Origin of the sequence: Streptomyces sp. NRRL S-37 (genome assembly GCF_000721605.1) — a bacterium.
Lineage (GTDB): Bacteria > Actinomycetota > Actinomycetes > Streptomycetales > Streptomycetaceae > Streptomyces.
Genome location: NZ_JOIZ01000003.1, coordinates 288,358 through 345,243, shown reverse-complemented (window position 1 = coordinate 345,243; position 56,886 = coordinate 288,358). Strand labels below are relative to the sequence as shown.

General features: G+C 71.7%; 47 protein-coding genes (1 of these 47 only partly in view). 15 read left to right on the top strand and 32 right to left on the bottom strand.

From position 1 onward, the window contains the following. The coding region (locus IH50_RS0105590) for a condensation domain-containing protein (protein WP_030857894.1) at window positions 1–974 on the bottom strand (974 nt) is incomplete at its 3' end. Between the two features lie 337 nt (window positions 975–1,311). Between IH50_RS0105590 and IH50_RS0105585 the strand changes: the two genes are divergently transcribed. Then, window positions 1,312–2,154, top strand: coding sequence for a hypothetical protein (locus IH50_RS0105585; protein WP_030857888.1), 843 nt, complete (start codon window positions 1,312–1,314; stop codon window positions 2,152–2,154). 119 nt (window positions 2,155–2,273) lie between these two features. On the opposite strand, the gene IH50_RS0105580 is transcribed toward IH50_RS0105585, so the two are convergent. From IH50_RS0105580 to IH50_RS0105570, 3 genes are read right to left on the bottom strand one after another with little or no spacing between them, the layout of a single operon-like run. Continuing rightward, the gene (locus IH50_RS0105580; protein ID WP_037872028.1) at window positions 2,274–2,966 is read right to left on the bottom strand and encodes a thioesterase II family protein; all 693 of its coding nucleotides are present in this window, start codon (window positions 2,964–2,966) and stop codon (window positions 2,274–2,276) included. A gap of 40 nt (window positions 2,967–3,006) precedes the next feature. Then, a complete protein-coding gene (locus IH50_RS0105575; RefSeq protein WP_030857886.1) occupies window positions 3,007–3,786 on the bottom strand; it encodes an ABC transporter permease in 780 nt (259 codons plus the stop codon). Beyond that, entirely contained in the window at window positions 3,786–4,784 is a 999-nt protein-coding gene (locus tag IH50_RS0105570; RefSeq protein ID WP_051767187.1) for an ATP-binding cassette domain-containing protein, read from the bottom strand. Before IH50_RS0105570 ends, IH50_RS0105575 begins: the two co-directional genes overlap by 1 nt. A 194-nt stretch (window positions 4,785–4,978) precedes the next feature. Between IH50_RS0105570 and IH50_RS0105565 the strand changes: the two genes are divergently transcribed. Beyond that, window positions 4,979–5,404 carry an SCP2 sterol-binding domain-containing protein gene (locus IH50_RS0105565; RefSeq protein ID WP_030857884.1) on the top strand — a complete coding sequence of 142 codons (426 nt, stop codon included), beginning with the start codon at window positions 4,979–4,981 and terminating at the stop codon, window positions 5,402–5,404. A gap of 94 nt (window positions 5,405–5,498) precedes the next feature. On the opposite strand, the gene IH50_RS0105560 is transcribed toward IH50_RS0105565, so the two are convergent. Then, window positions 5,499–7,148: an AMP-binding protein gene (locus tag IH50_RS0105560; RefSeq protein ID WP_030857882.1), complete on the bottom strand. Its 1,650-nt coding sequence runs from the start codon at window positions 7,146–7,148 to the stop codon at window positions 5,499–5,501. Window positions 7,149–7,619: 471 nt separating this feature from the next. On the opposite strand from IH50_RS0105560, the gene IH50_RS0105555 reads away from it, so the two are divergent. Continuing rightward, window positions 7,620–8,318 carry a DNA-binding response regulator gene (locus tag IH50_RS0105555; protein WP_051767186.1) on the top strand — a complete coding sequence of 233 codons (699 nt, stop codon included), beginning with the start codon at window positions 7,620–7,622 and terminating at the stop codon, window positions 8,316–8,318. Here the strand turns inward: IH50_RS0105555 and IH50_RS0105550 are convergent. Together IH50_RS0105550 and wrbA are read right to left on the bottom strand one after the other, a co-directional pair. After that, window positions 8,309–10,561: a heavy metal translocating P-type ATPase gene (locus IH50_RS0105550; RefSeq protein WP_030857878.1), complete on the bottom strand. Its 2,253-nt coding sequence runs from the start codon at window positions 10,559–10,561 to the stop codon at window positions 8,309–8,311. The two genes, IH50_RS0105555 and IH50_RS0105550, sit on opposite strands and share 10 nt — an antisense overlap. Window positions 10,562–10,971: 410 nt before the next feature. After that, window positions 10,972–11,583, bottom strand: coding sequence for an NAD(P)H:quinone oxidoreductase (gene wrbA / locus IH50_RS0105545; RefSeq protein WP_030857876.1), 612 nt, complete (start codon window positions 11,581–11,583; stop codon window positions 10,972–10,974). A 154-nt stretch (window positions 11,584–11,737) separates the two neighbouring features. Here wrbA and sigJ point away from each other — a divergent pair, with 154 nt between their 5' ends. After that, window positions 11,738–12,676, top strand: a complete 939-nt coding sequence (gene sigJ / locus IH50_RS0105540) for an RNA polymerase sigma factor SigJ (protein ID WP_030857874.1) — start codon at window positions 11,738–11,740, stop codon at window positions 12,674–12,676. Window positions 12,677–12,727: 51 nt separating this feature from the next. On the opposite strand, the gene IH50_RS0105535 is transcribed toward sigJ, so the two are convergent. From IH50_RS0105535 to IH50_RS0105515, 5 genes are read right to left on the bottom strand one after another with little or no spacing between them, the layout of a single operon-like run. Beyond that, the gene (locus tag IH50_RS0105535) at window positions 12,728–13,399 is read right to left on the bottom strand and encodes a TRM11 family SAM-dependent methyltransferase (protein WP_078913866.1); all 672 of its coding nucleotides are present in this window, start codon (window positions 13,397–13,399) and stop codon (window positions 12,728–12,730) included. A 5-nt stretch (window positions 13,400–13,404) separates the two neighbouring features. Further along, window positions 13,405–14,670: an MFS transporter gene (locus IH50_RS0105530; protein WP_051767184.1), complete on the bottom strand. Its 1,266-nt coding sequence runs from the start codon at window positions 14,668–14,670 to the stop codon at window positions 13,405–13,407. After that, window positions 14,667–16,022, bottom strand: a complete 1,356-nt coding sequence (locus tag IH50_RS0105525; protein WP_051767183.1) for an ATP-grasp domain-containing protein — start codon at window positions 16,020–16,022, stop codon at window positions 14,667–14,669. Before IH50_RS0105525 ends, IH50_RS0105530 begins: the two co-directional genes overlap by 4 nt. Next, window positions 16,019–17,320, bottom strand: coding sequence for an ATP-grasp domain-containing protein (locus IH50_RS0105520; protein ID WP_030857866.1), 1,302 nt, complete (start codon window positions 17,318–17,320; stop codon window positions 16,019–16,021). The genes IH50_RS0105525 and IH50_RS0105520 overlap by 4 nt, the downstream gene beginning before the upstream one ends. Further along, window positions 17,317–18,348 (bottom strand): cysteine synthase family protein, encoded by a 1,032-nt coding sequence (locus IH50_RS0105515; RefSeq protein WP_078913865.1) that lies wholly within the window; start codon window positions 18,346–18,348, stop codon window positions 17,317–17,319. Before IH50_RS0105515 ends, IH50_RS0105520 begins: the two co-directional genes overlap by 4 nt. A gap of 196 nt (window positions 18,349–18,544) precedes the next feature. Between IH50_RS0105515 and IH50_RS0105510 the strand changes: the two genes are divergently transcribed. The 5 genes from IH50_RS0105510 (at window position 18,545) to IH50_RS0105490 (ending at window position 27,820) form a co-directional block, all read left to right on the top strand. Next, a complete protein-coding gene (locus tag IH50_RS0105510) occupies window positions 18,545–22,441 on the top strand; it encodes an amino acid adenylation domain-containing protein (RefSeq protein WP_030857862.1) in 3,897 nt (1,298 codons plus the stop codon). After that, window positions 22,441–22,692, top strand: coding sequence for a tautomerase family protein (locus IH50_RS0105505; RefSeq protein ID WP_030857860.1), 252 nt, complete (start codon window positions 22,441–22,443; stop codon window positions 22,690–22,692). The genes IH50_RS0105510 and IH50_RS0105505 overlap by 1 nt, the downstream gene beginning before the upstream one ends. A 697-nt stretch (window positions 22,693–23,389) precedes the next feature. Then, window positions 23,390–24,253 (top strand): hypothetical protein, encoded by an 864-nt coding sequence (locus IH50_RS0105500; RefSeq protein ID WP_051767181.1) that lies wholly within the window; start codon window positions 23,390–23,392, stop codon window positions 24,251–24,253. Window positions 24,254–24,728: 475 nt separating this feature from the next. Then, entirely contained in the window at window positions 24,729–26,684 is a 1,956-nt protein-coding gene (locus IH50_RS39385) for an AfsR/SARP family transcriptional regulator (RefSeq protein ID WP_234328094.1), read from the top strand. A 314-nt stretch (window positions 26,685–26,998) separates the two neighbouring features. Beyond that, a complete protein-coding gene (locus tag IH50_RS0105490; RefSeq protein WP_030857853.1) occupies window positions 26,999–27,820 on the top strand; it encodes an AfsR/SARP family transcriptional regulator in 822 nt (273 codons plus the stop codon). Window positions 27,821–27,874: 54 nt separating this feature from the next. On the opposite strand, the gene IH50_RS0105485 is transcribed toward IH50_RS0105490, so the two are convergent. Together IH50_RS0105485 and IH50_RS0105480 are read right to left on the bottom strand one after the other, a co-directional pair. Next, window positions 27,875–28,948 carry an acetylserotonin O-methyltransferase gene (locus IH50_RS0105485; protein WP_234328093.1) on the bottom strand — a complete coding sequence of 358 codons (1,074 nt, stop codon included), beginning with the start codon at window positions 28,946–28,948 and terminating at the stop codon, window positions 27,875–27,877. 157 nt (window positions 28,949–29,105) lie between these two features. Beyond that, window positions 29,106–30,173 (bottom strand): polyprenyl synthetase family protein, encoded by a 1,068-nt coding sequence (locus IH50_RS0105480; protein WP_234328092.1) that lies wholly within the window; start codon window positions 30,171–30,173, stop codon window positions 29,106–29,108. 295 nt (window positions 30,174–30,468) lie between these two features. Between IH50_RS0105480 and IH50_RS0105475 the strand changes: the two genes are divergently transcribed. Together IH50_RS0105475 and IH50_RS41550 are read left to right on the top strand one after the other, a co-directional pair. Beyond that, on the top strand, window positions 30,469–31,107 hold the full coding sequence (locus IH50_RS0105475) for a hypothetical protein (RefSeq protein WP_051767180.1): 639 nt from the start codon (window positions 30,469–30,471) through the stop codon (window positions 31,105–31,107). After that, window positions 31,104–31,286, top strand: coding sequence for a hypothetical protein (locus tag IH50_RS41550; RefSeq protein ID WP_030857845.1), 183 nt, complete (start codon window positions 31,104–31,106; stop codon window positions 31,284–31,286). Before IH50_RS0105475 ends, IH50_RS41550 begins: the two co-directional genes overlap by 4 nt. 458 nt (window positions 31,287–31,744) lie before the next feature. On the opposite strand, the gene IH50_RS0105465 is transcribed toward IH50_RS41550, so the two are convergent. From IH50_RS0105465 to hemE, 15 genes are all read right to left on the bottom strand, one after another. After that, on the bottom strand, window positions 31,745–32,719 hold the full coding sequence (locus tag IH50_RS0105465; RefSeq protein ID WP_030857843.1) for a 3-oxoacyl-ACP synthase III family protein: 975 nt from the start codon (window positions 32,717–32,719) through the stop codon (window positions 31,745–31,747). Window positions 32,720–32,784: 65 nt separating this feature from the next. Next, window positions 32,785–33,960, bottom strand: a complete 1,176-nt coding sequence (locus tag IH50_RS0105460) for a hydroxymethylglutaryl-CoA synthase (RefSeq protein WP_030857841.1) — start codon at window positions 33,958–33,960, stop codon at window positions 32,785–32,787. Window positions 33,961–33,964: 4 nt separating this feature from the next. Then, complete coding sequence (locus tag IH50_RS0105455) at window positions 33,965–35,023, bottom strand: hydroxymethylglutaryl-CoA reductase (protein ID WP_030857839.1); 1,059 nt, start codon at window positions 35,021–35,023, stop codon at window positions 33,965–33,967. Next, the gene (gene fni / locus IH50_RS0105450) at window positions 35,020–36,111 is read right to left on the bottom strand and encodes a type 2 isopentenyl-diphosphate Delta-isomerase (protein ID WP_030857837.1); all 1,092 of its coding nucleotides are present in this window, start codon (window positions 36,109–36,111) and stop codon (window positions 35,020–35,022) included. The genes IH50_RS0105455 and fni overlap by 4 nt, the downstream gene beginning before the upstream one ends. After that, entirely contained in the window at window positions 36,108–37,223 is a 1,116-nt protein-coding gene (locus IH50_RS0105445) for a phosphomevalonate kinase (protein ID WP_030857835.1), read from the bottom strand. Before IH50_RS0105445 ends, fni begins: the two co-directional genes overlap by 4 nt. Next, a complete protein-coding gene (gene mvaD / locus IH50_RS0105440; RefSeq protein WP_051767179.1) occupies window positions 37,220–38,275 on the bottom strand; it encodes a diphosphomevalonate decarboxylase in 1,056 nt (351 codons plus the stop codon). Before mvaD ends, IH50_RS0105445 begins: the two co-directional genes overlap by 4 nt. After that, the gene (gene mvk, locus IH50_RS0105435) at window positions 38,265–39,422 is read right to left on the bottom strand and encodes a mevalonate kinase (protein WP_078913862.1); all 1,158 of its coding nucleotides are present in this window, start codon (window positions 39,420–39,422) and stop codon (window positions 38,265–38,267) included. Before mvk ends, mvaD begins: the two co-directional genes overlap by 11 nt. Continuing rightward, window positions 39,326–40,561: a cytochrome P450 gene (locus IH50_RS0105430; RefSeq protein WP_030857829.1), complete on the bottom strand. Its 1,236-nt coding sequence runs from the start codon at window positions 40,559–40,561 to the stop codon at window positions 39,326–39,328. The genes mvk and IH50_RS0105430 overlap by 97 nt, the downstream gene beginning before the upstream one ends. Before the next feature lie 209 nt (window positions 40,562–40,770). Beyond that, complete coding sequence (locus tag IH50_RS0105425) at window positions 40,771–41,688, bottom strand: aromatic prenyltransferase (protein ID WP_037872080.1); 918 nt, start codon at window positions 41,686–41,688, stop codon at window positions 40,771–40,773. 107 nt (window positions 41,689–41,795) lie between these two features. Then, window positions 41,796–43,382: a class I adenylate-forming enzyme family protein gene (locus IH50_RS0105420; protein WP_030857825.1), complete on the bottom strand. Its 1,587-nt coding sequence runs from the start codon at window positions 43,380–43,382 to the stop codon at window positions 41,796–41,798. A 75-nt stretch (window positions 43,383–43,457) separates the two neighbouring features. Beyond that, window positions 43,458–44,453 carry a class I SAM-dependent methyltransferase gene (locus IH50_RS0105415; protein ID WP_030857823.1) on the bottom strand — a complete coding sequence of 332 codons (996 nt, stop codon included), beginning with the start codon at window positions 44,451–44,453 and terminating at the stop codon, window positions 43,458–43,460. Continuing rightward, window positions 44,450–45,616: a DegT/DnrJ/EryC1/StrS family aminotransferase gene (locus tag IH50_RS0105410; RefSeq protein ID WP_030857821.1), complete on the bottom strand. Its 1,167-nt coding sequence runs from the start codon at window positions 45,614–45,616 to the stop codon at window positions 44,450–44,452. The genes IH50_RS0105415 and IH50_RS0105410 overlap by 4 nt, the downstream gene beginning before the upstream one ends. A 5-nt stretch (window positions 45,617–45,621) precedes the next feature. Beyond that, on the bottom strand, window positions 45,622–46,191 hold the full coding sequence (locus IH50_RS0105405; RefSeq protein ID WP_030857819.1) for a cupin domain-containing protein: 570 nt from the start codon (window positions 46,189–46,191) through the stop codon (window positions 45,622–45,624). A 31-nt stretch (window positions 46,192–46,222) separates the two neighbouring features. Continuing rightward, a complete protein-coding gene (locus IH50_RS0105400; protein ID WP_199822048.1) occupies window positions 46,223–47,293 on the bottom strand; it encodes a type III polyketide synthase in 1,071 nt (356 codons plus the stop codon). A gap of 1,427 nt (window positions 47,294–48,720) precedes the next feature. After that, window positions 48,721–49,815: a uroporphyrinogen decarboxylase gene (gene hemE / locus IH50_RS0105395; RefSeq protein WP_030857816.1), complete on the bottom strand. Its 1,095-nt coding sequence runs from the start codon at window positions 49,813–49,815 to the stop codon at window positions 48,721–48,723. A gap of 129 nt (window positions 49,816–49,944) precedes the next feature. Between hemE and IH50_RS0105390 the strand changes: the two genes are divergently transcribed. From IH50_RS0105390 to IH50_RS0105380, 3 genes are all read left to right on the top strand, one after another. Beyond that, window positions 49,945–50,646, top strand: coding sequence for a DUF3000 domain-containing protein (locus tag IH50_RS0105390; RefSeq protein WP_030857814.1), 702 nt, complete (start codon window positions 49,945–49,947; stop codon window positions 50,644–50,646). A gap of 268 nt (window positions 50,647–50,914) precedes the next feature. Next, a complete protein-coding gene (locus tag IH50_RS0105385) occupies window positions 50,915–51,577 on the top strand; it encodes a helix-turn-helix transcriptional regulator (protein ID WP_004923664.1) in 663 nt (220 codons plus the stop codon). Between the two features lie 143 nt (window positions 51,578–51,720). Further along, window positions 51,721–53,010 carry a ribonuclease D gene (locus tag IH50_RS0105380; protein WP_030857811.1) on the top strand — a complete coding sequence of 430 codons (1,290 nt, stop codon included), beginning with the start codon at window positions 51,721–51,723 and terminating at the stop codon, window positions 53,008–53,010. A gap of 89 nt (window positions 53,011–53,099) precedes the next feature. Here the strand turns inward: IH50_RS0105380 and IH50_RS0105375 are convergent, their stop codons facing one another. Genes IH50_RS0105375 through IH50_RS0105365 form a run of 3 tightly spaced genes read right to left on the bottom strand, consistent with a single transcriptional unit; the run spans window position 53,100 to window position 56,196 of the window. Beyond that, window positions 53,100–53,930 (bottom strand): carbohydrate ABC transporter permease, encoded by an 831-nt coding sequence (locus IH50_RS0105375; RefSeq protein WP_030857809.1) that lies wholly within the window; start codon window positions 53,928–53,930, stop codon window positions 53,100–53,102. Then, window positions 53,927–54,880 carry a carbohydrate ABC transporter permease gene (locus IH50_RS0105370; RefSeq protein WP_030857807.1) on the bottom strand — a complete coding sequence of 318 codons (954 nt, stop codon included), beginning with the start codon at window positions 54,878–54,880 and terminating at the stop codon, window positions 53,927–53,929. The genes IH50_RS0105375 and IH50_RS0105370 overlap by 4 nt, the downstream gene beginning before the upstream one ends. Continuing rightward, window positions 54,880–56,196, bottom strand: a complete 1,317-nt coding sequence (locus IH50_RS0105365) for an ABC transporter substrate-binding protein (protein WP_030857805.1) — start codon at window positions 56,194–56,196, stop codon at window positions 54,880–54,882. The genes IH50_RS0105370 and IH50_RS0105365 overlap by 1 nt, the downstream gene beginning before the upstream one ends. Before the next feature lie 151 nt (window positions 56,197–56,347). Here IH50_RS0105365 and IH50_RS0105360 point away from each other — a divergent pair, with 151 nt between their 5' ends. After that, window positions 56,348–56,886, top strand: the 5' end (the start) of a protein-coding gene (locus IH50_RS0105360; RefSeq protein WP_030857797.1) for a glycoside hydrolase family 2 protein. It continues 1,855 nt past the right edge of the window; the window shows 539 of its 2,394 coding nt (coding positions 1–539); the start codon lies at window positions 56,348–56,350; the stop codon falls past the right edge of the window.

Sequence of the window (56,886 nt, the reverse complement as noted above, 5' to 3'; positions counted from 1 at the left end):
AGTTCGGGGGCCGCCGGCAGGGTGTCGAGCCTGTCCAGCCAGTAGGCCCGCGCCTTCTCGTCCTCGCCGGCGGCTTCGACGGCCAGGCAGTAGTCACGGAACGACACGTCGACCGGCGGCAGCTCACACCCGGGATCGGCGTACAACTCCGCCCACTCCGACAGAAAGACCCGCACCGACGCCGCGTCCGCCACCAACATGTCCACACTCACATGCACCCGCGTCACCCCACCCGGCAGACGCTGCGCGAACACCTCGAACAACGGCCACTCACCCGCCGGCCGCACCTCGTGCGACAACCGCTCCCGCACCGCGGCCACCGCACCCTCCGCCTCCCCCACCGACAACCCGCTCAGATCCTCGAAACCGACCCCCACCTCACCCACATCCGCCAGCACCTGCTGACGCCCGTCCTCCCGCACCACCGCACGCAACATCCCGTGCCGCGCCACCAGACGCCCCAACACCACCGACGCACGCACCGGATCGAAGTCCCGCGACTCCAACTCCAGATACACATGCGTCGACACATCACCCAGCTCGAACAACCCCGACCGCCCCAGCCAGTACGCATGCTGCACATCGGTCAGACCGAACGGCTCACCCCACCCCGCCACATCGGGCCGCAGAGTCAGTTCCCTCTCGGCCTCGGCGAGCGGTGCCTCGGCGGAGGAGACGAGGGCGGCGTCGACGGCCGCGGCGAGGACGCGCAGGCTGGGCATGGCGACGAGGTCGGTGAGCGCGATGGGCACGTCCAGCTCGGCGTCGATCGTGATCTGGAGTTCGGTGGCCTGGAGGGATTCCAGGAAGACGGACTCGTCGAGGCCGGCGGGTGCCTCGTGGCCGGTGATGCGGCGGTAGCGGTCCCGCAGGTAGACGCTGATCTCCCGCATCCGGTCGGCCGGGGGGAGAGCGAGCAGGGCACCGCGGTCGAGAGTGGGTGTGTCGACGTTGCCGTTGCTGATCGGGGGCATCGGATCCTCCTGGAGGCGGTGCGGGGACGAACACCCGGGACCACGCGCCGGGTCCGGGCGGCACCCCGCGCGGCGTGCGGACATGCGGGCCTGCGGGTGCGAGTCCCGGCCAGGGTCACGTGCGGCGGAAGCCGGCCAACAGCCCTGAATGACTGGCGGGAAGGCCGGACGCCCGGGGACGCCCACCGTGCCCTTTCGAGGGGGCTAAGGGCACGGCTCTTCGGACGCGTCGTGCTGGGATTGGCCGGTCGGAGTCCCCGGGGGGACGGTGCAGGGGATTTTCCGACCCGTCGAAGGAGCGACTGTGGAAGGCCCGTCCCGCTCAACCAAATGGCAGGTGAGGCGCACCCTGCTGCGCCTGGTGCCGATACTGGCCGTGCTCGTCGCGGCCGGAGCGTTCATCGTCGCGAACCGCACCCAGGCCATCACCCCCGACGGAACGCGCGTCACGCTCGCCATGGCGCTCAAGGAATACCGCGATCATCCCTCGGCGCTCCGGAACGACCTGGGGCAGATCAAGAGTCCGGTCGCGCCGAGCGAGGAGATCAAGGGGTTCACCAAACCGAAGGCCGGCGTGTACACGTACCGGACCGACGGGGCGGACTCGATCATCTACGACGGGGACAAGTACGAGCGTCCCTTCCCGAAGGTGACCCACGCCCGCGTGCTGCACGCCTCCGGCTGCGTGTGGGAGTTGTACTTCACCCCGATCGAGGAGCACACCGACGCCCACCGGCAGTGCAGCGGCCAGGGCGAGTACCTGTGTCTGGCCCACATGCAGAAGGTGAGTTTCGCCGGTATCGAAGGTGACGAGGCCCACAAGTGCAACCCTGCCATGGTCCAGGTGGGCGGGGACGCGGTGAGGCCCGGCGGCAGGGAGGAGACCATCTGCGTCGCGCACGGTAACCGGGCCGCGATCAAGATCAAATACATCGGGGACGAGACGGTCAGGGTGGGCGGGGAGGAGAGGCAGGCCCACCACGTGAAGATCGACAGCTATGTGAAGGGCGACGGTCTCGACGGTGACGCCGTGGCCGACGTCTGGTTCGACAAGGAGGACGGCCTGTACCTGAAGGTCGTCAGGTCGGCGGACGTGAACGTGGACCGCGGCGGCGGCAACAAGGGCACCTACCGCGTCGAGGCGTCGTACACGCTGGAGTCCCGGACCCCCAAGGTCTGAGTGCCCCGTGCCCTCCGGGCCGTGCCCCGGCGCACGGCCGCCCCCGCCCGGACGGACAGGACAGCAGCGGGGCCACCCCGGCCGAAGGGGTGGCCCCGCTGCGGCGTCCGCCGGACGGATCACCGCGCCGGTGAGGCCGTCTCCTCGCGGATGCGGTCCAGCACCGGTTCGGGGTCGTCGGCGACGAAGAAGTGCCCTCCGGGCACCGTGTGCAGGTCGAAGCCGCCGGTGGTGTGCAGCCGCCAGGCAGCGCACCCGTCGGCGGGCGCCCGGTCGTCGTCGGCGCCGGCCATGGCCACGATCCGGCAGTCCAGGGGCCGTCCGGGGGTGTAGCGGTAGGTCTCGGCCGCGCGGAACTCCGCCCGCAGGCCCGGTTCGGCCGCCTCGCGCAGCTCGGCGTGGTCCAGCAGTTCCGGCGGGGTCCCGCCGAGCGCGCACACCTCCGTCCAGAACTCGCCCGTGGGCAGGCCGGCCAGTTTCCGCCCCGGTGACGGCAGGTGGGGGGCGACGTGGCCGGTGACGAACAGCACCTCCGGGCCCCGGCCGCCGCGGGCGCGCAGTGCGCGGGCGGTCTCGAAGGCGACCAGCGCGCCGAGGCTGTGGCCGAGGAACAGATACGGACGGCGCTCGGCGGCCAGGTGGTCGGCGCACGCCTCGGCCAGGGCGGTCACCGAGTCCGGCTCGGCCGGCGGCCGCCCCGGGAACCGGGCGCCGCGGCCCAGCACACGTATCTCGACGGAGGCGAGCCGGTCCCCCCAGGAGCGGTAGGGGGAGTCGGCGCCACCGGCGTGCGGGAAGCAGTACAGCAACATGGTGGGGTGCTCCTCTGTGCGGGCGGGCGGCGGGCCCGGCTCAGTCGTCCACCAGCCGGGCGAAGGCCGGGACGACGAAAATCTGGGTCACGACGGTGAGCCCGACGAGCACCGCCAGGGCCTTCAGCAGCGCCTCCGTGACCGTGCCGCTCTCCGGCCCCGTCATCAGGGCGCGGATGCCCTCGATGACGTAGGTGAACGGATTCCACGTGGTGAGCGAGGCCAGCCAGTCCTGCAGGAGGTACGGCGGAGCGGCGGCGGGACTGGCGAACAGCAGCAGCACCGACAGGGGCGCCATGGCGAGCGGGGCCTGCGGGTTGCGGGTGCGCAGGGCCACGACGTAGAAGATGCCGCCGTACGCCACCGACCAGAGCGAGGAGAGCACCAGCAGCAGGGCGACGCCGGCCGGACCGGAGTCGACGCGGGCGCCGAGCAGCACGCTGACCCCGAGCACCACGAGGCCGGCCGGCACCACCCGGATGGCGTCGAACAGGAGCCTGGACAGCAGCAGCGCCGAAGGGCGCACGGGTTGCAGCCGCAGCCGGTCGAGGAATCCGCTCTGCGCGTCGAGGACCAGGGCGGTGGCCGAGTAGCCGGATCCCATCATCCCGGTGAACAGCAGCAGGCCGGGCGCCATGTAGGCGGCGTAGGGGGTGACGGGAAAGCCCGGGATGAACGCCATGCGTTCGTAGCTGGACGCCACGAGGGTGATGAGGAACAGCGGGAAGAGGACGGGGAAGACGAAGGCGATCACGGGGCTGCGCAGGCCCTCGCGGAGGTTGCGGTTGAGCAGGGTCATGGTTCCCGAGAACGCGGTCATCAGATTCCTCCCCGGCCCGAGCCGACGGTCCTGGCGAGGGCCGCCGCGGCGACACTGCCGTTGTCCCCGGTCCTGCGCTCCAGCCCCTCACCCGTGAGGCGGATGAAGACCTCCTCGATGGTCGGATCGGTCACGGTGACCCCGGCCAGTGGGACGCCCCGGTCGTGCAGTCCCCTGAGCAGGGACGGCAGGACGTCGTCCCCCGCCGGCAGGTCGACCTGGAGGACGCCGTCGGCCGACCGGCAGGCGGCCTCGCCGACGGCGGAGACGGCCAGTTCGCGGGCCTCGGGTGTGGCCGGCAGGGTGAGGACCTTGCCGCCGATGCCCTTCTTGAGCTGCTGGGGGGTGTCGATCACGGCGACCGTGCCCTTGTCGAGGATGGCGATGCGGTCGCACAACTCGTCGGCTTCGTCGAGGTACTGGGTGGTGAGGAACACGGTGCCGCCACCCTGCCGGTAGGTGCGGACGAAGCCCCACAGGGCACGCCGGCTCTGCGGGTCCAGACCCGTGGTCGGCTCGTCGAGGAAGAGCAGCTCCGGACCGTGCAGCAGGGCGAGCGTCGCGTCGAGGCGACGCCTCATGCCCACCGTGTAGGTGGCGACGAGCCGGTCGGCCACCTCGGTGAGTCCGAACCCGGTGAGCAGTTCCTCGGTCCGCTCGGTGCGGCGGGCGGGGCTCATCCGGCGCAGGGACGCGACGAGGTGCAGATGCTCGCGGCCCGTCATGAGGGGGTCGAGCGCGGCCTGCTGGAGCGACAGACCGATACGGTCGCGCACCCGGGACCGGTGCTTGACGACGTCGAGGCCCAGGACCCGAGCCTGGCCCGATGTCGCGCGGGTGAGGGTGGTCAGGATACGGACCGTGGTGGTCTTGCCCGCTCCGTTGCGGCCGAGGAAACCGAACACTTCCCCCTCGGCCACCTCGAAGTCGACCCGGTCCACTGCCACCGTGCCGTCGTCGAACGCCTTGTGGAGGCCCTGGGCCTCGATGATGGACATGACGTTCAGCGTCTTGCCTCGGGTGCCCGCTGAACAGCGCTGTTTCGGAGCGTCGTTCGTGCCCCGCGCGGCACCCGTTCTAGGTGGCCGTTCGGGCCCGTCGGGCGTGCTGTGACTCGGGCGTCCCGTTGGCCCTGGGTCCCGCCGCCCCACTTCGGTACAACGGTGACACCGGACCAGACCGAGGGGATGTCGTGAGCGTCTTTCCCAGCGCAGAGTGGCTGAATTCGTATGTCGGGCTCATCAATTCCTCAGAGGAGTTCAAGGAGGCGGCACGCACGTTCCAGGCCGAGATCGCCTTTGTCTTCGAAGCGGAGGAGGAGCAAGGACTGCAGGACGACATCTGGTGCCACACCGAATTCGCCGACGGGGAATGCACATCCGCCGTCTACGACGTGGGACCGGAGGGATCGGGCGACACCACATTCGTGATCAGGGCGCCCTATACCGTGTGGAAAAGCGTCATCGAGGGCGAGATCGATCCCATCGAGGGGATGCTGGACGGCGACCTCATGGTGACGGGCCATTTGCCCACCCTGCTGAAATACGTACGGGCGACGGACGAGCTGGTGTCACTCGCCGCCCAGGTGTCCAGCAGCTTCGTCGACGAGATGCGCTGAGCCGCGGGGACCGTGGCTGAAGCCGCCCGGCCGGGTGTCCGCACCGGCGGGGCGGCTTCCGCGTGTGCGTCCTCCGCGGGGCGGCTCCGGCAGGTCAGCGCGCGGTGGCGACGACGTCGAGTTCACCCGCCAGGTACCGGTCGCGGCAGGTGCCGCGGCGCTTCTTGCCCGACGAGGTCTTGGGCAGGGTGGCGGGGCGGACCAGGACGACTTCGGCCGGGGCGTGCTGCGCGGCCCTGCGCAGCCGCTCGAACAGGTCGCGGGCGAGCCGGTCCTGACGCGTGGCGCCGCCGGTGCCCTCGGCGACCACCACCATGCGCTCGCGGTCGGGAAGGGAGAACGCGATGACGTTTCCGCCGCGCACGCCGGGGACCGCCTCGGCCGCGATCTCGTAGTCCTCCGGGTAGAGGTTGCGCCCGCCCACGATGACCAGGTCCTTGGACCGGCCGCAGATGTACAGCTCGCCCTCGTGCAGGAAGCCGAGGTCACCGGTGTCCACGTGTCCGCCGGTGAGACGCCCCATGCCGTCGAGGGGGGCGTCGGGGCCGGTCCAGTAGCCGTCGGTCACGCCGGGCCCGGTCACGCGCACCTCGCCGACCTGCCCGTCGGGCAGGGGCTCGCCGTCGGGGCCGTGCACCGTGACCCCGGTGCCGGGCAGCGGGCTGCCGCAGGAGACCAGCGGGCGGGCCGGGAGCTCGTGGTCGCCCGACTGGCGCGGCGCCCGGTCCGGGTCGAGCACGTGGACCGGGACCGCGGCGGAGGCCGCCGTCACGACGAGCGTGGTCTCGGCCATGCCGTAGGTGGGGCAGAGTGCCTCGGCGGGCATGCCGCTCTTGCCGAGGACCCGGACGGTTTCCTCCACCGTGTCGGCCGTCACCGGTTCCGCGCCGTTGATGGCCACCCGCAGCCGGGACAGGTCGAGCGCCGCGGGCCGCAGCTGCTGCGCCCTGACGGCCAGCCGGTAGGCCGAGTCGGGGGCGGCGATGATCTCGGCGCGGTGGGCGGTCACGGTCTCCAGCCAGCTCGACGGCCGGCTGAGGAAGTTCTCGGTGGGCATCACGACGGTGTGCACGCCCTGCACCAGCAGGCCGACCACCGAAACAATGCCCATGTCGTGGTAGAAGGGCAGCCAGCTGACGTAGGTGTGCCCGGGGCGCATGCCGAGCGCCGTCATGCAGGCGGACACGTTCCCGACCAGTTGCCCCTGGCGCACGGGAACGGCCTTGGACGACCCGGTGGTCCCCGAGGTGAACTGGAGCAGGCCGAGGGCGGAGCCGTCGGGCACCGGCGGCTCGGGCACCTGCGGACCCGACAGCGTCGTCGCGAGCCCCAGCACCCGGCATCCGGCCGGCACCCGTGCGTTCAGCCGGTCCGCGCGGTCGGTGAGCACGACGTAGGCCCCCGAGGTGACGATCCGGTGGGCGAGCAGTTCCCCGGCGGCCGTGTCGTCGGGCCGCTCGTGCGGCAGCACCACGGGCACGGCACCGAGCCGCCACAGTCCGAAGAGGTTCAGGAGCAGCTCCACGGACATGGGCGCGAGCACGCAGACGCGGTCCCCGGACCGGACGCCCGCACGGCGCAGCCGGGCCGCCACGCCGGTCGACGCGTCGTCGAGTTCGGTCAGTGTCAGGCGCGTCGGCCGCATGGTCCGGTCGAGCACGGTGAGCGAGCCGCCGTGCCGCGCCGAGCGGCGCAACGCGGCCGGTATCGACGGCTGTTCGGTTCCCAGGGAGTCGGCGGTCATGGGACGTGGCCCTCTCGGATAGCGGGAAGCACCGGCGCCGTCCCACGCTAGACGGATCGACACCGGCTCGCGTCCGTCCTTGGGAGAGGCCGTCCGAGGGTGCCCGAAAGGGCAGTGGAATCACTGCCCCCGCGCTCTGTATCGATCACGGAAAAGCGGAATGGCGTGATTCATTCGGGTGGATCCAGAGGCGGCGGTGGGCGGTGTTGCCCGTCACCAAGTCGTCATCTACTGTCTTCACGATCTACTAGCCCGGCGTAGTAGAACACGGGGTGAAGCGTCGCCGAAATCCTACCGGCAGCGTTCCGAACGATGTTGAGATCCGTCGGTTCCAACAGCGGCCGAACGAGGCAACCGGCCCCCTCGTCGGCTGTGATCAAGAATTCGCAGCACCTCTCTGTCCCCGCGATCGTTCAACGCGCAACTCCTTCCGAAGGAAAATTCCCGGACGAGAAACTCAGGAGAAAACTCATGACCGAGACAGCCCACACCGGCGCCCTCGAGTACTCATCCACGACCCACGACGGGCTGGACATCGCCCTCTTCGTCCCGAACGAGGTGGCGAGGTTCGGACTGCGCACGATGCTGGCATCGATCCGGGTGCGACATCTGATAGAAGCCGCCTCGTTCGAAGAACTCTCGGAACACCTGCGGCGTGCGCCCGTCGACGTCCTGATCATGTCCTGTCCGGGTCAGGAGGTCACCCAGCAGGAGGAACCGCTCCGCGAGATCTCCGCGATGAACGTCAAGGTGCTGTTCCTGCTGGAGAGCGCGTCGGAACGCATGATCATCCAGGCGGCCTCGCTGCCCGTCGACGGCTTCCTCGTGCAGTCGGAACTGACCAGGAACGCTCTGGCCGACGCCCTGCGCCGGATCAGCAACGGCGAGCTGTCCATGCCCTCGACGCTCGCGCGTGAGCTGCTGTCCCAGGTGCGCGAGCGCAACGGCGCCAAGGCGCCGCGTCCGGTGTCCCTGACCCCCCGGGAGCAGCAGGTGCTCTCACTGGTCGGGGACGGTCTGAGCAACAAGCAGATCGCCCGCAGGCTCAGCATCTCCGAACACGGCGCCAAGCGGCACGTGGCGAACGTCCTGGCGAAGCTGAACAGCCCCAACCGAACCCTGGCCGTGGTGACCGCGCTCAAGGAGGGGCTACTTCCGCCTCAAGCCTGAGCGGTGGCCCGCCGCGGACGCCACGACCTCAGCCGCAGGCTGTTGCCGACGACCAGCAGCGAGCTCCCCGACATGGCGACAGCGGCGATCATCGGGTTGAGCATGCCGGCCGCGGCGATCGGGATGAGAAGGATGTTGTACGTGAACGCCCAGGTCAGGTTGGAGCCGATGATCCCCATGGTCCGCTTGGCCAGCTCCAGGGCGTCCACGACCGCCAGCGCGTCCGTCCGCATCAACGTCACCGACGCCGCCCCGACGGCCACGTCCGTACCGGTGCCCATGGCCATACCGAGTTCGCATCCCGCGAGCGCGGCCGCGTCGTTGACACCGTCACCCACGACCGCGGCGACGCGGCCCGCCGCCTTCAGCCGTGCCACGAACTCGGCCTTGTCCTCGGGCGACGCGGAGTGCCGCACCTTCTCAATGCCCAGCTCGCCGGCGATCGCGTGGGCGGGCCCGGGGCCGTCCCCGGTCAGCATCACGACCTCGACGCCGAGCGTCCGCAGCCGCGCCACCAGTTCGACGCTGCCTCGCCGCAGCACGTCCCCGAGGGTCAGCACGGCCACGCACGCGCCGTCGATCTCCACCAGGACCGCGGTGCGGCCCGCGGCGTCGGCGCGGTCCCTGGCCTCCCCCAGCACGTCCGGCAGCCGGGTACCGGGAGGTATCCGGCGCACGCACAGGGCGTGACCCTCCACGGTCGCGCGCACCCCGGTCCCGGCCATGGAGGTGAACTCCGAGACGGCTCCGGGAGCGCGCCCCGCCGGAGGCGCGGCGGCGGCGATGGCACGGCCGACGGGATGCTCGGACAACTGCTCCACGGCCGCCGCCAGTCGCAGAACGGCGGCGGCCGGCCAACCGCCGGTGGTCACCGTGTCCAGCAGGCGCATCGTGCCCGAGGTGAGCGTTCCGGTCTTGTCGAGCACCACGGTGTCGACGGCCCGCAGTCTCTCCAGCACCTCGGGACCCTTGAACAGCACACCGACCTGCGCGCCGCGCCCCGTGGCCGCGAGCAGCGCGGTGGGAGTGGCGAGCCCGAGGGCGCAGGGGCAGGCCACCACCAGCACGGCGACGGCGGTGGTGACGGCGCCCTGCGCACTGGCGCCGGCACCCAGCCAGAAGCCCAGGACGGATGCCGCGAGGGCGAGCACCGCGGGCACGAACACCCCTGCGACACGGTCCGCGAGCCGCTGTATCCGGGCCTTGTGCGCCTGGGCCTCCCACACGAGCTGGGTCATCCGGGCGAGTCGGGTGTCGGCGCCCACCTCGGTCGCCCGTACGACGAGGCTTCCGCCGGCGTTCAGCGTCCCGCCGGTGACCCGGTCTCCCGGTCCGACCTCGCGGGGCACGCTCTCGCCGGTCAGCAGGGACAGGTCGATGGCGGCGCTGCCGCTGACGACCACGCCGTCGGTGGCCACCCGCTCCCCCGGTCTGACGAGGAACCGCTGTCCCGGCACCAACCGGGCGACGGGAAGGAGCCGTTCGGACGGCGGCTCGCCGGACGGCCCGTCGTCGAGGACGGAGACGTCCTTCACCACGAGTCCGGCAAGCGCGTACAGCGCGGAGCCCGTCCGGCGCCGTACCCGGTCCTCCATCAGCCTGCCGCACAGGACGAACAGGGGGATGCCGACGGTCGCCTCCAGATAGACGTGGTCATGTCCGCCGTCCGTGCTCAGGGAGAACGGCATGACCAGTCCCGGGGTGCCGGCGGTGCCCAGGAACAAGGCGTAGCACGACCACAGGTACGAGGCGACGACGCCCAGACTGACCAGCGTGTCCATGGTCGCGGTCGAGTGCCGCAGGGTGCGCAGCGCCCGGCGGTGGAAGGCCTCGGCACCCCACAGCGCCACCGGGGTGGCCAGCAGGAAGCAGACCCACTGCCAGTTGCGGAACTGCAGCGCGGGGATCATGGACACGAGCAGAACGGGCAGGGCCAGGACCGCGATCAGCGCCACCTTGACGCAGTCCTCGTCATGGCACCCGGACGCGGGGGGCTCGGGTGCGCCCTCGTCCGTGATCCGGTCGGCCGTGTATCCGGCGCGCCGCACCGCCTCGAGGAGGTCCTCCACGGGTACGGCGGCCGGGTGGACGACCCGGGCCCGGCCGGTGGCGAGGTTGACGCCGCAGGTGACGCCCTCGATGCGGTTGAGCCGTTTCTCGACGCGGGCCACACAAGCGGCACACGTCATCCCGCCGACGGCGATGTCCGTGGCGAGCGTCGGGCTCTCCCCCCGGGTCGTCATCCCGTCCGGCGAGGTGTTCGCGGGCGCCGCGGAACCCGTGCCGGATCCGGGGCTCATCGGGTGTGCTCCGCGCCGTGCGAGGCCTCGTCCCGGGGGTAGTGCCATCCCGGACGCAACTCCGGTGAAACCGGCCCCACCGTGCGCCCAACCATGTAGAACACGGCGCACAGCGCGCCCAGGGCCAGGACGAATCCGATCGCTCTGCCGTGGGTGAAGGAAGACCGCGGTCGCTGTTCTGCATCCATGGCCAGCTAGTCGCGTGCGCGGGGCGCGGGGTTCCCGCACATCCCCGATCGCCCCGGGCACGCTCACCCGCGGTCCCCGTCTCCCGGACAAGGTGACGGCGTCCGCCGCCGACGGCAACCGCCGGCGGCGGACTCCTCACCGGTCGGCCGCCGGCGCGCGCCGGGTCAGGCGGCGCGTCCCGCCTTGAGCGCGGCCGCGATCTCGACGGCACGGCGGGCCTGGTGGCGGGCCGCCTGCAGCGGCACCTCCCCGGGAGCGCCCTCGCCGACCACGTGGGAGGTGCCGTAGGGGTTGCCCAGCTGGTTCATGACCGGGTCGGTGTAGCCGGGGGGCACGATGACGCCGCCCCAGTGGTAGAACGTGTTCGCCAGCGCCAGGAGGGTCGATTCCTGGCCGCCGTGCGCGGTACCGGAGGTGGTGAAGGCCGAGTACACCTTGCCCTCGAGCTTGCCCTGGCCCCACAGCGGACCGGTGGTCTCGATGAACGCCCGCAGCTGGCTGGCCGGGTTGCCGAATCGGGTCGGGGTGCCGAACAGCACCGCGTCGGCCCAGTCCAGGTCGTCGTGGCTCGCCACGGGCACATCGGCGGTGTCCTGAAGGTGCTGGGCCCACTCGGCCCTGGAGTCGACCGCCTCCTGCGGAGCCGTCTCCGCGACCTTGCGCAGCCGCACCTGCGCGCCGGCCTTCTCCGCCCCCTCGACGGCCGCCTGCGCCAAGGCGTGCACATTGCCCGTGGAGCTGTAGTAGATGATCGAGACGTTCACGGATTCCGGCATCGGTTGCCTTCCTTCTTCATCGGGATACTGTTCCGTCCACCGGTTACGACGAGGCAGCCCCACGCAATGTGAGGTGCCGCGCCACCTCACAGTTCGCCGCGGTGTCTCGTCGGACCGAAGAGGGACACAGCGACCGAGGGAGTGGGCGACGACCATGACCGACCCGTCCGAGTCCGGGCACGGCCCGCCCGACGCGAGCCTGAGCGCGATCATCAGCGAGCGGCACCAGCTGATCAATCTCACGTACCGGCTCCTCGGCTCGCTGACCGAGGCCGAGGACGTCGTGCAGGAGACCTACACCCGCTGGTACGCCATGACTCCCGAGCAGCGGGAGGCCGTCGAGTCCCCCGGCGGCTGGCTGACGACCGTCGCCAGCCGCATCTGCCTCGACCTGCTCCGCTCGGCACGGGCCAGGCGGGAGCGCTACGTGGGTGAGTGGGTCCCGGAGCCCCTGCCCGCGGCCACGGAGTGGATCAGCGGGCGGTGGAGCGGCGGCACCACGAGCGATCCGGCCGACCGGGTCACCCTCGACGAGTCGATCAACATGGCCTTCCTCGTCGTGCTGGAGTCGATGACGCCGGCCGAGCGCGTCGCCTTCGTGCTGCACGACGTCTTCCGCTACTCCTTCGCCGAGGTGGCCGACATCGTCGGCCGGACACCGGCGGCCTGCCGGCAGCTGGCCTCATCGGCCCGCCGCCGCATCCGCGGGTCGCGGTCCGCCGCGGCACCGGCGGCCAGGAGCGCCGACCTCGTCAGGGCCTTCAAGGAGGCGTGGGAGGCCAAGGACATCGAGGCCCTCATCGGCCTGCTGGCCCCCGACGCCACGGCGACCGGCGACGGTGGCGGACTCGTGCGGGCCGTGATCCGCCCGGTCGAGGGCGCCGAGCAGATCGCGCGCTTCTTCGCCGGCCGGATGGAGGCGGTGCCCGACCTGACGCTGGTGGAGAGCACGGTCAACGGTCAGCCCGGCCTGGTCGCCCAGGTGGACGGCGTCCCCGTGTCGGTGCTGGCGTTCGACGTCGCGGAGGACCGGATCAAGCAGATCTGGTCGGTGCTCAACCCCGAGAAGCTCCGGGCCTGGCGGGAGGCCTGACCCGGGCCCCCGGTGACGGGGCCGGCCGACGCCCGCCGGGTGCGGCCGGCCTCACTTGCGGGCCATCAGCAGGTACTCGTGCGACCGATTCGTGCGCATCGGGTCGCCCTCGTCCTTGACCGGCCAGTCGTAGAGGTGGACGCGCTCGTCCCCCAGGGTCAGATGGCGGCCGAGCACGCGCGCGGCGTCCCAGGCCAGCGGGACGAACCGGTCCGCGATACGACGGTTCTGGACGGCGACGACCGCGTAGGCGCCCGGCCGCATCACCCGGGCGACGGCCGCGAAGGCCTCGTCGAGCGCCGCCAGGTAGGCGTCGTAGTCGCGCAGTGCGTACAGCTGGCCCGGGTCGGGCGCTTCGAGGTCCAGGTCGGTGCCGAAGTACGGCAGGTCGCACAGGACCAGGTCCACGGTGTCCGGGTCGAGCGGAGGTGTGCGGGCGTCGCCGCAGAGCATGCGCTGCTCCGGATAGCGCGCGACGCGCTCCCGTGCCTCCTGCGCGCGGGACGGGTTGATCTCGATGCCGATCCCGCGCCGTCCCTCGGCCGCGCAGGCCACCAGGGTGGTGCCCCAGCCGGCGAAGGGGTCGAACACCAGGTCGCCGGGCTTGCTCAACTCCGCGATCAGCGGCCGCAACTGACTGACGAGACCGCTCTGTCCCGCGGCCCCTTCCTGGACGAACTCCGGGTCCTCGCCGCCGAGTACGCGCCAACTGGACATCCCCATGGGGGTCACGCAACCTTTCTGGTCGGTCCGGTTCGGGAAGCGGCCGCTCCGGCTTCGGGCGGCACCGGGTGCACCGAGGCCGGCGGCAGTGCGCGCTCGAGGCGCAGCACGCCCAGGGCGGAGCCCGCCGTGGCCGCCGCGAGCAGCAGCCACATTCCGGTGGCCGACACCGACAGCAGGGCCGTGAACACGGTCGGCGCGAGCGCGATGGGCACCGCCCACGACAGCTGGTAGACCGCGAGGTGGCGGCCCCGGGTCTCCTCCGGCGCGGCCTGGGCCACCAGCGCGGAGGCCGTGGCCCCGTGCAGCAGCTCGCCCGCGGTGAACGCCGCGGTCGCGGCGAACACGCCGGCGATCAGTACGGCCCCGGTCGACAGGCTGCCGAGCACCGCGAAGCCGACGAAGGACAGCGCGAAGATACCCGCTCCGAGCGCCACCGCACGCGTCCTGCGGTACATGACCAGAACCCGGGTGACCGGGATCTGCAGCACCGCGATGCCGACCGTGTTGACCGCGTACAGGACGCCCACCAGCGATACGGGTGCGTCCAGTTCACGGGTGAGGTACACCGGGAGGGCCACGGACAGCACCATGTACCCGAAGGCCGTCGGAACGTTCAGCAGGGTGAGGCCCAGGAACGGGCGGTTGCGCGCCACCATCCGGTAGCCGCCCCTGCGGGAGACCCTGCCGTCCCGGGGCCGGGCCGGCGTGCCGGTGCGGATCGTGCTGAGCAGTCCGGCGGACAGCAGGTAGCCGGCGGCGGCCCCGAGCACGACGAAGGAGAACCCGGACTCGTCGAGGGCGAGGGCCGCGCCCGCGAGGAGGCCGCCCACGCCCAGCCCGGCGTTGCGCAGACTGCGCTGCAGGGCGAGCAGCTTGTCCCGCTCGGTGCCCCGCACGATCTCCGCCACGAAGGACTGGATGGCCGGCGGGTAGGAGGTGTCGCCGAGGGCCACCGGCAGCATCACCGCGAACATGGCCGCGCCGTTGTCGACCAGGGGGTAGGCGCAGAACGCCGAGGCCCGCAGCACGTATCCGCCCACCAGCACGGTGCGGGCGCTGAAGCGGTCGATGAGGACGCCGGTGACCGGGTTGCTCACCAGGCCGACGACCGCGGCCGTCGTCACGATGGCGCCGACCCGGGTGAGCGGCAGACCGGTGACGTGATGGAAGTAGAGGAGCGACAGCGGCAGGTACATGCCGCTGCCGGTCGCGTCGACGACCATGCCCAGCATGTACTTGAAGCGGACGGAGGACAGCTTCCGCGTCATGACGCCTCCGCCGGCTCGGCGTCGCGTCCGGGCCGGGTCCGGGCGGCGTCCCCGGGCAGCGCCACGATCTCCGTCCCGGCGACGATCCGGGCGCCGAGGTCGCGCAGCCGGCGCTCGCATTCGGCGCGGGTCGGGGCCGAACCCACGGCCGCCGTGAGGAAGTCCGCGGAGCCCGCGGCCGGGGCGATCACCTGGCCCTCCTCGGCGAAGAGCCAGAAGCCCCTCACCCACTCCTCGTCGGGGGCGGCGGGGAGCGAGCGCACCAGGCCGGGCCGCTTCATGGTGAGCACCTGTCCCGACATGCAGCGCGGCCGCAGCGGCGCCCCGTCGTCCGTGGCGCCCTCGATCACGGGCAGCGCGAGGCCGGCCTCCGCCCGGGTCACCTGCACGGCGAGCTGGATTCCGAAGAGAGTCTCGAAGACCTCCCGGATCTTCGCGCCGCCCGACCGGCCCGCGATCTCGCACAGCACCAGACGGTCGTCGGGCGTGTGGAAGACCTCCGCGTGGAAGGCGTGGGTGCGCAGTCGCGAGCCCTCGGGCCTCAGGGCCGCCAGGGTCCGCTCGACCAGCGCGAGCAGCCGGGGGGTGAGCGGGTCGTCCATGTCCAGGGTCAGGTCGACGCGCGGTCCGGGGTCGGCCCCGAACGAGGCCAGGTCGTACTGGTACTGGGAAGGCCAGGCGGCCACGGTGCGGCCGTCCACCACCAGCCCGTCGACGTGGCACATCCGCCCGGGCACGTAGGCCTCGATGAGCAAGTCCTCCCGCGGGCCGTCCCGGTAGGCCCGGGCGAGCCGCGCTTCCAGCTCGTCCCGGTCGGCGATGACGCTCAGGCCGATGGAGTTGTAGCCCGCCCGGTTCTTCAGCACCACGGGGAAGCCGTGCCGCCCGGTGAAGTCGCGGGCCTGCCGGGCGGTGCCCGGCACGGTGTACGGGGCGACCTCGACGTCGGCCTGCCGCGCCAGCCGCTTCATCAGGGCCTTGTCACGGAAGGGCGCGATGTCGGCGCTCCACGCCCCGTCGAGGCCGAGGCGCTCGCGCAGCCGGGCGGCGAGGGCCACGTCCGCCTCGTGGTGGGCGATGACATGGGTGATCCGGTGCTCCTCGGCGAGGGCGAGCGCGCGGGCCGGCACCGCCTCGTCGTCGAGGGTGTCGAAGAGCTCGAGGTGGGTGAAGTCGTGGTCGGCGGGTCCCGGGATCTCCTCGCCGGCCAGTTCGATCTTGTCGCGGGCGGCGAGGACGACGAGGGAGCCGGAGTACGGCGTGCGGCGGTCGAGGCCGGGGGTGTCGCCGTCCAGCCACCGGCGGTAGGGGAAGGCGGCGAAGGGGTTGCGGTGCAGGACGAGGACGCTCACGACCGGATCACCGTCCGTTCGCTCACCGGGGCGGCTTCGGCCAGGCCCGGCCGGCCGCCGGGGCTCCTCGTCCGGACCTTCAGCACGTCGCCGATGAGTTCGGCGCCGCGCCGGATCGCCGCGGTGGTGTCCTCACCGGTCACGGCGACCAGGCCGAGGCGGTCCCAGTTGTCCCGCAGGGGCCGCACCGTTTCCCCGGGCCTGGCGCTGATGCGCACCGCCAGGACGTCGGCGAGGGCCTGCGCCTCGGGCACGCCGTCGACCGACTCCACGATGTCGCCCGGCCGGCCCACCACCGACCGCACGGCGGCCCCGCCGTGCGCCTCGGGCCGGTCGGGGAGTTCCCCGGCCAGGCCGAAGGGCGCGGCGAGGGCGAGCGTGACGGTGTCGATGCCGTAGACGCTGTGCACCAGGTCGGTGATGGTGTCACCGGCGATCCGGTTGTGGCTCTCGATGACGCGGGGACCGCGGGCGCCGATCCGGATCTCGGTGTGGCAGACGCCGTCCTCGACACCGATCCGGTCCAGGAACCCGATGACGGCCGCACGGATCCGCTCGTCGACCGCGGCACCGATCCGGGCGGGGACCGCGTGTCCCAGTTCGGCGAAGTGCGCGGGGTCGGTGAACTTCTCGGTGACGGCGATGACGACATGACGTCCGGCGGAGCTGAAGGACTCCACGCTGTACTCCGGGCCGTCGAGGTACTCCTCCATCAGGAAGTCCTGGAGCAGCAGCAGCGTCGAGACCCGGTCCGTCCTGGTGCCGGACAGCCGCCGCACCTCGGCCCAGACCCGATCGGCGTCGGCGGGCCCGTCGAGGCGGTGCACACCGATGCCGGCGGTGGCGTCGGTCGGCTTCACAATGAAGGGGTAGCCGTGCCTCTCCCCGAAGGCGTCCAGGTCCTCGCGCACGCGCAGCGGTGCGGCACGGACCGCGTCGGGGTCGAGCCCGGCCAGGTGCTCGCGCATGACCGCCTTGTCGCGGAAGCGCCGGGTCACCTCGTAGCCGGTGCCGCCCAGGGCGAACAGGTCGTTGACGCGGGCCGCGTTCTCCAGGCCCGGTTCGGTGATCGAGGTGGCGGCGGTGAAGCCCGGGGCGTCGTGGAGCCGCTTGACCAGCGGCTCGACCAGGTCCCATCGGGTGTAGTCGACGACCTCCACGTGGTCGGCGAGGCGCTCCTGCTCGGCGGTGACCTTGGTGGGGTGCTGCAGCAGCAGGACGTGCAGGCCCAGTCGCCTGGCCTTGGCCACCGTTTCGTCGGTGGCGCCGATGAGCAGCAGCGAACGCTCGGGATTCATGTGTCGGTGGCGCTCCGTTCCTGTGTGCGGGCCGGTCGCCCGTGCGCGGTTTCTACGGGGTGGGCCTCGGACCACCAGCTGAGGTAGCGCTCTCCGGTGTCCGGGAAGACGGTGACGACCGTGGCACCGGTCAGGTCGTGCCGGCGTGCGAGTTCCACGCAGCCGTACGCGGCGGCGCCCGACGAGACGCCGACCAGCAGTCCGGTGGAGGCGGCGATGGAGCGGGTGGTGGCCGCGGCGTCCTCGTCCTCGACGATGATCACCTCGTCGATGACCGTGACATCGGTGACCGGGCTGGTGAACCCGCCGTTCAGGCCGGGGATGCGGTGCGGTCCGGGTTCGCCGCCGGACAGCAGGGGCGAGCCCGCGGGTTCCACGGCCACGACCCTCACCCGGGGGTTGCGCTCCCGCAGGAAGCGGGCGATCCCGGTCAGGGTGCCGCCGGTGCCGACGCCGCACACCAGGTGGTCGACCCGGCCGCCGGTGTCCCGCCAGATCTCCGGGCCGGTCGTCTCGTAGTGGGCCCGTACGTTGTCGGCGTTCACATGCTGGGCGGCGTACCAGGATCCGGGGATCGCGGCGTGCAGTTCCTCGGCGCGCTCCACACAGCCGGCGAAGCCGAGGGCGTGGTCGGTGAGTTCGACCTCGGCGCCCAGGACGTGCAGGGTCCGCAGACGTTCCCGCGAGGCGTTGTCGGGGAGCACGATCCGGCAGCCGTAGCCGCGGGCGGCGGCCAGCGCGGCGAGGGCGATACCCGTATTGCCCGAGGTGGACTCGATGATCGTCGCACCGGGGCGCAAGGTCCCCGCCTCCTCGGCAGCGCGCAGCATGAACAGGGCGGCGCGGTCCTTGATGCTGGACAGCGGATTCGCCGCCTCCAGCTTGGCCAGCACATGGGCGCCGGCGGGCAGCCCGGCAAGTCCCAGCCGCAGCATCGGGGTGTTGCCCACGAGTTCCTCGAGTGAGCCGACGACGCTGCCGGTGAACAGTTCGGTCACAGAGCCCTCCGGATCGGTTCTGTCCGGCATGTGCTGCGGGTGCGGTGCGCCCCGTGGGCACGTGCCGGTCCCGAATCTGCCGTGCCCCGTGCGCGATGACCACGCGTTCCATGGTTCGGGTTGCCGCACTGCATGGATTGCGGGGGTCGGCCGCGGCGCCGCCCGTGGCCCGAATCCGTACGTTCGAGCCGGAGGTCGAAGACCTATCCGATACGGGGATGCATTGATGAAGAGACAGGACACCGGCGGGACATGCCTGCCCGATCTGCTGAACGCCCAGGTCCGTGCCCGCCCCGGCGACATCGCCGTCATCGACGGGGGCGAGTCGCTCACCTTCCGCGAACTGGCCGACCAGGCCGACGACGTCGCCCGGTACCTGCACCACCTCGGCGTCGGCGCGGACGACTGCGTGGGACTGTTCGTCGAGCCGTCACTGGACCTGATGACCGGCGTCTGGGGCATCCTGCGCTCGGGCGGAGCCTATCTGCCGCTCCCGCCCGACTATCCGGAGGAACGCATCCGCCGCCTCGTGCGGGACGCCCGCACGGGCGTCGTCCTCACGCAGGGACTCCTGCGGAACCGGCTGGCGGATGTCCTCACCGCGGAGACCGTCGTCATCACTTTCGAGGACGTCGTGGAGTTCATGAAGGGCCGGTCCGGCGCGGACGCCGCCGAACTGCCCGACGGCCCGCGCCCCGCGGACCTGGCGTACGTCGTCTACACCTCGGGCAGCACCGGGGAGCCCAAGGGCGTGGCGATCGAGCACCGGTCCGTCGTCCACCAGATGCGCTGGCTCGCCGACGCCTTTGCGCTCGACGCGGCCAAGACGGTCCTGCAGAAGACCCCGGTCGGTTTCGACGCCGCCCAGTGGGAGATCCTGGCCCCCGCCTGTGGAAGCCGGGTCGTGATCGGGTCCGGTGGCATCCACCGGGACCCCCCGCGCCTCATCGAGGCCGTCACCCGTCACGCCGTCACGACCCTGCAGTGCGTGCCGACCCTCCTCCAGGCCCTCGTGGACACCGACGAGTTCGGCCGCTGCACCTCGCTCACCCACCTCTTCAGCGGCGGTGAGGCACTGTCCCGGACGCTCGCGAGGAAACTGACCCGGACGCTGCCGGGGACCGCCCTGGTCAATCTCTACGGCCCCACCGAGTGCACCATCAACACCTCGGCCCACACCGTCGACCCCGCCACCCTCGACGAGGGACCCGAGAGCCTTCCGATCGGCACGCCCGTGCCCGGTCTGAGCTATCACATCCTGGACGCCGAGGGCCGCTCCGTGGCCCACGGCACGACGGGTGAACTGCACATCAGCGGTGTCCAGTTGGCACGCGGCTACCTGCACCGGCCCGACCTCACCGCCGACCGTTTCCGGCCGCACCCGCGGCCGGGGGCGTCCGGGCACGACCGGCTGTACCGCACCGGTGACCTGGCCCACTGGAACCCCGACGGGAGCGTCCAGTTCACGGGCCGGGCCGACAACCAGGTGAAGCTGCGGGGCTTCCGGATCGAGCTGGACGAGATACGCCTGGCCATCGAGGCCCACGACTGGGTGAGGAACGCCGCCGTGCTCGTGCGCACCGATCCGCCCACCGGAGCCCGGAGCCTGGTGGCGTGCGTCGAACTCAGCCCCCGGGAGGCCGCGTTGATGGACCAGGGGGAGTTCGGCCGGCATCACGTGTCGAAGTCGTCCAAGCTCCAGGTCAGGGCCCAGCTGTCGGACCCGGGAGTACGGGACGCGGCCGGTCTGTCCGGGCGGCCCACCGTGCGTCTGCCCGGCGCCACCGCGGGCCCCGAGCAGCGGCGCCGGGCCTTCGCCCGCAAGACCTACCGCTTCTACGAGGGCGGCCCGCTCAAGGCAGCGGACGTGCTGGCGGCGATCGAACGGCGGACCGAGGGGGCCGGACCGCGTCGCCCCGAGGAGCTGACCCTGGACGAACTCGGCGTGGTACTCCGCGACTTCGGACAGCACCACAGCGACGAGCGACTGCTGCCGAAGTACGCGTACGCCTCCCCCGGATCCCTCTACGCGACACAGCTGTACCTGGAACTCGCCGGGATCGGCGGCCTGGCGGCGGGGCACTACTACTACCACCCGGTCCATCACGAGCTGGTGCTGGTCCACGGTCTCGGGGCAGCGGCCCGCCCGGGGGCCCGGGTGCACTTCATCGGCCGCAGGTCGGCGATCGAGCCGGTGTACAAGAAGAACATCCACGAGGTCCTGGAAATCGAGGCCGGGCACATGGCCGGCCTGTTCGACGAGGTGCTGCCCGCCCACGGCCTCGCCCTCGCCGAGGCGGCGCACGACGGCTCCCTGGTGCGGCTCCTGGGCTGCGACGAGGAGGACCACTACCTGGGCTCCTTCGAGCTGGTGCCCTGGTCCGCGGCACGGGCGCAGGCACCCGCACAGCGCTTCCTCGACATCTACGTGCAGTTCCATCCCGGCAGCGAGGCCGGTCCGCCCAGCGGTCAGTACCTGTACCGGGAGGGCCGGCTGCACCCGGTCAGCCGCGAGCTGATCACCAAACGGCACGTGGTCGCCATCAACCAGGCGGTGTACGACCGGTCCGGTTTCGGCATCACGCTCGTCAGCCGCGCCGCCGAGCGGGGCAGGGAGCGGATGGGCTACCTGGACCTGGGCCGCGAGGTGCAGCACCTGATGATGAACACCCGCCGCCTGGGCCTCATGCCCGCGGGTTACAGCTCGCGCACCGGAGACGACCTGCCCGCCGCCAGGCGCATGACGGCGATCCTGCGCGAGGCCCTACGGCCCACCGGACCGTCGTACTTCTGCGTCGGCGGCACGGTCAGCGAGAAGCAGCTCCGCCACGAGGGCATGGACGAGGACCAGGTGCACATGAAGGGGCCGGAGGAGCTGATCAGGGACGATCTGGCCTCGTCCCTGCCCGAGTTCATGCTCCCGAGCCGGATCCTGGTGGTGCCCGAACTGCCGCACACTCCCAGCGGCAAGCTCGACACCAGGGCCCTCGAAGGGTACGTCGAGGAGACGGCGGCACACTCCCCTCCAGTGGTGGAGCCGCGCAACCGGATCGAGGCGCGGCTGTGCGATCTGTGGCGGACGGCCATGAAACGGGACTTCGTCTCCGTCCACGACGACTTCTTCCAGCTCGGCGGGAACTCACTGATCGCGGTCGCCCTGGTCAAGCGGATCAACGAGGCGTTCGGCTGCAACATGCCGCTCCAGCTGCTGTTCGAGGCGACCACGGTGGCGAAGCTGGCCGAGGCGGTGAGCACCAGGGCCGCCGCCCACGCCTCCCGGATCACCCCGCTGCGGTCCGGGGGCGGCGGCCCGTCCGTGTTCTGCTGGCCCGGGCTCGGTGGGGTCACGATGAACCTGCGGCTGCTCGCGGCCCGCGCGCCCGGGGACCGCCCGGTCCACGGTGTCCAGTCGTACGGTGTCAACGAGGGCGAGACGCCGTTCGCGTCCGTCGAGGAGATGGCCGCCGCCGACGTGGCGGCGCTGCGGCGCGTCCAGCCGGAGGGACCATACACGCTGTGGGGTTACTCCTTCGGCGCGCGGGTCGCCTACGAGACGGCGTGGCAGCTGGAGCAGGCGGGCGAGCGGGTGGAGCGGCTGTTCCTGCTGGCTCCGGGATCGCCCCGGGTGGCCGGCGCCCCGCGGACGGCGCCGGCCCCGGCGGTGGCCGACTTCGCCGATCCCGTCTTCACCGCCATCCTCTTCTCCGTCTTCGCCGGGGCGCTCCCCGGCGGCCCGGACCTCGACGAGTGCCTGCGCCGGTCCACCGACGCGGAGAGCTTCGCGCGGTTCGTCGACCGCCGGTTCCCGCAGCTGGATCCCGGGCTGATCCGCCGCGTGGTGGCCGTGGTCTGCCGTACCTACGGGTTCACCCACGACCCCGTCGACCTGGCCGCACGCCGGGTCTCGGCGCCCGTGACGGTGTTCCGGGCGCGTGGCGACACGCCCTCCTTCATCGAACGCGCGCAGGACCGCGCGACGCCACCGCCCACCGTCGTCCGGCTGGAGACCGATCACTACGGGGCGCTGCGCGAGCCGGGCATCGGCGAGCTGGTCAAGGCCCTCCAGCGCGCCGCACCACGATCCGCGCCACACTTCACGACACGAAGGACGAGGACGCCCTGATGCCCCACGTGACCATTCGGCACTTCCCGAAATCCCTCACCGACGAGCAGCGGTCGCGCCTGGTGGAGCTGGTGACGACCGCTGTGCGGGAGGCGTTCGAGGTCGAGGAGGAGGTGATCTCCCTCGCGCTCGTCCCCGTCGCGCCCGAGGACTGGGACGTGGAGGTCCATCGGCCCGAGATCGTCGCACACCCGGAGAGGCTGGTGAAGGCGCCGGGGCATCGAACGGCCCCGCTCGACCCGCACGACTAGAGTATCGAGCCAGGATCGCTGGGGTGACCGGCGAACGGGGTTGCGACTTCCGGAGTGTTCACCAAAGATCTGACAGGGGGACCGTCGGCAGGGGGGCGGAGGACCTGCGGGCTGCTGTCGTCCCGGGGAGCCGGTCATGAGGGGCCGGGGATCGGGAAACAGGGGGAATCACATGCGCGTGCGCCGCTGCCGGGTGGAACCCGGGCTTCTCGTGGGGCCGTCGGAACCCGGCGGGCAAGCGGGTCCCCGCCGGCACGTGTCCTCGTCCCGCGGTCGCGCCCGTCGTCCCCGCGGACTTCCCACGCACCGGGCGGGCGCGGCGGGAGCGGGTACGGCCGACCGGCGGGTCTCCGCCCCGGCCCTGTCCGTGGTCCCGTCGCCCGCGGCCGGGTGACTCCCCGCCCGGTGGGCGCCGGTGGCCCGGTCGTCGCCGGGCCGGCCGCCGCCCGCGGTCCCCGCCCCGGGAGGGCCACCGCGCGACGGCCCGCTCCCCGTGCCGCCCTGCGCCCGCGGCGCTCCCGGGGCCGGCACGGCCGGGTCGAGCGGGCCCGTCGCGGCGCGGCTCCGCCGGGACACTCACGCCCTGCTGCCCCCGGGTACGGCCGCGCTGCTCCGGGAGCCCCTCGCCGGCCGGGGTCACGGGGTGCCCGTGGCCCCGGCCCCGTGCCCGGGTCGATTCCACGGAAAGGATGACGTCATGAGCACAGGCAGCAGCCGGACGCGGGAGACCCTGTCCTCCGCCGACTCACCGCTGGAGTCCCTGCTGCGGATCGCCGACACCCTCGGCAGTCTCGAACGGTACGCCACGAAGACCGCGGACCGGCTGCTCCTCGCCGAAGGCACCGGCACCGGGACGCCGGGCCCGATCCGGTACGTCGAGCGCCCGGGAGCCGTCCAGGAGGCGATCAGTGACGCGCTGTGGCGGGCGAAGCGCGAGATCCTCACGGCCCAGCCGGACGAACCGGGCCCCGGGGCCACGCCGGACTGGCTCCACGCGGCGGTGCACGCCCCGCTGACCCGTCGGGTCCCGATGCGGGCGCTCTTCCAGCACAGCGCCCGGTTCTCCGAGCCCACGAAGAAATACGTACAGAAGGTCATGGCGCACCAGGGCGTGGAGGTGCGCACGCTCCCGGAGTTCTTCGACCGGCTGATCGTCATCGACGACGAGGTCGCCTTCATCCCCGGTGCCGAACGCTCCCACAGCGTGGCGGTGATCCGGGACGGCGCCGTCCTCACGTTCCTCAGGGGCGTCTTCGAGAAGGCCTGGGTACGGGCCGAGCGGTTCCCGTTCCGGCCGGTGCGGGCGGCGGACGCGGCCCGCGAGGTGGTGCCCGACGTGCGTCGGGCCATCAAGGCACTGCTGATCGAAGGCCGCTCCGACAAGGCGATCGCGCGCCGCCTCGGCATGAGTCTGCGGTCCGTGCAGGGGCACATCGCCTCGCTGCGCAAGCAGTACGGCGCCGAGCACCGCTTCCAGCTCGGCTACCGGATGGCGCGCGGCGAGTACGCCGTCCCGGCCGATCCCGCCCCCGACTGCGCGCTGTCCGCCGACGAAGCCTGAATTCTTCCCGAACCGTCGCATGATCAGAAAATAGATATAGGCCTCACACACCGATGTCGACGCCGACCTTGACAGCAATCTATCCGATTAACATACTCAAGCATGCGTGGGGCCCGACGGGGGTTCGCCATTGCCTTCGCACCGTCGGGGGGGACGTCCGTGAAGCGCGACGCCTGCGTTCATGCAGTCCGTCTTCCGCAGGCGTCACCCCCTTCAGCCGCCCGCCTCACCCACCGGAATTCATGGCTCCCGTAGCCGGTGGCGGCACTCTGCCGCACCGCGCACCCGCTTCCCCGCCCTTCCCCGGCTCCGGCATGCCACGCATTCACCTCACCCCTGCCGGGGTGATTCATCGCCATACCTTCCCTGCCACCGTCTTGGAAGAATGAACGATATGAGTGACGTGGAATTATTTGCGACATCGTTCGACGCGCCGGTGGAATTCATCCGGTGGTCCGAAGCGCAGTCGCCGGAAATGCAGAGAATCGCCTCCCCCATGGTGGAGTTCCGGGCGCTGGGTCCACTGGAGGCGGTGGTCGCCGGCCGGCCGGTGGACCTGGGGGCTCCCAAACAACACAAACTGGTTGCGTTACTGGTCAGCCGGGCGGGCCGGCCGGTGCCGGTGGACGTCATACTGGAAGCCCTGTGGGCGCAGTCCCCGCCGTCCTCGGTGATGACCTCACTGCAGTCCTATGTGGCCAACCTCCGCAGGGCGCTGGAACCGGGCCGGGCGCCACGGACACCGCCGAAGGTGCTGCGCACCAGTGACCGCGGCTATCTGCTGGACGGCCGCGTCGTGGAGGTGGACGTCCACCGGTTCGAAAGACACGCCAAGGCGGGATGGCAGGCGTGGAACCGGGGGGATCCGCACAAGGCGCTGAGCGAGTTCGAGGCCGGGCTGGCCCTGTGGCGGGGCGAGGCCTACACGGAGGTGTCCCATTCCGTCCACGTGGCGGCGGAGGTGACCCGGCTGAAGGAACTGCGGTTGTCGGTCACCGAGGGGCGCTGCGCGGCGCTCTTGGCCGTGGGGGCCCACGAGGTGGCGGTCGCCGAGCTGGAGGCCTTCGTGCAGGCGCATCCGCTGCGCGAGTACGGTTGCGAACTCCTGAGCCTGGCGCTGTACCGGGCCGGCCGGCAGGCCGACGCCCTGGCGGTGCTGCGGACCAACCAGAGGCGGCTGGGAGAGGAGCTGGGCATCGACCCGAGACCGGCGCTGCAGCATCTCGAGCGCGAGATTCTCAGCCACGCCCCGGCACTCGACTGGCGTCCGCCCCCGGCCGGCCCGGTCATGACGGCGCCGGGCAGGCCCGGGACCGCACGGCAGGTCCGGGTGCCCGGCCCCCCGCGGCCCGGACCGGCCGCGGACGAGGAGGTCTTCGTGGGCCGCGAGCCGGCGCTGCGGCACCTGGCGGCGGTCTCGGCCGCGGCCGCACTCGGCCGGGGACGCGTGCTGACCGTGTCCGGTGAACCGGGTATCGGCAAGACCAGTCTGCTGCGGCGGTTCACCGGCATGACGGCAGAGGCGCCGGTGCTGTGGGGCGCCTGCCCCGGCCATGTCACCACGCCCCCGCTGTGGCCCTGGCGGCAGGTGCTGACCATGGCGGGCACCCACTGCCCGCGGCACCCGGTCCCGGGGCCCGTGGCCGAGGTGCTCGGCGGGGATCCCCGGCCGCCCCTGGACGGCGCGGACGCGGACACCACCCTGCGGCAGTTCGAGGCGATCGTCCACTACCTGACCGGCGCGTCCCGCACCACACCGCTGGTGATCGTCCTCGATCACCTGCACCGGGCGGACCCGGACTCACTGCGGCTGCTGGCCCACCTGGCCGAGTCGGTGCGGGCGAGCCGCCTGCTGGTGGCCGTGTGCTACCGGTCCGACGGGGCGGCGGCCCTGACCGGGACGTCGGCAGCGCTGGCCCGTGCGGAGACGATCCAGGTCGAGCTGAGCGGCTTGAACGTCGCGGAGACCCGGGCCCTGGCGAGCGCCATGCTCCGGCGGGAGGTCGGCGAGGCCACCGCCGAGGACCTGCGGGACCGCACCGGGGGCAATCCGTTCTACCTGCGCGAACTGATCAAGGTGTTCGACGACGACACGTGCCCGAGCCGGGTCCGTACGGCACCGGTGCCGGCGCCCGTGCGCGAGGTGGTGCTGGACCGCGTCGCCCGACTCGACCCGGTCGCGGCCGAGTTGCTGTCCATCGCTTCCGTCGCGGGCCGCAGCTTCGCCATCGACGCCGTCGCCGGGGCCTCGTCGATCGGGATCGACGAGGCGCTGAAGGCCGTCGACACCATCGTCGCGGCGGGCCTGATAGGGGAGGACCCGCAGCGACTGGGCTGGTACTTCTTCACCCATGCCCTGACCGCGGAGGTCCTGTACCGGACCATGGGGCGGCTGCGCCGGGTCCACCTGCTGCGACGCCTCGGCGGATAGTCCCGGGCGGGACGCGAGCGGGACCTTCCGGCGGCTCGGCGTCGGCTTGGCTTCGGCTCGGCGACCGGCCGCGGTCGCCGAGCGGTCACCAAGCCGGCGCCAAGCCGGCGAACAGTCCCGCTCAAGTCCCATGGACAACACTGATGGGCACACGCGGCACCGAAACGATCCGGACAGACCGGCGCTTCATGGTCCTGAGGTCCGCCGGTCCGTCTCCCGAGGCGCCGTCATGTTGTACGTGCCACGCAGCCTGGCCGGCCCTTTCACGCCCATCGTGGTCTGCCAAGAAGGACTCGAGGAAGCACGGGGGAAATATGAAAATTCAGGTACTGGGTACTTTATGTGCCGAGATCAACGAGAAATCCATTGTCCCGACGGCCGCCAAACCGCGGCAGATCCTGTCCCTGCTCGCCCTCTCCCCCGGACGGGTGGTGCCCGTCTCCACCCTCATGGAGGAGCTGTGGGGGACCGAGCCGCCGCAGAGCGCGCTGGCCACCCTCCAGACCTACATACTCAAGCTGCGCCGGCGCCTCGGCAGCGCCATGGGCCCCGACTCCCCCGGCGCGGTCAAGGAGGTCCTCACCACCCGGCACGGCGGCTACGCGCTGGAGACGCCCCCCGAGAGCGTCGACGTGCACGCGTACGAGCGCATGGCCGCGGAGGGCAGGTCGGCCTTCGACGCCGGCGACGACGCGGCCGCGGCCGACCGCTTCCGGCAGGCGCTGGCCCTGTGGCAGGGGCCGGCCCTGGTCGACGTGCGGACCGGGCCCGTCCTGAGGATAGAGGTCATGCGCCTGGAGGAAAGCCGCCTCGGTACCGTCGAACGGAGGATCGACGCCGACCTGCGGCTCGGCCGGCACAACGAACTCCTGCCGGAACTGGCGCAGTTGACGGCACGTCACCCGCAGCACGAGGGCCTGCACTCACAGGCCATGCTGGCGCTGTACCGGTCGGGCCGGCAGGCGTCGGCCCTCGACGTCTACCACCGGCTGCGCCTCCGGCTGATCGAGGGGCTGGGCGTCGAGCCCTCGCCGCGGCTGCAGCGGCTGCACCAGGCGATGCTGGTCGTCGACCCCCAGCTGGATGTCGTCGCCGGCCCCCGGCGCGGCTCGACGTTCGACCTCTACGCCGCCTGATGCCCTGGAGGCCGGCTGCTCCCACCGGGCGGCCGGCCTCCGGGGCCGGACGGCTCAGGCCCGCTTGGTCGCGCAGATGACGACGCGGTTGATGATGGCGTCCGGCGGGACGTCGGCGGGGTCCTTGGCGCTCACCTTCGTGACCTCGAACCCGCTCTCCTCCAGCCAGCTCCGGTAGGTGGACAGCTTCTGCAGTCCGCCGCGTCCCACCACGCAGCCGAGGATGTAGGCCGGGAAGAAGTCGGCCTGGTAGTCGTCGGTGTCCCCGATGTCCTCGGGGTACACGGGCGCGAGGACGACGATCCGCCCGCCGGGCTCCAGCGCCCGGTGGGCGTTTTCGAAGATGGTGCGGACCTCGTCCTCGTCGTACATGTCCACGAAGTGCTTGAGCAGCATCACGTCGAACCCGCCCGGAAGGGACTCCAGGACGTCACCGCCCATGAACGAGCAGTGCTCCGCGACGCCCCGCGCCTCGAAGTTCCGCAGGCACTCGGCCTCCAGGGCGGGCCGGTCGAAGGTGGTCACCCGCAGGCCGGGCGACCCCTTCAGCTGGTACGTCATGATCGCCCCGAGCCCGTTGCCGCCCTGCACGTCAAGCACCCGCGCCCCGGCCGGGACGTCGAAACTGCGGAAGAACCAGGGATAGACACTGGCGGTCTCGTTCCGGGCCAGCGGCCCCCAGGCGGCGCGCACCTCCTCGACCTCGGCCGCCGCCTCGAACATCGTTCCCTCGAACCCGTAGAGCTCCTTCAGGCCGACCACGCTGCCGGCCAACACGCTGTCGGAGAGGTAGTACAGCTGCCGCAGCATGCCCGTCTTGATCATGCCCATGAAGGTCAGGACGCGCTGGAGGTCCGTCTCGGCGACGTCCGCGAGCGCGTCGAGGGTGTAGCCGCCGGTGGTCTCGTCCCGGGCGACGAATCCCTCCTTCACCAGCAGGTGCAGCAGCTGCTCCACGGCATCGGGCTTCGCGCCCACCGCGGCGCCGATCCGGGCCGCGGTCAGGCCGGGCTCCTTGCGCAGCGCGTCCACCAGGCCGAGCTCGAAGCAGGTGTAGAGGTTCATGAACCGCGTGGGGCCCACCATGTACTCGCGTATCCGGGCGAGCACGGCTTCAGGATTGGACACAGGAATCCCTTCGCGTCGACATCCGGGAGGAGGCTCTTCGGCCCTGGAGCTCCCAGCGAGTATCGGCAGCGCTGCTGGAGCGCCGGTAGAGCGGCACTGTGGTGCGGCTCGGCGCCCGGCGGCACGGCGGCCGCCCGGGATCCGGGAGGCGCCGGGCTCAGGCGCTGCGGTAGGCGGCCCGCCGGGCCATGTCCGCCAGTTCACCGCGCCACACCTGGTCGATGGGCGCGTCGGCGATGGCCTTGCAGCCCCGCTCGACGAGACCGGCGATGTGCCTCTCGACGTCGGCGGGGACACCGGTGTCCACCAGGCGGCGGCGCACCTCGCCGGGTGTGTGGCCCGGCTCCGTGATCAGGCCGTGGACGCGCTCGTCGCGCTGCATCGCCCAGCCCAGCAGCAGCGTCATCTTGTGCTGGGTGAAGTCGAGGCCGGTGGGCTTGCCGGTGTCCGTGGAGTCGCCGAAGGCGTCCAGCAGATCGTCACGGAGCTGGAACGCCTCGCCCACCGCCTCGCCGTACTCCTCGAAGACGGGGGCGAGTTCGTCGCGGCCCGCGGCCTTCGCGCCCACCACGAGGGGCCGGTGGATGGTGTACCGGCCGGACTTGATCCTTGCGATCAGACGGGCGCTGCGGGGCGATGCGGAGAACTCGGCGGCCGCGTGGACGTCCAGGTACTGGCCGATCATCACTTCGGAGCGCAGCCGGTTCCACTCCGGGAGCACCTGCCTCGGCGCCTCGGTCATCAACGCGTCGGAGTAGACGAGCGCGAGGTCGCCGACGAGTACGGCCACGCCCTCGCCGTACCGGCGTGACTCACCCTGCCATCCGCGGCTGTCGTGCAGCGCCGCGTGCTTCGTGTGGACGGTCGGCAGCCCGCGCCGCCTGCTGGAGTCGTCCAGGACGTCGTCGTGGACGAGGGCGGAGATGTGCAGCATCTCCAGGGCCGCGCCGGCCGCCACGATCCCGGGGGCGTCGGGATCACCGCCGGCGGCGAGATAGCCGGTGACGCAGAAGGCGGGCCGGATGCGCTTGCCGCCCGACGCCATCAGCTCGGCCAGCGCGTCGACGGGGACGACCGCCCCCTCGTGCACCTCCGCCCACACCTCGCGCTCGGCCGCGAGGAGGGAACTCAGCCTGTCCTCGACGCGGCGGAGCAGGTCGGTGGTGATGCGGCGGGCGTGGGAGACGGCCTCCTGGCCGGTGTCACGGGTCGCGTCGGACGTCACAGGCATCTCCTCGGGTTCGGACGGCGGGGCACTCGGAGGGAGCGCCTGAGTGAATCTGGAGTTCCTCTGTAGCGGCGATCGACCGCGCATGCACGGCGTTGACACCCCGAACCGCACCATGGAAATCTCCCTGTGCGTCCGGGCCGGAGGGAAAAGGACCGCTGTTCGCCGGGCCACGGGTGAATCCTCCGCCGCGCCCCCGTTCCTCCCGCGGGCCGCCGGCCCGACCGCGACCGGGCGGTCCCCACAGGCAGCTCTTGTCATCCGTGACGGTCGCCGGGCAAGCCACCTCGGAATGGAGATCGAATTGGAGTCGCACGCCTGCCCAGAAACTCCGGACAAGGTCCCCGGCGAAGCGGCCGCGTCCGCCCTCAGCACCTCGCGCGTCCGGCAGTTGGAAAGCGACCTGCGCGCGCTCCCCGGCCTCTACCAGGAGAGCCTGCACCACGTCTCGCCCCTGTCCAGGCGCATGCACCACACGCGGGTGTCCGGGAGCCGGAGCCGGGACCACCTGAACGTGTCCGCGCTCGACGCCCGGCACCACATCCTCGCCGTTCTCGAGTCGTGGGCCGGGTTCGTCACCGACGAGCTCGGTGGCGTCGCACCCGCGCGCTCTGTTCCCCGCCTGGCGCATTTCCTGCTGCGCCACCTGGAGTGGCTCACGGAACAGCCGCCGGCGGCGGACTTCGCGGACGAGATCGACGCCCTGCGGCTGGATCTGCTGCGCACCATCGACCCGGAACCCGGGGAACCCCACGTGCTCACCTGGGAGTGCGTGGTGGCCGGCTGCGCCGGAAGGATCACCACGTCGCCGCGGCAGCGGACCGCGGACGGCACCAGCATCCGGTGCTCGTCGGGGCACACCTGGGAACTGCGCGAATGGATCACCCTGCGACCGCTCGTCGAACAACGGCGGAGGGCTGTCGGCGCATGAGGAAACCGCCGTCCCACCGTCTGGTACCGACCAAAGTGGCCGCGCTCGCCGCGGGTGTGTCCGAGGCGACGATCCGCAAGTGGGTGAGCCGCGGGAAACTCACCCGCTACGGCACACCGGGCCGGTCCGCGTTCGACATCGAGGAACTCACACGGATCGCCGTACGACGACGGCGTTAGGAGGTGTCGTCCGGATCAGGTCGGCTCCAGCGCGCGGTGCCCAGCAGCCGAGCCGAGCGGGGTCCGGTGACGGGGTACCTCCCACGCCCTTCAGGCAGTGGGGGAGCGGTGCCGGACCCCGCGACCCCGCCACCCGACAAGATTCAGACGACACCCCCTGCTCGAGACGTCGGAGGGGGGCCGGACGACGGCCGCACGCCGTGGCCGTCCCGGGATGCGCGCGGAGCACGTCCGGCGCGTCCGCGGGGACCACCGGGCCTCTCCTCCCCTGCCGCTTCCCCACGGAGGGCGGTGACCGGGACGGCGCGCGGTCCGTCAGCGGGCCCGCGGCACCGGTGCGGGCCTCCGGCTCGGACAGGCCGTCCGGGCGTCGGTGAGGACGCCCGACGCCCGGACGTCCCGCCGCGGGACGTCGGCCGGCGGCTCTCCGGTGCGCGCCGAGCGGGCGGACGCCGGCTTCACCACTCGACCAGCGCGAATCCCACGGCCATGCCCCCGCCGAAGCCGGCCAGGAGGATCAGCTCGCCCGGCCGGAAGGCTCCCGTGCGGGCGGCTTCCGCGAGGGTGATCGGGATGGAGGCGGCTCCCGTGTTGCCGTAGCGCGTGAGCGTGAGGTGCATGGTGGCCCTGGGCAGGGCCAGCTGCGCGAAGAGGGAGTCGAGCATGACGCCGTTGGCCTGGTGCGGGACGAAGTGGCCGATGTCGTCGGGACCGACTCCGCTCTCGTGGAGGAACTGCTTGGTCAGCAGCGGCAGGCGGTCCTCGACGAAGCCGCGCACCGCCCGGCCGTCCATCGTGAAGTACTGGAGGCCGGCGTCCAGGGCGGCCCGGTCGGCGGGCAGTCGGCTGCCGCCCGCGGGCACCTCGATCAGTCCCGACAGCTCGCCGAAGGTGTGGGCGGTGATGCCGCGGACGCGTGCTCCCCGTCCCGGGCCCAGAACCATCGCCCCGGCACCGTCGCCGAACAGTACGACCGTCCTGCGGTCGGCCGGGTTCAGGATGCGCGAGTACACGTCGGCGCCGATGATCAGTGCGTGTCCGCCCCGTCTGGTGAGGATGCCCTCGGCCGCGGCGAGCGCGAACACCTCGCCGGAGCAGACGGCGTTGACGTCGAACGCGGCCGCGCCGGCGGCGCCGAGCAGGTGCTGGACGTAGGCGGCGGTGGGCGGCTGGGGCCGGTCGGGCGTGGAGGTGGCCACGAGGATCACGGACAGCTGGTCGGCGGTGATGCCGGCCGACCGCAGCGCGGCCCGTCCCGCGGACGCCGCCAGGTCCGAGGTGGCCTGCTCGGGGGCGGCCCAGCGGCGTTCTCGGATCGCGGTCTTGCGGACGATCCAGGCATCGTCGACCCCCGCCGCCGCGCCGGCCTCGTCGTTGGAGACGACACGATCCGGCACATGGGCCCCCGTGCCGAGGATTCCGACTCCGGTCATGCGTCCGTCCTCCCCTCGGGTGGTCCTGGACGGGCCGTGCGAACGGCCCCGCGGCGGCGGGGCCGTCAGCGCGTCTCGTAGACGCGCTTGTGGTCGCGCAGGGCCGCCAGCCGGAAGGGGCCCGTGGTCTCGGCCGGGGTGCGGTGCTCCTTGCCGTCGGCCGGGAAGGAGTACTCGTGCAGCCCGCGGTAGCGGGCGTAGTCGATGGGCACGCGCCGGTCGATCGCCGCGCGGTGCGCCTCGGTGCGCAGGTGTTCGCGGTAACCGGGGACGACGGAGCCGGCGAAGAACTCGGCGACGCTGCCGGACCCGTAGCTGAGGAAGCCGACGGCCCGCCCGCTCATGTCGTCCGCCTGGTCCAGCAGCGCGGCCAGGGCCAGGTACACCGAGGCGGTGTAGCTGTTGCCGATGACGTTGTTGTAGGCCGTGGTCAGCCCGAGGTCCCGGGCGACGCGTTCCTCGTCGACGCCGTGCCCGCAGTGGTTCAGCAGGTGCCGGTGGGCCTTGTAGGCCATCTTGGTGAACGGCTGGTGGTAGCAGAACGCGGCGAACTCGTCGAGCGAGCGCCCGCCCTGCTCCGCGTAGTCCTTCCAACTGCCCTCCACCGCCAGCAGGTACGCGCCGATGGACTCCTGCCCGTCGACCAGCGCGGCCTCGCGGTAGTTCGGCCGCCAGAAGTCCATGACGTCGGCGGTGAACACGCCCGAGGGCTCCTCGACGTGTACCAGTGCGGGGTCGGCACCGACCAGCATGGCCACGGCGGCGGCTCCCTGGGTGGCCTCGCCCGGGCTGTCCAGCTCGTACTTGGAGACGTCGCCGGCGACCACGAGGACGCGCTGCGCCGGGTCGCGGCGCACCAGGCCGAGGGCGAACTGGAGGGCCGCCGTCGCCCCGTAGCAGGCCTGCTTGAGTTCGACGACCCGGGTGGCCGAGGGCAGTCCGAGGAGCGAGTGGACGTATATGCCGGCCGACTTCGCCTGGTCGATCGAGGACTCGGTCGCGAAGATGACCGTCCGGATGCCGTCGCTGCCGTGCCGCTCGATGACGGGCGCCGCGGCGGCCGCCGCCATGGTCACGATGTCCTCGTCGGCGGCGGGCACGCTCATCGACCGCTGGCCGATGCCCTTGTGGTACTTGGCGATGTCGGTTCCGTTGTGCCGGGAGAGGGCCGTGTGCGGCAGGACGAACTCGGTCGTCGCGAACGACAGGTCGTGGATTCCCGTGGGTGAGTCGTTGGCCATTTCCTCAGACACCGGCCTTCGCTGTGTTGTGGTCGCGTTCCATGTGGACGTGTGCGCGCATCAGTTCGCCCGGGTTCGTCTGGGCCGCGAGGAGGGACAGTTCGCCGCACAGCACCGTCGCCGCCGCGATGACGGCGAGCCGGCGCGCGTTCTCCCCGGGGGCGCGCTCGGCCCGGCAGCCGAGCCGGGTCAGGTTCGACTCCACGAAGTCGAGCCCCTTGCCGTTCCCGACGGAACCCACGATCAGGTTGGGCAGGGTGCAGGCGAAGTAGAGGTCTCCGTCCCGGTCCTCGGCCATCACGACGCCCTGGGAGCCCTCGACGATGTTGGCCGCGTCCTGGCCGGTGGCCAGGTAGAAACCGAGCAGCATGTTCGCGAAGTGGGCGTTGGCCGAGCGGATGCCGCCGGCGAGCAGGGTTCCGAGCATGTTCTTGCGGATGTTCAGCTCGACGATCGAGGCGGCCGTCGTGCGCAGGACGCCCCGCACCACCTCACGCGGCACGAGCAACTCGGTGACGACGTTCTTGCCGCGGCCGAGGATGCCGTTGATCGCGGTCGCCTTCTTGTCCGTGCAGTAGTTCCCGGAGATCGATCCGTAGGAGATGCCCGGGATCGTCTCCAGCAGGTGCCCCAGGAGCACGTCGGAGGCGAGCGTGGCCATGTTGTGGCCGGAGGCGTCGCCCGTGCTGAACTCGAACCGGACGAACAGCAGGTTGGCGTTGATCTCGTGGCGTACGCCGATCAGTTCGGCGAACCGGCTGCAGGTGCGCACGACCTCGCGCAGCTCGCCGATGCGCGCGTCGATGGTCCGTACGGCCGTCAGCGCGGTCTGCGCGTCCACCGCCTCCAGGAGCACCGACCGGGTCATCCGCTCGTCCACGAGGGTGGCGACGATGCCCTGCTCGGACAGCATGGACACCTTCGCGCCCCGGCCCACCGAGGGCCACAGCGGCGATTCGTAGGTGGCGAGCGGGACCGGGGTCTCGGTGGTGGCCACGTTCCCGGAGATGCGCAGGGGGCCCACCCATCGCATCGGGACCCCGGCGATCGCGTTGTCGGTCATCGTGTGTTTCCCGTCGTTTCGTGAGGGACGTCGAGGCCGCCGGAACGGCGGGCGAACGGCCGGGTGTCGACTCCCCGGTCGGCGCAGAAGTCGCGGAGCTCGCCGTGGATCAGCAGGTCGCAGCGCGTCAGGTCGGCGGGGGTGCGGGCGCCGAGCAGGGTCAGGAGCGCGGCCAGTTGGTCGAGCCAGGCCGATATCCGCGCGATCAGCGCCTCCACCCCGCCGTCGAGCAGGGTGCGCAGGAACGTGCCGGAGACGCCGACGCCGGACGCGCCGAGCGCCAGCGCACGGGCCACGTCGAGCGGGTTGCGCACCCCACCGGAGGCGAGGACGGGGATCGGGGCGTCCTGCGCGTCCAGCAGGCAGGCGGCGGTGGACTGTCCCCAACCGGTGAGGTAGGCGTAGTCGGCGAGTTCACGCCGGCCGTTCTCTATGCGGGCGAAGTCGGTGCCGCCCCGGCCGCCGAGGTCGGCGACCCGCACGCCGAGGCTCTCCAGCAGGCGGACGGTCTCGCGGCTCAGCCCGAAGCCGACCTCCTTCACGATCACGGGGACGCCGACGCCGGACGCGATCTTCTCGATCTGCGGGACCCAGGACGAGAACGACCGGTCGCCCTCCGGCATCACCGTCTCCTGCACGGTGTTGACGTGAATCTGGAGGGCGTCGGCCCGAAGCAGGTCGACGGCCCTCAGCGCCTGGTCGACGGAGGCCGTCGCATTGACGTTGGCGATGACGAACCCGTCCGGGTTCTCCTCGCGCAGCACGCTGAACGTACCGGCGCTGCCGGGGTCCTTGAAGTAGGCGCTCATGGACCCCGACGCGATGGGTACGCCGGTCTCGCGGGCGGCGATGCCCAGGTCCCGGTTGATGACGCCGGTCCGCTCGCTGCCGCCGGTCATCGCGTTGATGTACAGCGGCACCCGCCAGGAGACGCCGGCGAAGGCGGTGGCCAGTGAGACGTCCGCCCGGTCGAGGCCGGCCAGGGCGTGGTGGACGAACGACACCTCGTCGAACTGGTTGTGTCCGGGGTGCTGTTGCTGCTGCTCGACAGCGAGCCGGACGTGGTCGTCCTTGCGTTGAGCGATCATTCCTCGTTCCCTTCCGCGGCGGGGCGGACCGGCAGGGGCACCACCCCGGCCGAGGCCCACCGTTCGTGCAATCGGGCGGTGTCCCGCGGGGCGGTGGCGTCCAGCAGGGCGATGCCGCAGTCGCCGCCGCCCGCCCCGGAGGGCTTGGCCGCGGCCCCCACGGCCTCGGCGGCCTCGCACAGCGCCGTCAGCCGGGGAGTGAAGACGCCCAGAGCGACCTCGTCGTCCAGGAGGGCCAGCTCCCGCCGGGCCCGGCGGATCTGCTCCTGCAACCGCCGTCCGTCGCCCCGCTCCAGCGCGTCGATCGCCGTACGCACACAGTCGGTGGTGGTGCGGACGAACCTCTGGTGGGCGGCGGTGCCGCGCCAGGGCCGCCGGTGCGGGCCCGACACCAGGGCCGCGGTGGAGGCCGGGCTTCCGGTCCAGCCGACCTCCAGTGAGAGGCCCTCGGGCGCCGGCAGACGACGCACTCCGAAACCCGGCCAGGGCGCGCGAAGCGCCTCCTCGACACCGCGGTCGCGGGCAAGGTCCCGGACGGCGGCCCGGTCGGGCGCCCGGTAGGCGATCCAGCCGCCCCAGGTACTGGCGGCGAGGTCGCCGCCGGAGCCCTTGGGGTCGATTTCGGCGGTGGCGAGCAGGGCGAGGCGGAACCGCTCCTCGTCGGACAGCGTGAGGCCGCAGAACGCCGCGACGGCGGCCACCGTCGCCACCGTCACCGCGCCGCTGGAACCCAGGCCGTACTTGGTACCGGCGTCGTGCAGGCCGCTCTCGACCGACATGCCGAACACCGGTGCGGGAAGGCCGCGTTCGGTCAGCAGCCGGGCCACGGTCTCGATCGCGGACGTCACATGGGCGAGCCTCGCCCCTCCATCCTGCCCGTCGTCCGTGCCGTACGGCCCGAGCCGGCCGTCCCGCCACCGCAGGCGCGCGCCGCACGGGCCGAGGTCGGAGGTGATCTCGACGCCCTCCTCGGCGGGGCCGGTCACGGTGACGGTGACGTGGCGGTCGACCGCCACGAGGATCGCCGGGTTGCCGGGTTCCATCACCGCGTACTCCCCCGCGACGAACAGTTTGCCCGGCGCACGGCGGACGACGTTCCGCCGACGGGTCATCGGCCGTCCCCGTGCAGCAGGCGGGCGCCCGGCCCCGGCCCGGCGACGAGCACCGAGCCGCCCGGGACGGCGTCGCGTACCGCCCGGGCGACCCGGTCCGCGTCCGTACGACGGCACAGCACCTTGACGTTGGGGCCGGCGTCCATGGTGGCGTAGGCGGGGACGCCGTCCCACCGGAGCCGGAGCACACCGTCGAGGACGGTGAGCGTGGCGGGCGACAGGTAGCGCACGGCCGGCCGCGCCGCGAGCATGGTCGCGTGCATGCCGAGCGCATTGCGCTCCGTGATCTCCCCGACGGCCTCGATGTCGCCGGCGAGCAGTGCCGCCCGCATCTCGGTCAGGTCGCCCCTGCTGGAGACGGCCCACGACTCGTACAGCGGGGAGGTGTCGACGGTCCGCCGCATGGCCTCCCGGCTGGACACCGTCTTCGGGCCCGCGTCGACCACGGCGATGACCAGTGCCGCGTCGAGGTCCCCCACGGGCACGGGCTCGGCGTGGGAGCCGAGGTCGGCCTCCGCCGCGGTGCCGGAGTCCGGGCCCGCGTGCCACACGGCGAAGCCGCCGAAGACCGACCGGGACGCCGACCCGGAGCCGCGCCGGGCCAGCCGCGACAGGGCGGTGGCGTCCAGGTCGAGCCCGTACGCGGCCGCCGCGGCGACGGCGAGAGCGGCGAAACCGCTCGCGGACGAGGCGAGGCCCGCTCCGGTGGGGACGGTGTTCTCGCTGTCCACCACGGCCCGGTGCGCGAGCCCGGCCCGTTCCCGCACCAGGTCCAGGAACGCGACGACGCGGCGCAGTGCCTCGCCCCCGGCGGGCCGGCCGTCGAGGGTCACCTCGTCGTGTCCGGCTCCCGGGGCCAGCCGGACGCGGGTGGTCGTCGGAAAGACGTCCAGGGTCATCGACAGGCTGTCGACACGGGGCAGGAGCAGGTGCTCGTCGCGTTTGCCCCAGTACTTGATCAGCGCGATGTTCGGGTGCGCCACAGCGGTGGCACGTCCGGCGGTGCCCCGCTCCCGCGCGTGGACGAGGGAGGCCGGGCTCTCACGTCGCATTCTCGGCAAGCCCTCCCAGTGGTACGACCCAGCTCCGCACGGCGCCCGCCGCGTGCAGTCGCCGGACGACCTCCTCGGACCGCTCCGGCCGGGTCAGGGCGATGACGCAGCCGCCCAGGCCACCACCGGTGATCTTGGCTCCGAGGGCGCCCGCCGTGAGCGCGGCCCCGACGAGGGCGTCGATGCCGGGAGTGCTGAGCCCGGCCCCCCGCAGCAGGTCGTGGTAGTCCGTCAGCCGTGAGCCGAGCTCCTCCTCCCTGCCGTCGGCGAGGGCGTGCCGGGCCTCCTCTGTCAGCCGCGATGCGCGGTGCACGAATCTCTCCTTCGCTCCGTCGCGCCGCCGGAATCCTTCGCGCAGCAGCTCGACCGCGTCCTTGGTGCGGCCCACGACACCGCTGTCCGCGATGACGAACAGGCCGTGGCAGCCGATGCTCAGTTCCCGGGCCTCGCCCCGCTGGAACAGCAGCGGGGCGAACGCGCCGACGGCCCGTGCGTCGACGCCGCTGGAGCGGCCGTGCGCCACGTTCTCGGCCGTCTGCACCAGGTCGAACACCTCGGTCTCCGTGACCTCGCGGCCGTGGAGATCGGCGAGGGCGTGGACCACCGCACGTGCGCAGGCCGCGCTGGAGCCGAGGCCCCGGCCGTGGGGGATCGCGCAGTCGATGACCACGTCGAGGTGCTGGCCGTCGTCCACGCCCAGCGTTTCCGTGAACTCGGTGACCAGCCGGCGAAGCCCGTCGGACGCCTGCGTCACCACCGGCCGCGACGGGGAACCGCTCATCGTGAAGGACACGGTGCCCGGTCCGTCGCTCCCGCGGCAGGACCGGCGGGCGTCGGCCGTGACCGTCAGTCGCGGAAGGGGAAGAGCGAGTGCCGGAGCCCCGTACACGACGGCGTGTTCCCCGAGCAGAACGGCTTTGGCGTGGGCGCGACCGGTACCGGTGGAGCGGGGCCGGCGGTCCGTCGGCACTCCTTCCACCGACGTCGGCAGTGTCACAGTGGTCAACTCCCCTTGTCTTGTCTGCGGTGGGATCGCATCGTCCTCGCGGGTTACCGCGGCTGAGGAACCATGAGAAGGCGGCGGGGGTGGAGCGTGGTCTCCGGCGCTGTGCGGACGGGGCGGTCGGAGCCGGCGGTCAGTTTCCATTCCTGTGTCACCACGTCGAGGATGACTTCGAGTTCCTGCCAGGCGAACGGCTCCCCGATGCACCCCTTCGACCCGATCCCGAAGGGGATGTAGAAGGCGTCCGCCCTGTCGGGCCGGAAGGTCAGCCATCGGTCGGGGTCGAACCGGTGCGGATCCGGGTAGCGGTCGGGGTCCCGGTGCAACAAGTAGGAACTGAACACCACGTTCGTTCCCGCGGGGAGCGGGTGGTCGCCGAGCACGACGTCCGAAAGGGTTTTCCGGCACGAGATCCACACCGGGGGGTAGAGGCGCAGGACCTCCATCAGGAACCGGAGGGTGTAGCCGGGGGCGGCGTGGTCGCGGGCGGCGTCTCCGCTCCGTCTGAGCGTCATGTCCTTGAGGAGCCTCTCCTCGGCCAGGGGATTCCTGGAGAGCAGGTACAAGGACCACGACATGACGGAGGCCGTGGTGACCGTGGCCGCGGTCAGCATCATGGCCGCCTCTTCGCACACCTCGTCCGCCGTCAGGCGACGGTTCCCCCTGTCGTCGGAGTCCGTCAGGAGCGCCGAGAGGTAACCGCCCGCCGATTCCGGGGAGTCCATGAGGTCCGCGATGCACGCCGCCAGGGATTCCCGGAATTCCGTACGCGCCCGGGACAGCTTCCGGGACGCGCCCGGTCGCGCCGCTCGGGCCGCCGACTTCCCGTAGAGCGGTTTCCTGATCATTTCCCAGGCCAGACGGGAAAGACGCCCGCTCAACTCCTCCGTGGTCTCGGACGACAGCCCGGTGATGAGCGTCTCCACAGCGATACCGCAGGTGATCCGGCACATCTCCGCCTGGACGTCCACGGCGTTCCCGGCCCGCCACGAGGACACGACGCCGCGCACGATGTCACGCATGGCGGGAACGTATTCGTCGACCTTCGACGACCGCAGGTAGGGATTGGCCAGGCGCCGGTAGTGCCGGTGCATGGCCTCGTCCTCCGAGAGCATTCCCACCCTGCTGAGGTTCCTGGCCTTCCGGAAGAGTTCGCCCTTGCCGTAGTTCTTGCTCTCGCTCACCAATATTTTGCGAACCAGGACCGGGTCCTTGACGAACACGGCGTCGAGGCCGTCGACCGTCAGGCGGCGGAGCCGGTGTTCCCGAAGGAGAGCCTCCATACGACTGAACTGGAATACTGGACTGCCCTGTCCGCCCGGATCTTCCGGGCCCGAGGTCGTCCGACTCATTATTGAACTCACCTCTCGTACGCAATTCTGCGTGCGGTCCGTGACCGATCCACGTGAGAGCAGATCAAAAAAGGGAATCCCGCAAGGGCGGGATTCCCTGAGAGCCGGCCCCGCGGCCGGCGCGTGAACCGCTTCTGCGGTTATGCGGGTTCCTTGTCGCGAGCGGCGATGTAAGCGGCGTTCAACCGGCTGACGGAGCGCCAGCGGTAGTACGACTGGAGTTTGTAGTACTCCTCGCCGTCGGACGTCACGGCGGCGTAGACCATCTTGGGGTCGTCGACACCGTACGGAACGTTCATCACGAAGTGCTCGATCCTGGTGCCCAGCCGGGCGAAGTACGCCATCGGGTTGTCCGTCTTCACCCCGTAGGAGATCCGCTCGATCTCGCCGGATTCCCAGTTCTGGGTGGTGTAGAGCCCGAACGACTTCTCACAGAAGGTGAACATCCGCTCGCTCGGGTTCGGCAGCCCGATGTCCCGGTGCATCGCGAGGACGGTCTCCCGCTCGAAGCACTCCGGGGGCGCCGCGAGGTACGCGTTCATCGTCCGGCTGCGGTAGTCGATCCCGATCACGTCCACCTTGTCGGCCAGGCCGTAACGGGTGAAGAAATCGATGTTGCCGGCGAGGCTCGGCGGCATCGACGCCAGGCGGTTGAGTCGGTCCAGGGTCTCCTGCTCCCCCGCGGGGAAGTACACCCAGATCTTCTTGAACCCGGAGGTGACCCCGAAGTCGATGCCGTAGCTGTCGATGGGGCAGAGCTGCTGGATGTCCGAGAGCAGGTCGCCGATGGGGTGGTCCGTCCTCTCGATCAGCCCCTTCGACAGGGCGACCTCGTACGGATCCACCTCCTTGGGAAGAGTGAAGCGAGCGTCGAAGTCCCCTTCGTGCCGCGCGTTGGTGGCCACCCTGAAGGCGATCACGGCTTGGTCCAGCGCGTCCTCGTACGCGGTGAGGACGGGCAGGACAATGTCGCGCGAAGCGGTCACGTCCAGCAGAGCGGCTGACTTCTCGATGGCTGAGCAGACACTCGCCACATCGACGTCGACGGTACCCGGCATCATCACTCCCATGAGTCGGTCTCGGTTCCTGCGCGCGTCGCTCACACGGAGCTCGCGAGCCGCACGGCGGCGGTCCTCCGCCGCCGTGGCGGCCGGATGGTCGCGGGTCATTCCCGGTTCTCGAGCCTGTCCTTGAGCCGGTCGGCCAGCGCGAGGCGCTGCACCTTGAGCGTGCCGGTGCGCGGCAGTTCGGCCTCGGGGATCTGGACCGGGTCGGCCAGCTGCGGGAAGTCGGCGACGGCCGCGCGCCAGCGGTCCGGGTCCAGCGGCCGGTCACCGTGGGTGCAGAGCACCGGGACGGCCTCGGAGTCCGGGCCATGGACCACGACCAGCTCGCTCAGCTCCCGCAGCCTGGCGAGGACCAGGTCCTCGACCTCGAGGGAGCTGCGGACCCCGGGGATCATGTCGACCTCGCGGTCGAGCATGTGCAGGCAGCCGAACCTCGTGAAGTACCCCACGTCTCCGGTGCCCCACCAGTCACCGTCACGGTTGTCGGCGTAGCGCTCCTCCTCACCGAAGTACGTCTTGGCCAGGCCAGGCCAGGAGACCTGGATGCGGCCGGGGTTCCGCTCCGTCGGGCGCTTGCCGTCGCGGCTGACGACACGCACCTTCGCCGCGCCCAGGGGCATCTGCCAGCCGACGCAGCGGCCGTTGACCTTGTGGGCGGAGTGACGGAAGTAGGCGCGGCCGACGGCGGGTCCGACCTCGCTCTGCCCGTAGATCTGGAAGAACAGGGCGCCCCGCCGCTCGGACGACGTGAGCAGCCGGCTCATCGTCCTGGGATGGATCGCGTCGAAGGTGCTGCTGAAGCACTTCACCGAGGCGAACGGCTTGCGCGGGTCCTCGGTCAGGCCCTCCCACGCCATCAGCGAGTTGGGCAGCGCCTCGACGAGACCCGGCCGGTTCTCGAGGAACAGTTCCGCGACCGTGCCGGGGTCCGACTCCTTCATGAGCAGCACCGGCATCTCCCTCAGGAGGGCCAGGGCCATCGCCGCGACGTTCCGCGAGTGCACGAAGGGGAGGTGGATGGCGACGTTCTCCCGTTTCCGCATGAGGGAGAGCAGCCGCCACTGCGGCTTGAGCCGGAGGCCCTGGGTGCGGGGCGTGTGCACGACCAGCTTGGGCACCCCGGTGGTGCCCGAGGTGTGGGTGATCACGGCTGCCTCGTCGATGGGCCGCACCACGGGCCTGACCCGCGGCGCCCCGGCGACGGCGCCCAGCGACACGGTCCGCGGCCGCTCGCCGGACACGATGACCACCCGCCGGGTCAGCTCCGCCAGGGGCAGCCCGGCCAGCATGTCGAGCTTGGCCTCGTCGGTGAGCAGGGTGGGCCGGTCGACCCGCTCGAGCAGGGCACCGACCGTCACCGCGTCCAGGCCGGGCGAGAGCAGCACGGGCACCGCACCGATCCGGGACGCGGCACAGGCCAGCATCCACACGTCGGCGTTCGCCCTCTTGTGGAGCACGACGTGCTCGTCGGGCCGCACACCGACGGCCCACAGACGGGCCGCCAGGTCGTCGACCGACTCAGCGAGCCGGGAGACCGTCAGGTGCCTGCCGGTCTCGGGAAGAACGTCCAGGTCGTGGTCGAGCGTGATCGGCGTCGCCCCGTTGACGGCCGCGGCCATGGCCGGCAGCAGGCCGATGTGAAGACCGCGCTTCTGTATCGATCGATAGGCCACGGAACCCTTCATGGGGCTGTCTCCTCTGCGGGGATCAATGGGCATGCGGGCTGTACCGACGTCCGTGACGACCCTCCGGTCCGCCGCCTACCGGGCGATGACCAGGGTGGCGGGCGGCGCGGAGTGGAACGAGACGTCCGTGAAGCCGGCCTTGGCGAGCCAGTCGTGGTAGTCGGACCGCCGCCAGGTGCTGCCCTGCTTGCTCTTGAGCAGCATCTCGGAGGCGAACAGCAGGGGGAAGGCCGGACCGCTGCGGTCGTCGTCGACGACGTAGTCGTTGACGACGAGGGTGCCGCCGGGCCTGAGGGCCTGCCGGAGCCGGGTGAAGACCTCCACATTGCTCTCCGGCCCCTCCTGGTGGGCGATGTGGGAGTACACCGCGACGTCGTACGCGGCGGTGCCGAAGTCGGTGGTGTGGAAGTCGCCGTCGACGGTGGTGAACCGGTCGGCCACTCCGCGCTCCGTCAGCAGCCGGCGGGCGATCGCGTTGATCGGCTCCCAGTCGAGCTGGGTGGAGCGGGCGGCCGGGTTGGCCTCCAGCCAGATGCCCGAGTAGACGCCCGATCCGCCGCCCACGTCGAGGATGGTGATCTCGCCGGCCCCGGCCAGCCCGAGCAGCTCGGCGGCGAGCGTCGCGGCGGGCACCGACTGCGCGGCGATCGCCGTGACGATCCCCTCCCAGTGCGGGTTGTTGGCCACTTCCACCACCGGGTTCGTCACCGGCCCTCCGACGCGAACCACCTCGGCGAGGTCGGCCAGGCTGCCCATGTGGGTCAGTTTGAGCCTGGCGAAGCTGCTCAGCGAGCCGGGCTTGCCGTCGACCAGGTAGGCGGACGCCTCGGCGGTGTTGCGGTAGCGGCCGTCGTCCCGCTCGACCAGACCGATGCTGACGAGCCCGTCGAGGAGAGTCTGCGCGCCCCGTTCGGAGATCCGGGCGCGGTCGGCCAGCGCGGCCGCGGTGCCCGCGCCGTCCTCCAGGTGGTTGAAGAGCGAGTGAGTGGCCGAGACGGCGAGAATGCCGGTGGCCCAGTAACCGTTGATCAGCCGCATGACGGTGTCGGGCGACGGCTGGTGGTTCGTCATGCTGCCCCTCCTGTGGACCGGGTGGCCGTCGAGTGGGTCCGGACCGCGCCGCGCAGGGCGTTCACGACCCTCTCGACCTGGTCCGGGGTGAGTTCCGCGTGCATGGGTACGGCGAGGTTGCGCGCGAAGAGGTCCGCCGAGACCGGGCACTTCTGCCGCGACCGGAACACCGGCTGCACGTGGGTCGCCCACGCGCCCTGTCCGCAGCCGATCCCCTGGCCCCGCAGTTCGGCGGCGACCGCCGAGCGGTCCACGCCCGCGTCCAGCGTGACGACGTAGGACTGCCAGGCGTGGGTGCGGTCCTCCGGCACGAACGGCACCGTCAGGAGTTCCTCGTCGGCGAGGAGTTCGGTGTACTGCGCGGCGACGGCGTTGCGGCGGGCCAGCAGTTCGTCGACCCTGCCCAGCTGCACCTGCAGGATCGCCGCGGCGATGTCGGACAGCTTGTAGTTGTAGCCGATCTCGGTGAACTCCGGGATGGGCAGGCCGACGACCTTGCCCATGTCGAAAATGCTGCCGATGCCGAAGGAGGAACGCAGCCGCGCGTCCGCGCCGATCCTCGGGTCGCGCGCGAGCAGCGCGCCTCCCTCACCGCTGGTGGCTCCCTTGCGTCCGTGGAAGGACAGGCAGCCCACCTCGGCGAGCGCGCCCGCCTGGCGGCCCCGGTAGGTGGCGCCGACCGCGCAGGCCGCGTCCTCCACGAGGAACAGGCCGTGACGGTCGGCGATCGTCTGCAGTTGCCCGTAGTCGGCGGGGACGCCGAGCGTGTCCACCGCGATCACGCCGACGGTGCGGGGGGTGATCAGGTCGGCCACCGACCGCGGGTCGACGGTGCCGGTGTCGGCACGCACGTCGGCGAAGACCGGTACGGCGTCGACGTAGCGCACGGCCTGGGCGGGGGCCGGGAAGGTGTAGTCGGCGACGATCACCTCGTCGCCGGGTTCGACGCCGAGGGCGAGCAGCGCCAAGTGGAGCGCGGCACCGCAGTTGCTCGCCGCGACGGCGTCGGCGACTTCGTACCTCTCGGCCAGCTGGGCCTCCAGGGCCTTGCCCCTCGGGCCTTGTCCGGCGGGCCAGCCGGAGGAGAACACCTCGGCGACGGCGGCCAGTTCCTTCTCCCCGAGGCTCGCGTGGACCAGGGGAACGGGAGGGGGCGTCTCCATCGCGGTCACCTCTCGTTCCGCTCGGCGTCCGTTTCCCGGCCGGGGTTCCCGGCGCCGGACGGCGGCTCGAAGCGCAGCGGCGTGATCTGGCTGACGTCGTACCGCCGGCGCATCGCCTCCACGGCCGCGGGGTCCACCGCGGTGCCGCGTGACCAGATCTCGGCGATCTCCTCGAAGTAGGCCTCGTGTTCGGGCGAGGGATAGCTCTGGAAGAGCATCTTCACCGGCTTGTCCGTGGCGTTCCGGAACGCGTGCGGGGTGCCGGAGGGCACGAACATGCAACTGCCCTCACCGGCGCGGACGACACGGTCGCCCTTGGGTGACCGCCAGTGGTGCCAGGTGTCCGTCGTACGCTCGGCCGGCTCGAAGCACAGCAGGTCCAGCTCGCCCTCCAGGACGTAGAAGAACTCCTGGGACCGGTTGTGGACGTGCGCCCCGACGTCGAATCCGGGCGGAACGACCACCTCGAAGATCGATACGGAGGATCCCATCTCCTTCGTGGCCTTGAAGGTCACCTCCTGCGCGGGGGTGACCAGCTTGCGCCCGACACCGGCCGGGATGATGAGGTCGGTCATGTGCTCCGCTTCCTTTGATCGGTGCGTGGGCTCAGGCGAAGGTCCGCGGGACGCCGCCGGCCGCCCAGGTGCCGAGCACCATCTCGGCGGTGATGCCCGGGCCGAAGCCTGCGATCAGGCCGGTCGCGCCGGGCGCGGGCGCGTCCTCCTCGAACAGCCTGCGGGTGGCCTCGAGGACGACGGCGCTGGCGATGTTGCCGTACTCGTTCAGGGTCGACCAGCTGTGCCGGAACACCTCGCGGTCGACTTCGAGGAACTTCGCGAGGTCGTCGAGGATGCGCGGGCCGCCGGCGTGAATGATGTAGAAGTCGAGCTTGCCGACGTCCCAGCTGTGGTCCTTGGCCAGCTCGCGCAGGACCGGGGCGAGCGGCTCCATCGTGCCGGGCACGCGGCGGTCCAGCTGGAAGTGGAAGCCGGTGTCCTTGACCGCGTAGGAGATCCAGTCCTCGGTGCCCGGGATGAGGTAGGAGGCGTTGCGCTCCAGGTCGATGCCGACGCCCCCTTCGCCCCGTACGACGGCGGCGGCGACCGCGTCGCCGAACAGGCCGTCCGAGAGCAGTGAGCCGATGTCGTCCGCGTCGGGCTGGTAGCAGAGCGAGCACAGCTCGCAGGAGACGATCAGGACGTTGCTGCCGGGGTGGGCCGCGCAGAAGTCGTGGGCGCGGTTGATCGCCGCTCCGCCCGCCGCGCAGCCCAGCTGGGCGATGGGTATCTGCCGTGTGTCGGAGCGGAAGCCCAGGTTGTTGATCATCCATGCCGTCAGTGACGGCATCAGGAAGCCGGTGCACGACACGTAGATGATGGCGTCGATGTCACGGGCCTTCAGTTCGGCGTTGGTCAGGGCCTGTTCGACGACCTGGGGTGTGCGCTTCTTGGACTCGGCCTCATAGACGCGGTTGCGCTCCTCGAAGCCCGGATGGTGGAGCGTCTTCTCGATGGGCTGGACGATGTGCCGCTTCTTGACGCCGGTGTTCCGGATCAGGCGGAGCGCCAGGGGGAGCTGGGGCTTGCCGGCATGGGTTCTCGCGGCGAACTCCAGGGTCTCTTCCACGGTGATGACGTGTTCGGGCGCGTTCATCGCCGGCTTGCATAGCCTCGGCATATCGGGGATCCACTTCCTCAGGGTCTCGACGGCAGGGGCGGTGAGGGCGTCGCGCTGACGGCGGACCGTTCTCGCCGCCGTCCTCGGTGTGGTCGTTGACAGGTTCCACGCGGTGGTCTGTCACGCCCGTGGTGAACCGGGCGGGCGGACACCGCTCGCGGTCGGACGCCGCACGGCCCTGGCGGGCGGCCTCACGGACCTCCGGGAGCGCGGGCCGCTTCGTGACGCGTCGGCGGAGCGCTCCGGCCCCGTCCGTGGTCCGTGTCGCGTCGGCACGCGTGGTGCGCCTGAGGCTGACGCGGGACGGACCGCGGCCGGACTGCCGGACCGACGTGTTCGCCGGGGCGGCCGGGTCGGAGGGGAACGTCGACGGCGAGTCGCGTCCGCCCTTCGAGGGAGGGGAATTCAGCTGCTCGCATGCCCGAAGCAATGCGATCGACCACTGTGGTCCACAGGGGGTCCGGTCTCGCCTGCGGGGGATCGACGGGAGGGCGGCCGACCCCGGGAGGGCGGTCGATCCGCTGCCTCGCGACTGTTTTCGGGCAGGGAAGGTGTGCGGAAATCGTGACACGGGAGGAACCCCGGCGCCAAGAACACCATCGAGTGACACAGGTCACATCGATGGAGCGCCTCGTTCACCGTCCTGCCGCCACCGCCCGGACCGGCGGCGGCCCCGGACGGCGGGTCCGGGCCCCGCCCCACAGGTCCCCTCCGGCTCACGCGGGGCGCCGCGGGGGTTCGTCCACTCCTTCGCCCGTGCGGACGGACACGGCGGGTGCGCCGGGGTGGTCGCGCCGCAGCGCGGCCATGTGCTCGGCCCCCGCGCGGCCGCCCGCGTCCAGCGCCGGCGATCGCGGCCCGTCCCGGACGCCGATGTCGCACAGGACACGGCGGACGGTGGCGATGTGCCCAGTTCCGCGAGCCCGGGCGGGATCCCCCGCCGCCGTGTTCCCGCGCCGTCCGCGGAAGCCGTTGTCCCGGCGCGCGCACCGGTCGGCCGGGCACCCGGCGTGATCGCCCCCGTTCCCGCCGAAGGCCGTGCGGTCCGGGCCTGCGCGCTGCCGTACAAGGTGATGCTCCCGGGTCCCGCCGCCCACCGGACCGGGGTGGGCCGGGTCGCCGGGTACGGAGGTGAGCGCCTCGGCCGCGCCCGTAGCGAAGCCCTGGTCGCAGCGGCCGGACCGCGCGAGGCCGGGAATGCCTCGCGGACCGTCCGGCCCGGCGGGCGGTCGCCGAAGGTGTTCCGGTGGACGGCGCCCCTGTGCGCGAGCCGGTGTTCCGGCCCCCGCGTGAAGACGACGCCGATCGGGGCGGGGTCGGACGTCTCGGGCCTCATGGGGCCTCCACCTGCCCGTACCCGGGAGCGAACGCGGCGGGCGACGTGTGCCCCGTACCCCGCCCCCGGGTTCCGGCGCGTACGCGGTGGGTCAGCGTGCCGTCCGCGTGTGGACGTACTCCACGAGACGGGTCAGGGCGTCCGGGTCGGTGGACGGCATGACGCCGTGGCCGAGGTTGAAGACGTGGCCCTCCAGGCCGGCGGCCGTCTCCAGGACCTCCCGCGCCTTGGTCTCGACGGCCTCCCGGCCGGCGAACAGCACGGTCGGGTCCAGGTTGCCCTGGAGCGCCTTGCCGGGGCCGACGCGGCGGGCGGCCTCGTCCATCGGGACGCGCCAGTCGACGCCGACGACGTCCGCGCCGGCCTCGCCCATGAGCCCCAGCAGCTCGCCGGTGCCGACGCCGAAGTGGATGCGCGGGACGCCGTGGCCGGCCACCGCGTCGAACACCTTCGCCGAGGCGGGCAGCACCGAGCGCCGGTAGTCGGCGGGGGCGAGCGCGCCGGCCCAGGAGTCGAAGAGCTGGACGGCGGAGGCGCCGGCCTCGATCTGCACCTTCAGGAACGCGGCCGTGATGTCGGCGAGGCGGTCGAGCAGGTCGGCCCAGAGCTCCGGGTCGCCGTACATCATCGCCTTGGCGTTCTCGTACGTACGGGACGGGCCGCCCTCGACGAGGTAGCTCGCGAGGGTGAACGGGGCGCCCGCGAAGCCGATCAGCGGGGTGGGCCCGAGCTCGCGGGTCAGCATGCCGATCGCCTCGGTGACGTAGGAGACGTCCTCGGGGGTGAGGTCGCGCAGCCGGGCGAGGTCGGCGCGGGTGCGCACGGGCTGCTCGACGACCGGGCCGATGCCCGGCTTGATGTCGAGGTCGACGCCGATGGCCTTGAGGGGGACGACGATGTCGCTGAAGTAGATCGCCGCGTCCACCTGGTGGCGGCGCACCGGCTGGAGGGTGATCTCGGTGACCAGGTCGGGGCGCATGCAGGAGTCGAGCATCCCGATGCCCTCGCGGACCTTGCGGTACTCCGGCAGTGAGCGCCCGGCCTGCCGCATGAACCACACCGGCGTGTGCGGCACGGGCTCGCGCCGGCACGCCTTGAGGAAGGCGGATTCCTGGACTGCGTCGTTCCTGACGGGATCGGGGGTCGCGGTCGGCGTCTGGCCCGTCGGGCTTGCGTTGGCACTCACACCGGCAAGTCTCGCACGACCCTCCGGCACGTCCGGACCCCAGGGCTCACGGGGCGGGATCCGGACACCGCCGGGCGGCGCGGGTGTCCCTCCCCGCGCCGGGGGCCCGTTCCGCTTAATCTTCCCCGCATGGCTGCGGCTCAGGGACGACTGTCGGACGGCGCTGGCGGAATGGACGAACGGAAGGAGACCGGAGGGGACTCCGGTCAGGGGGGCGCGGGGGGCGCGGGGGGTACGGGGGGCGCGCCCCCGCCGCCCTTCCGGGCCGCCGTGGAGGCGCTGCGCGGCGCGCGGCTGCGGCCGCAGATCGAGGTGGATCCCGCGCCCGCCCCGAAGCGGCTCGCCCCGTACGCGTACGCGCTGGAGGCGGCGGTCGTCGACGGCGAGGAGGACCTGGCCGACGGGCGGCTGGTGCTGCTGCACGACCCGGCCGGGCACGACGCCTGGCGGGGCACCTTCCGTCTGGTGACGCTGGTGCGCGCGGAGCTGGAGCCGGAGATGGCGGCGGACCCGCTGCTGCCGGACGTGTGCTGGTCCTGGCTGACCGGCGCGCTGGCGGCGCGCGGGCTGACGTACGGCGAGCCGAGCGGCACGGTGACGCGGGCGAGTTCCCACTACTTCGGCGGGCTGTCCGCGCGGCCCGCCGCCTCGCAGATCGAGATCCGGGCGTCCTGGACGCCCCGGGAGGGGCTGGGCGGGGCCCCGGACACGGCCGCCCATCTGGGGGCGTGGTCCGATCTGCTGGCCCAGGTCGCGGGGCTGCCGCCGGCCGCCGCCGGGGACGCGTCCGTGGTGACGCTGCCGCAGCGGAGGGGGCCGCAGTCGCGCTGACGCCTCCCGCGCGGGGCTTCCGACGGTCACGCTCGCCCGTCACTTTGTCGACACGGCCACTTTCGGAAGCGTTGCGACGCGGATCGAAACCGTTCGATCTTCGAATGATCGCTCGTGCGTCCGAATTGCTCGGATTGTTACTCATCACTTCGTGATCATTCGTTAAAGGACACCAGGTTTATTGCCGAAGACGACTGTGACCTTGAAAGCACGGTTCGTCCCCACTGCACCCCCCACGAGCCGGCCCGTCCCGCACCCAGGAGGCCTGGTGTCCGTTCTCCTCGAGCAGCCCGCAAGCCTGGTCGCCTACCGCCCGAACAAGCCGACCGCCATGGTGGTCGTGGCCGACCCACGCGTCCGTTCCACCGTCACCCGCCATCTGTGGGCACTCGGTGTACGCGATGTCATCGAGGCCTCGTCCGTCGCGGAGGCTCGTCCCCGCATCGGCAACCCCCGCGACATCTGCGTCGCCGAAGTCCATCTGCCGGATGGTTCCGGCCTCACCCTCCTCTCCGAGACCCGCGCGGCCGGCTGGCCCAACGGCCTCGCCCTCTCCGCCGCCGACGACATCGGCGCCGTACGCAACGCGCTGGCCGGCGGAGTGAAGGGGTACGTCGTCACCGGCACCCGCACCAACCTCGGGCTCCCCACCCGCCCCGGTGCCGCCCCCATCGGCGCCGCCGCCGCCCGCCTGCACCGCCGCCCCCCGGGTGCCCCGAGCCACCCGGGCGGCTACCGGGAACTGTCCGGCCGCGAGGTCGAGGTGCTGCGACTGGTGGCGGAGGGCCAGTCCAACAAGGCGATCGGCGTCTCCATGGGCCTGTCGGCGCTGACCGTCAAGAGCCACCTCGCCCGCATCGCCCGCAAGCTCGGCACGGGCGACCGCGCCGGCATGGTGGCGGTGGCCCTGCGCACCGGCATCATCCACTGACCGCTCCCACCCGCCCCGTGCCGCCCCGCCCACGGGCTCACGCACCCGATCCCTCACCCTCCTGACCGGAATACGACCCACCGGCGCCCGTCACGGAACACGACCGTCGACGGGCGCCTTCCCGGCACGGATACCCTTGACAGGTGACCGACGCCCACGACACCGCAGCAGACCGTTCACTGCGCACCACCGGAGGCGCCCCTCCGGACGACGGCGGATCTTCTGCTACGGAGGCGCCGATCCCCTTGCTCGAACCGCGCGAGGGCATTCCGCCCGTGATCGCGGACGAGGCCGCCCTCGCCGAGGCCGTCGCCGCCTTCGCCGCGGGCAGCGGCCCCGTCGCCGTGGACGCCGAGCGCGCCTCCGGCTACCGCTACGGCCAGCGCGCCTACCTCGTCCAGCTGCGCCGCGAGGGTGCCGGGACCGCGCTGATCGACCCCGTCGCCTGCCCCGACCTGTCCGGGCTCGGCGAGGCGCTGTCCGGCGTCGAATGGGTGCTGCACGCCGCCACCCAGGACCTGCCCTGCCTCCGCGAGATAGGCATGGTGCCCACCCGCCTCTTCGACACCGAGCTGGCCGGACGCCTCGCCGGGTTCCCCCGCGTCGGACTCGGCGCGATGGTCGAGAACGTGCTCGGCTTCGTCCTGGAGAAGGGCCACTCCGCCGTCGACTGGTCCACCCGCCCGCTGCCCGAGCCCTGGCTGCGCTACGCCGCCCTCGACGTCGAGCTCCTGGTCGACCTGCGCGACGCGCTGGAGAAGGAGCTGGACCGGCAGGGCAAGCTGGACTGGGCCCGGCAGGAGTTCGACGCGATCGCCTCGGCCCCGCCGCCCGAGCCCCGCAAGGACCCCTGGCGGCGCACCTCCGGCATGCACAAGGTGCGCCGGCGCCGGCAGATGGCCGTCGTACGGGAGCTGTGGCAGACCCGCGACCGGATCGCGCAGCGCCGGGACGTCTCCCCGGGCAAGGTGCTCTCGGACGCGGCGATCGTGGAGGCCGCGCTCGCCCTCCCGGCCAACCTCCACGCCCTCGCCGCGCTCAACGGGTTCGGGCAGCGCGTGGGACGGCGCCAGCTCGAGCAGTGGCAGGCGGCCGTCGACCGGGCGAAGGCGCTGAGCGAGGCGCAACTGCCCCAGCCCGGCCAGCCGGTGACCGGCCCCCCGCCGCCGCGCGCGTGGGCCGACAAGGACCCGGCGGCGGCGGCACGGCTGTCCGCGGCGCGGGCGGGGGTCAGCGCGCTGGCCGAGCGGCTGAACATGCCGCCGGAGAACCTGATCACGCCGGACACGGTGCGCAGGGTCTGCTGGGAGCCGCCGAAGGCCGTCAGTGCCGAGACGGTCGCCTCGGCACTGACGGGACACGGGGCGCGTGCGTGGCAGGTCGAGCAGGTCACGCCGGTGCTGGTCGCCGCGCTGGCCTCGGCGGGTGCCTAGGCGCCGTACGGCGGGTGCCCCGTCGCCGTACGGCGGGTTTCGTCGTACGGCGGGCGCGGGCCGTACGCGGCTGGTCGCGCCCCTGAGGCTTACTTCGTCGCCCCCCTCATGAACCCGTTGTAGATGAAGCGCTGGAGGAAGAGGAAGACCAGCAGGGTGGGGAGGATGACCAGGACCGCGCCCGCCGAGATGGTCTCCCAGTGCGCGCCGAAGGGGCCCTTGAAGCGGAACAGGGACGTCGAGATCACGCCAAGATCCTCGGAGGGCATGTAGAGGAAGGGGATGTAGAAGTCGTTGTAGACGTTGATCCCCTTCACGATCACCACCGTCGCGATGGCCGGTTTGAGCAGCGGGAGGATCACCTTGCGGTAGACCGTGAAGGCGCCCGCGCCGTCCAGCCGGGCCGCCTCGTCCAGGGAGATCGGAATGGAGCGGATGAACTGCAGGAAGATGTAGATCGACACGATGTCCGTGCCCATGTAGAGCGCGATCGGCGCCCACAGGCTGTCGAACATGCCGAAGCTGTCCACGATCTGGAAGGTCGCCACCTGGGTGGTCACCCCGGGGACCAGCGCGGCGAGCAGGAACAGGGCGACGACCGATTTCCTGAAGCGGAAGTGGAAGCGGTCGATCGCGTACGCGGTCATCGAGCCGATGAGGATGGTGCCGCCGACGGCGACGACGAGGATGACCGCCGTGTTGCCGAACGCGGACAGCATCTGCCCGTCCCGGAACGCGGTCACGTAGTTGTCGAGGTTCAGCGGGTCGTCGGGCAGGGCGAGCGCCCCGCTGCCGTCCGCCATCTCCCCGGACGACTTCAGCGAGGTCAGGAAGACCACGGTGAGCGGCAGCAGCACGACGAGCGTGGCGAGGACCAGCGACAGGTACACGAGGGCGCGGGCCACGGTGCGGCGGGTCATACGAGGTCCACCTTCTCGTCGGGGACGACGCGCCGCTGCACCCAGGTGACCGCCAGGACGATCAGCAGCAGGACGACGGCGGCGGCCGAGGCGAGGCCCGTCTTGTTGAACTGGAAGGCCAGCTTCACGGTCTGGATCACGAAGGTCTCGGTGCCGGTGGCGCCGCCGGTCATGATGTACGGGATCTCGAAGACCGAGAGCGAGCCGGAGACGGAGAGGATCACGCTCAGGCTCAGGACGGGCTTGATGCCGGGCGCGATGATGTACCGGAACTGGTGCCAGCGGCCGGCTCCGTCGATCTCGGCCGCCTCGTACAGCTCGCCCGGGATGGACTGGATGGCGCCGAGGAAGAGGACGAAGTTCAGGCCCAGGTGGCGCCAGACGGAGACGCCGGCGAGCGAGGTGTTCGCGGAGAACGGCGTGCCCAGCCAGGCGTGGTCGGTCCCGACGCCGAGCAGGCTCAGTACGGAGTCGAGGGTGCCGCCGTCCTGGAAGAAGTAGAGGAAGACGAAGCCGATCGCCACCCCGTTGATCAGGTACGGGAAGAACAGCACGCCCTTGAAGAAGTTCCGGAAGCGGACGTCGAAGCTGAGGACCGTGGCGAAGTAGAGGGCGAGGACGATCTGCACCACGGAGGCGGCGAGGTAGTAGCCGCTGACGAAGAAGACCTCGAACAGCTCGGAGCGGGTGAGGAGTTCGGTGTAGTTCCCGGTGCCGGTCCAGTTCAGCTCCGGGCTGACGCCGTCCCAGTCGGTGAAGCTGTACGCGAGCATGTTGGCGATCGGCGCGTAGGTGAAGGTCAGCAGCAGGGCCAGCGGGGCGAGCAGGAAGAGCCACGGGGTGAGGCGGCGGGTCAGCCGGGTGCGGCGCGGGGCGGGCGCGGCCCGCTTCGGTCCGGCGGGCGTGGCCGGGACTGCCGGCCACGCCGCCTTGCGGGTGGTGTCCGTCATCAGGACCCCAGGGAGTTCCGCGCCTCGGCCCACCGTTCGCCGAGGTCGCCGAGGAAGTCGTCGAGGCCGCCCTCGCGGGCGCCGCGGGCGAGGTCGACGAGTTCCTGGCGGTAGTCGGGCTTGTAGATGCCGACCTCGGACTGGTTGTCGATGGACTTCACCTCGGCGCCCTTGCTGTCGTCGAGGTCGATGAGCTTGACGCCCTTCTCCTCGTACGGCTTGAGGATGTCGGGCAGGGGTGCGTCCTTCAGCGGGGACAGGGCGAGGTTGGCCGCCGCGTAGCCGGACTCGTCGGTGAACCAGTCGATCCAGGCGCGGGCGGCTTCCTTGTGGTCGGAGTGGACGTTGACGGCCTGCTGGTAGTCCGGGGAGGTCACCGCGCAGAAGGCGCCGTCCTTCTGCGCGGGGAAGGGCATGAAGCCGATGTCGGCGGGGTCGGTGCCGGCCTGCTCCGCGGCGTCCCGCATCTGGACGACGGCCCAGGAGCCGAGCCACATGGTGGCGATCTCCCCCTTGGCCAGCTTGGGTTTGGAGCCTTCCCAGTTGGTGGTGGTCGGGTCCTTCTCCGCGAGTCCGCCGCTGACGATGTCGTGGAGCAGGGTGTCGCCCACGCGCAGGTCGGCGCCCTCGGCCCAGGGGTCGCCCTCGGCGAGTTTCGTGGTGGCGTTCGTGTCGCAGCCGACGGAGCCGTTGACGTTGGTCCACTGGGTCAGCGGCCACATGTCCTTGAAGTTGGTGTAGTACGGCACCGCGTCGGTCCTCGACCTGATCGCCTTCAGGTCGTCGAGGAACTCGGCGGGGGTGGTGGGCCAGTCGGTGACGCCGGCCTCGCTCCACACCTTCTTGTTGTAGACGAAGCCGGGGACGACACCGATCGGGCTCTGGCCGTAGACCTTGCCGTCGACGGTGGAGTAGTCGGTGAAGCGGTACGTGGCGGCGCGTTCGGCCCGGGTGCCGAGGGAGGCGAAGAACTTCGGGTAGTCCTTCTTCTCGATGACCGCCGGGATCATGAGGACGTCGCCGTAGTTCTCCGTGTTCATGCGGATCTTGACCTCGCCCTCGTAGTCGGTGAGGCCGTCGAACTCGACCTTCACCCCGGGGTAGGTCTTGTTGAACTCGGCCGCGTACTTCTCCATCGTCCCGTCCTGCACCAGGTCGGTCCGGTGGGTGAGGACCGTGATGGAGCCTTCGGCCTTCGACGGGTCGTCGGGCGCCTCGGCGCCCGCGCCCTCGGCGGAGCCCCCCGAGCCCGTGCAGGCGGAGGCCAGCAGGGCGAGGAGGGCGATCGATCCGGCAAGTGCGGTGCGGCGGTACATGTGCATCAGCTCCGTTCACGGGGCGGACGAGCACGAGTGGGTTGGCTGGTTCGGCACTCTGACAGCCCCTCACTGAACCGGTAAAGTCTCTATCACGCCAACGATGCCAAAACGTTGCCCGGACATGGCTGGACCGGTTTAGGGAGTGTGCATGCGTCAGGTCACACCGCTCACCGAGGGATGGACCCTGCGACACCCGGACGGCACGGGGGAGGCGCTCCCCGCCTCGGTGCCGGGGTGCGTGCACACCGATCTGCTGGCGGCCGGGCTGATCCCCGACCCGTTCCTCGGCCGGAGCGAGACCGAGGTGGCGTGGGTGGGCCGGCGGGAGTGGACGTACGAGACGGAACTGACCGCCGAAGCGGGCGCGCACGAACGGACGGACCTGGTCTTCGACGGTCTCGACACCGTCGCCGAGGTCCTGCTCGACGGCCGGACACTGGGCCGGACGCGGAACATGCACCGCTCGTACCGCTTCGACGTGACGGGGCTGAGCGGGCGGCTCACCGTGCGGTTCGCGTCCGCCTACACCGAGGCCGAGGCGGTGCGCGGCGCGCTGGGCGAGCGGCCGGGAGCGTACGCCGAGCCGTACCAGTACCTGCGCAAGATGGCCTGCTCGTTCGGCTGGGACTGGGGGCCGACGCTGGTGACGGCCGGGATCTGGCGGCCGGTACGGCTGGAGCACTGGTC

Bases quoted from the DNA above. Each gene is read 5' to 3' on its own strand.
- IH50_RS0105580 (WP_037872028.1), bottom strand. From the start codon at position 2,966: ATGTTGCTGTACTGCTTCCCGCACGCCGGTGGCGCCGACTCCCCCTAC.
- IH50_RS0105575 (WP_030857886.1), bottom strand. From the start codon at position 3,786: ATGACCGCGTTCTCGGGAACCATGACCCTGCTCAACCGCAACCTCCGC.
- IH50_RS0105570 (WP_051767187.1), bottom strand. From the start codon at position 4,784: ATGTCCATCATCGAGGCCCAGGGCCTCCACAAGGCGTTCGACGACGGC.
- IH50_RS0105560 (WP_030857882.1), bottom strand. From the start codon at position 7,148: ATGACCGCCGACTCCCTGGGAACCGAACAGCCGTCGATACCGGCCGCG.
- IH50_RS0105555 (WP_051767186.1), top strand. From the start codon at position 7,620: ATGACCGAGACAGCCCACACCGGCGCCCTCGAGTACTCATCCACGACC.
- IH50_RS0105550 (WP_030857878.1), bottom strand. From the start codon at position 10,561: ATGACGACCCGGGGGGAGAGCCCGACGCTCGCCACGGACATCGCCGTC.
- wrbA (WP_030857876.1), bottom strand. From the start codon at position 11,583: ATGCCGGAATCCGTGAACGTCTCGATCATCTACTACAGCTCCACGGGC.
- sigJ (WP_030857874.1), top strand. From the start codon at position 11,738: ATGACCGACCCGTCCGAGTCCGGGCACGGCCCGCCCGACGCGAGCCTG.
- IH50_RS0105535 (WP_078913866.1), bottom strand. From the start codon at position 13,399: ATGGGGATGTCCAGTTGGCGCGTACTCGGCGGCGAGGACCCGGAGTTC.
- IH50_RS0105530 (WP_051767184.1), bottom strand. From the start codon at position 14,670: ATGACGCGGAAGCTGTCCTCCGTCCGCTTCAAGTACATGCTGGGCATG.
- IH50_RS0105520 (WP_030857866.1), bottom strand. From the start codon at position 17,320: ATGAATCCCGAGCGTTCGCTGCTGCTCATCGGCGCCACCGACGAAACG.
- IH50_RS0105515 (WP_078913865.1), bottom strand. From the start codon at position 18,348: ATGCCGGACAGAACCGATCCGGAGGGCTCTGTGACCGAACTGTTCACC.
- IH50_RS0105510 (WP_030857862.1), top strand. From the start codon at position 18,545: ATGAAGAGACAGGACACCGGCGGGACATGCCTGCCCGATCTGCTGAAC.
- IH50_RS0105505 (WP_030857860.1), top strand. From the start codon at position 22,441: ATGCCCCACGTGACCATTCGGCACTTCCCGAAATCCCTCACCGACGAG.
- IH50_RS0105500 (WP_051767181.1), top strand. From the start codon at position 23,390: ATGAGCACAGGCAGCAGCCGGACGCGGGAGACCCTGTCCTCCGCCGAC.
- IH50_RS39385 (WP_234328094.1), top strand. From the start codon at position 24,729: ATGCAGAGAATCGCCTCCCCCATGGTGGAGTTCCGGGCGCTGGGTCCA.
- IH50_RS0105490 (WP_030857853.1), top strand. From the start codon at position 26,999: ATGAAAATTCAGGTACTGGGTACTTTATGTGCCGAGATCAACGAGAAA.
- IH50_RS0105475 (WP_051767180.1), top strand. From the start codon at position 30,469: ATGGAGATCGAATTGGAGTCGCACGCCTGCCCAGAAACTCCGGACAAG.
- IH50_RS41550 (WP_030857845.1), top strand. From the start codon at position 31,104: ATGAGGAAACCGCCGTCCCACCGTCTGGTACCGACCAAAGTGGCCGCG.
- IH50_RS0105465 (WP_030857843.1), bottom strand. From the start codon at position 32,719: ATGACCGGAGTCGGAATCCTCGGCACGGGGGCCCATGTGCCGGATCGT.
- IH50_RS0105460 (WP_030857841.1), bottom strand. From the start codon at position 33,960: ATGGCCAACGACTCACCCACGGGAATCCACGACCTGTCGTTCGCGACG.
- IH50_RS0105455 (WP_030857839.1), bottom strand. From the start codon at position 35,023: ATGACCGACAACGCGATCGCCGGGGTCCCGATGCGATGGGTGGGCCCC.
- fni (WP_030857837.1), bottom strand. From the start codon at position 36,111: ATGATCGCTCAACGCAAGGACGACCACGTCCGGCTCGCTGTCGAGCAG.
- IH50_RS0105445 (WP_030857835.1), bottom strand. From the start codon at position 37,223: ATGACCCGTCGGCGGAACGTCGTCCGCCGTGCGCCGGGCAAACTGTTC.
- mvaD (WP_051767179.1), bottom strand. From the start codon at position 38,275: ATGCGACGTGAGAGCCCGGCCTCCCTCGTCCACGCGCGGGAGCGGGGC.
- mvk (WP_078913862.1), bottom strand. From the start codon at position 39,422: ATGGAAACTGACCGCCGGCTCCGACCGCCCCGTCCGCACAGCGCCGGA.
- IH50_RS0105430 (WP_030857829.1), bottom strand. From the start codon at position 40,561: ATGGAGGCTCTCCTTCGGGAACACCGGCTCCGCCGCCTGACGGTCGAC.
- IH50_RS0105425 (WP_037872080.1), bottom strand. From the start codon at position 41,688: ATGCCGGGTACCGTCGACGTCGATGTGGCGAGTGTCTGCTCAGCCATC.
- IH50_RS0105420 (WP_030857825.1), bottom strand. From the start codon at position 43,382: ATGAAGGGTTCCGTGGCCTATCGATCGATACAGAAGCGCGGTCTTCAC.
- IH50_RS0105415 (WP_030857823.1), bottom strand. From the start codon at position 44,453: ATGACGAACCACCAGCCGTCGCCCGACACCGTCATGCGGCTGATCAAC.
- IH50_RS0105410 (WP_030857821.1), bottom strand. From the start codon at position 45,616: ATGGAGACGCCCCCTCCCGTTCCCCTGGTCCACGCGAGCCTCGGGGAG.
- IH50_RS0105405 (WP_030857819.1), bottom strand. From the start codon at position 46,191: ATGACCGACCTCATCATCCCGGCCGGTGTCGGGCGCAAGCTGGTCACC.
- IH50_RS0105400 (WP_199822048.1), bottom strand. From the start codon at position 47,293: ATGCCGAGGCTATGCAAGCCGGCGATGAACGCGCCCGAACACGTCATC.
- IH50_RS0105390 (WP_030857814.1), top strand. From the start codon at position 49,945: ATGGCTGCGGCTCAGGGACGACTGTCGGACGGCGCTGGCGGAATGGAC.
- IH50_RS0105375 (WP_030857809.1), bottom strand. From the start codon at position 53,930: ATGACCCGCCGCACCGTGGCCCGCGCCCTCGTGTACCTGTCGCTGGTC.
- IH50_RS0105370 (WP_030857807.1), bottom strand. From the start codon at position 54,880: ATGACGGACACCACCCGCAAGGCGGCGTGGCCGGCAGTCCCGGCCACG.
- IH50_RS0105365 (WP_030857805.1), bottom strand. From the start codon at position 56,196: ATGTACCGCCGCACCGCACTTGCCGGATCGATCGCCCTCCTCGCCCTG.